We start from the raw sequence: 41,355 nt of genomic DNA on the forward strand, positions 1-41,355 counted from the left end.
TCTTACAATATCCAGGTAAGCATGGAGTAGTTTCTGATTATTCAGATTTTATTCATACTGCAAAAACAAAAGATATTAAAGTTGCAGTAGCAGCCGATATTTTATCGCTAGTTAGTTTAACGCCACCGGGAGAAATGGGTGCTGATGTTGTAGTTGGAACTACACAGCGCTTTGGAATACCATTAGGTTTTGGTGGACCACACGCGGCATATTTTGCTACAAAAGAAGAGTACAAACGCAGCATGCCAGGGCGAATTATTGGAGTAAGTAAAGATATGGATGGAAATCCTGCTTTACGTATGGCATTACAAACTCGTGAACAACATATCAAACGTGAAAAAGCCACGTCAAATATTTGTACTGCACAAGTATTATTGGCTGTAATGGCAAGTTTTTATGCTGTTTATCACGGACCTGAAGGATTAAAATTTATCGCAAATCAAGTGCATGCAAAAGCCGTTACTCTTGCACAAAGTTTGGAAAAATTAGGTATTAAGCAATTAAATCCTTCTTACTTTGACACAATCCTTGTCCAAGTAGACACACAAAAAGTTAAGCCTTTTGCTATAGACAAAAAAATCAACTTTAACTATATTGATGACAACACACTTTCTATCTCATTAAATGAAACAGTTGAAGTAAAAGACATCAATGCAATTATAGAAGTTTTTGCTCAAGCCCTTGGAAAACAAGCATTCCAAATAACAGAAATAGAAAACAATAAGACAACTATTCCTTCTAAACTACAACGTACTTCTACTTTCTTACAACACGATGTTTTTAATAGCTACCATTCAGAAACTGAATTAATGCGATATATTAAAAAGTTAGAACGCAAGGATTTAGCTTTGAATCATTCGATGATTTCATTAGGTTCTTGTACAATGAAGTTAAATGCTGCAGCGGAAATGCTACCATTAAGCAATCCACAATGGAATAACATCCATCCGTTTGTTCCTGCTGATCAGGCAACCGGTTACCTGGAAATGCTACATGACTTAGAGAACAAACTAAGTATTATTACTGGTTTTGCTGGCACAACCTTACAACCTAACTCGGGAGCTCAAGGTGAGTATGCAGGATTATTAGCTATTCGTGCTTATCACCATTCAAGAGGAGATTTCCAAAGAAACATCGCTTTGATTCCGGCGTCGGCTCATGGAACAAACCCTGCTTCAGCTGCCATGGCAGGAATGAAAGTTGTAGTTACTAAAACAACACCTGAGGGAAACATCGATGTTGCCGATTTAAAAGCAAAAGCAGAACAGTACAAAGAAAATCTTTCTTGTTTAATGGTTACTTACCCTTCTACTCACGGTGTATATGAGTCAGCTATTAAAGAGATAACACAAATTATACACGACAATGGAGGACAAGTATATATGGACGGTGCAAATATGAATGCACAAGTTGCCATAACAAATCCTGCTAATATTGGAGCTGACGTTTGCCACTTAAACTTACATAAAACATTTGCGATCCCTCATGGAGGTGGTGGACCTGGAGTTGGACCTATTTGTGTGGCAGAACACTTAGTGGAGTTTCTACCAAGCAATCCTATTGTAAAAGTAGGTGGTAAAAATGCGATTACAGCAATATCTGCTGCACCTTATGGATCTGCTTTGGTATGCTTAATCTCATTTGGTTATATCTCTATGTTAGGACTTGAAGGTCTTAAAAAAGTAACACAAACGGCTATTTTAAACGCCAATTACATTAAATCGAGATTAGAAGATCATTATTCGATTTTATATACTGGTGAACAAGGTCGTGCAGCACATGAAATGATTGTTGATGTAAGAGAATTCAAAGAAAAGGGAATTGAAGTAACTGATATTGCAAAACGTCTTATCGATTATGGATTCCACGCTCCTACAGTTTCATTTCCAGTAGCAGGTACTCTAATGATAGAGCCTACAGAAAGTGAAAGCAAACAAGAGTTAGATCGTTTTTGTGACGCGATGATTTCTATCCGCCAGGAAATTGAAAATGCAACAATAGACAACCCAGTTAATGAGTTAAAGAACTCTCCACATACCCTAGCAATGCTAACAAGTGACAATTGGGATCTACCATATTCAAGACAAAAAGCAGCCTATCCACTTGCTTATGTTTCAGAAAACAAACTATGGCCAACGGTTCGTAGAATTGATGATGCATATGGAGACAGAAATCTAATTTGTTCTTGTGCTCCTATTGAAGTATATATGGACTCTGAAAATTAATTCAGCTAATTTATAAGATGAACGCTCTCTTTTTAGAGAGCGTTTTTTTTATACCTAATTCAAAAATGTGAATAACTTATAGAGTTTGTTGATAACTTGAAAAACCTAATAAGTTACATTACATTTACTTATGTATATAATTCCTACAAAATAAATATTTCTTTTGTTTACCCAAAAGCACTTATCAACAAAATAATCACTTATTAACAGACTTATCAACATATAATACACCCCAAAACACTACTTATCAACAATACGATACTAGTTATTAACATTACACATTATAAAAAGATTGTTTTTGTTTTAGGTAACTTAATAACTTACCATGTAAAATATCATGGCTTAAAATTTCAGCATTACCAATTAATATTAATTGTTCTTTAGCCCTGGTTAAAGCTACATTTAGCTTTCTATCTACACTTTGCTCATCATTTAAATTTACAATCGAGTCCATCTGAAAGACGTCATTAACACTAAATGCATAAATAATAAAATCTCTTTGTCCTCCCTGAAATCGTTCTACAGTATCAATTGTAATTTTATCCACATCAGGTAAATTAGCCTTTAATAAAGTTCGATGAATTAAAGCTATCTGATTTTTAAAAGGCGCAATAATACCGACCTGTTTGGCTAGTTTAAAATCTAAATTATTTATTTGATGCAAATTTTGCAGAGTCAAAAGTATTTGCAAAATCAACTCAGCTTCCTGTGGAATTGTTTTTATTGAATTTTGATAAGGAGCCATACAATTAAAAAACAAAACTCGTTTAGTGGCCATAGAAATACTCAATATATCTTCAGGCCAGGTTTTATAAAACATATCACTTATTTGACGTTGAAGGTTACTGCGATTTAAATCAGCTAAATTCTCAAGTAGCGCCGCAGGTTTTAACACCCCATTATAAAACGCTTGATTTGGAAAATCACAAATTTCCTGATGCATTCTACCCTGATAAGTCAAAGTATCAAAGGCATAGCTAACATCATTGAGTTTTAGAAAATTGTAGAGTCTTTCAAATAATGAGTTTCTATAACTTTTAAGACCTATTTGATGTAGATCTGGGTGATTAGTTTTACTCTTTTGTGAATCTTGTAGTACAATTGCAGGCAATTGCTTATGATCTCCTATTAAAATAAACTTCTTTGATCTTGCTAGCAACCCTATAATTTGTGGCTCTAGTATTTGGGAAGCTTCATCTACAATAACCCAATCAAATTTTTTAAAATCGATAAACTCATTTCTACTAGACATAGAGGAAACTGTACTTAAGAAAATTCGTTGTTCTAAAAGAATTTTTCTAAGATCTGATCTTGTAAATCTTTTATTTTGCTGAGCTAAAATTCCCTTGCGTTTCTCTATGATAGTATCTAATAAAAACCCCTGAAAATCCTTATCACAAGACAATTTATTACCTAACCTTACAAAAGGTTCACCTTGCTGGCTATCGCGAAAATCAATAGCCTGTAAAACTGCCTGACTAAGTTCATCAACAGCTTTATTTGTATAAGATAAGATCAACATACTTTGCTGTGTATTGGTAAACACCTCAGCAATAAACTCTTTAATTATATGGGATGTTTTACCCGTACCTGGAGGACCATTTAAAACAAAGTAATCTTGTGTTCCTAGCATATTGTTTAAAATACGATTTTGCTCAATGGATAAATACGGTTTATTAAAGTTATAATTAATTACTGGTCTAGGTTTTCTTTGTGTAAGTAATAATGCCTTTTGGGAGTTAGCAGCAAGCAAAAACTGATACATTCCCTTAGACATAGCCGAAAAAGAGGAATCCATAAAGTCGCGCTCCAAAGCCCATTTTTTATGTTTACTAAAGTAACTTAAATTACTTTGCATATAACGGCATTCCACTTCTATGTATTGCAAGCTAACATAAGTAATGGTGCATTTAACAATAGGATAATTTGTTGGTTTTTTATTATTGTTATAAAACGGATACAAAATACATGCCTCGGAAACCCTAAAACTAGAGAAATCACTTTGAGAGCCTACCTTAAATAAAATACGTTTGGTAACGGTGTGTAAATTATTTTCAACGATTTCTAAATCATATAAGATACTAAAGGCCTGTTTCTTTTGCTCAAAATTACGATTCCATAACCCTGATAAAGAATTCGCCCCAGAACCTAGCCCATCTCCACATTTATTTAAAATTTGCTCTCTGGCAATAAAGCTATAAAAACCGAAAAAATATAATTGGTATAACTTCTCACTTGTAAAAATAGGGTAAGTTAAATCTTTAAACTGTTTATCTAATATATCTAAAAACTTACGATTCAGATTTTTACTAACCAAATTTTGTATACTTAACGACTTAAATAAATTACTAATCTTTTGTATATCGCCACTCTGCAAAATATGTTCATTGATAATAATGCGATTTCTCATCTCGCAAATCTCTTGTAAGCTCGCTAAATCAAGATAACTAGAGCGTAAATTATTCTTAGGCATTTTACTATAGAAAATAAATCCACCTATTCCCTGTCCGTTTAATAAAGAATCTAATGGCAAACCAACTATTTGGGCTAACATTAAATAATACATAAACAACTGATTCTTATGATTCGATTTTATATTGCTTTGTGTGTCAGGAAAGGGGCCACTACCACTTTTTAGCTCTACCACAACTAATTTACGCTTCAATTTGGAGTTATAATGTAATAAATCTAAACGCCCTTGTAACCCAAAAATATTACTTAAAAAAGAAGGCTCCAATTGTGTAGAAGCCCAGTGGTTAAGACCATAAATACTAAAATCTCTAGTAACTACATGTAGTATATTATTAAAGTGAGCCTTACAATTGCTCTGGTAAATTTGAAACCCTTCATGGCTTTGAATATCCTTGCAAAGTAAATGCTCTAACGGAAATTGCTCAAAGTGCTTTTGAAAGATTTCATTAAATTCTATAGGATGTTGTTCAGACTTATTGTTAATTACTTCATCCATAACCAAGTTTGCAAAATTTCCAATTAGAATATGCATACTATTTGGAGCTCCTTTTATTTTATTGGCTAAAAAATGTAACTCACTAAATCCATAATCTTGAAAACACTCAGCAATACTAGAAACGTCAAGCAAATAATCTGGTTGTATAACCACCGCAGATGGATAATATCTTTTCTCACTATCTATAATTACATCTAGTAAATGTAATTCAGCTGAACTCCATAAATTCCGAACACTAGTAAAAATATCTTTGTTCTGCGCAAAGGGAAGGAATACTCGAATAGGAATTTGGTCTGAGCTAGATTCACTATGGCAAATCATAGCATTTTGATACCAATACAAAAAAGTAACCTTCAAAAGTGGGATCTTTTTTGCGTTAGTAAAACCACAAGAGGATAATCTTTGGGTATGATTACACATAAATCCTTGGTTGGCCGCCAACACAGGTATTTGATATACTTGACTTATAAAAAGGTTTACATCACTCCAATAAGCCACAAAAAAAGAGAACAATTCTAAATCAGAATAATCCTTCATTTTTTCTAAAACTCTTCTGAAGTTCTGAATATCTACAGTAACACTATATTTTTGATTAATAAAACTTAATCTACTAAATAAGTTACTAAACACAATAGGCTCTTTGGCAACCACCTGTTTTGTAAAGCGCTCTAAAATAAGTCCCAGCTCGCTATAGCACTTTCTAATATCCAATGAGTCAAGGAAATGTTGATGTATATTAATTAAAGCTTTAAAATGCCACTCAAATGTCGGCTTACCAAACATATTTTTAAATTTATAAAGCCAATTTACTAGCCGTGAATAAAATCAAAGGCAAATATCGCTAAAAATCAACTAAAACTAGCATAAAAGCTAAGGTGATAAATTGCAGATAATAACCTAACTTTAACAATTCTAACACAACACAATTAGCATATAAACGTTAAATAATAAACATTCAAAGAGAATTAAACTTAGCCAACAAGAGTCTATAGATGAAATAAGAATCTTATTTATAAATATAAACTCCTAAGTTTAGCTCGCTATTAACCAAATTAAAAAAAAATGAACATCAAATTAACCGGCTCTGGTAGTTATATCCCCACCGAAGTAATAACAAACCAGGATTTTGGGCTATTCGACTTTAGAGATGAAAGTGGACAAAAATTAAAAGACAATAACGAGCGTATTGCTAAAAAACTTCAGCAAATCACAGGTATCGAGGAAAGAAGATATGTTGAAAGTACTTTAACCTCTTCAGATATTGCCACAATTGCAAGTCAAAGAGCTATTCAAGATGCCAATATAGATCAAGAAACAATAGACTATATTATCTTTGCTCATAACTTTGGAGACATAAAACACAATACTATACAATCCGATAATGTTCCAAGTTTAGCCTCTAGGGTGAAACATAACTTGGGCATTAAAAACCCCAACTGCGTTGCTTTTGATTTATTATTTGGATGTCCTGGATGGTTACAAGGTGTGATTCAGTCCTATGCCTTTATAAAATCTGGACTTGCGAAACGCTGTTTAGTTATCGGAGCGGAAACTCTTTCAAGAGTAATAGACCTACATGATAGAGACTCCATGATATACGCGGATGGTGCAGGAGCTACCATATTTGAATCCACACAAAGTCCCGGGGGTATCCTAGCTCTTAGTAATGCTAGTTACACCTTTGAGGAAGCTTTTTATATTCACTACGGAAAATCCTATAATAAAGATCTTGATCCAAACACTAAATACATTAAAATGTTTGGACGAAAAATATATGAATTCGCTCTAACACAAGTTCCCTTAGCCATGAAACAATGCGTAGATAAGAGTAAAATCGATATTAGTCGAATAAAAAAAGTAATGATACATCAAGCTAATGAAAAAATGGATCAAGCCATAGTTGAACGATTCTACGAGTTATACAATTTACCTGTTCCCGATCATATTATGCCTATGAACATACAAAAACTAGGAAACTCAAGCGTAGCCACCCTACCTACCTTATATGATATGATTATCAAAAAACAATTAGATAATCATAACTTTCAAGCTGGTGACATTTTACTTTTTGCTTCAGTTGGAGCTGGTATGAACATCAATGCATTTGTTTATCAGATGTAACCCTCGACTTTGCAAATTTAATTTATAACTATTAACAAACCCCAAAAATTAGAATCTAAAATTTTTTTGGGGTTTGTTATTCCTATTATACACATACTGGTTTTCAAGAAAGAAAAAAGAGATCCAATATAATCTAGTATAAACAGATTATTTATTCATTTATATTATATCCTTTACTTTATTTTTTTAAGTTTTGAAAGTAAGTAAGTCCTAATAGGCATAACTAATGTTGTATAAAAAACGATTACTATTGCAGCTAACAATACCAAGGATACTTTACCCAATAGAGTATAATAATTAGAGATAAAGTTTGGTATAAAATAAACCACCACCAGAATAAAAAACATAGCCAAACAAAGTTTCAAAAAAACGATATCAAAAGGCCATAATCGCATTTTTCTATATATAAAGACGGTTTTCACTAGATTAAACAAACTCATAGAAAATAAAGAAGCAATAGCTACACCAACAATTCCCAAGTTAGTGAAGCTTAAAAAGCAGTAATTCAGACCAACATTAACAACCATTAAGGCACAAATAAACCGCAAATTGTAACGGTAATACTTTGAATAAGATATAATTTCATTATTAAATCCAGTTGACATATTAATTACCACATTAAACCCCAATATATAGATAACAGGCAATGAGCCTTGTAGCTTATCGAATGTAGGTAATATTCTAAAGAAAGGCTCCATGCCTACAACAACACAGCTATAAAGAACCATTCCAATGAAAAACAATATCCGGGCGGTTTGTTTATACTGGATGTTTAATTGCTTTAAAAAACCATTTTTAATGTAATTGGAAACCAAAGGAGCATAAAGGGCAAACACACCAGTGGCAGGAATTGCTAATGTAGAGGCCAAAGTAACACCAATATTATACGTCCCATTTTGCTCAAACCCCAAAAAAGTTGGTATCATCAAAGAGTCCACGCGAAATGCAAAAAACTGACCAAAGCTACCGGCAAAGGCAAAAAAACTATACCAATAATACTGTTTTTTACCAATTACTTCAAATAAATCGGTATATGTACTATGCCAAGAAAATTTAAAATAATTAAAGATATAACGAGCAATTACCAATACGATAACATAATAGGCCCCAATATATAGCCATATACCAATAGAAATTGTTGCTTTATGATAGATAATCAACATAAATACTACAGGTAGGGCTATTTTAGGAATTATTTTCTCAAAAAAAGTCACATAAGCAAGACGGTCTAGATTTGTTGCCTGCCTGCGAAATAAATCGATATAAGCCATGGCAATAGCTAGAAAAAAACCACTATAAATAAACCAATAGTTTTCCTTGGAAACAAACCAATAACAAACTAAAACTACAAAACCAATAATTGCAGACATCTTGGCTAAAGCCAATAGACTAAAACTAAAAAGTTTTCGTTGAAAATAAGCATCCAGTGTTGGATAAAAATTAATTAAAGCATGAGTACTTCCTAAAACAATCACTGGAAAAATTACTTGAGCGAACGCATCGACAAAACGAATAATTCCCAATAATTCTTTATCCAAAGGATAAATCAACACGGTAGAAACTACTCCGATTAATACCCCTAAATAATTTATTACGGTAAATAAAATAGCTTGTTTGGTTGATTTATTGCTTGCCATAAGAAAATAAGATAGTAATCCAATTACAAATATAGTCCTCTAAATGTTTGTTCACTACTATTTTTAATAACTTTGTCCTTATTAAAAAAACTATACGTAAAACCTATTTATGAATTACTTAATTATAATGCCTGCATATAACGAAGCTCCTTACATAGGTCTTACTTTAGATAGCATATTTGCACAAACAAAATTACCTAGTAAAATAGTAATTGTAGATGACAACTCAACCGATAACACACTACAAATAGCTAATCAATACGCCAAAACACATCCTATTCTACAGGTCATCCACAAAGAATCACAATCCATTCACCTACCAGGAAGTAAAGTAATACAAGCTTTCAACTATGGCATAAAAAAAATAGACTTAAGTACCTATGATGTAATTGTAAAATTAGATGCCGACTTAATTTTACCTAAGGATTATTTTCAAACAGTAATTCAAGAATTTAAAAACAATCCAAAATCAGGTATCGTAGGTGGATTTGCTTATATTAAAAAAAATGATCAATGGATTCTGGAAAACTTAACAGATAAGGATCACGTAAGAGGTGCATTTAAAGCATACAGAATACAATGCTATCAACAAATACAAGGCCTACGTCAGGCCATGGGCTGGGACACTGTCGATGAGCTTTTAGCCAGGTATCACAATTGGCAAATAACAACTCTACCCCAGCTCAGGGTTAAACATTTAAAACCAACGGGAGCTAATTACAATAAAGCCTCGAGATACAACCAAGGTCGTAGTTTCTATACATTAGGTTACGGCATTGGTATTACCTTAATAGCCTCCTTAAAATTAGCCTATAAAAAAAACAAACCTCTACTTTTTTTTGACTACATACAAGGTTATTACCAAGCAAAAAAACAAAACATACCTTGGTTAGTAGATCACCAACAAGCAAAATTTATTCGAAAATATCGATACAATAAAATCAAAACAAAACTTAAGAAACTACTTTTTTAAATAATAACTTCTAAAAACTCATTACTAATTGGTATTTTAGCCAATATTTTCCACTTATGATAAAATCCGCATTAAAAAATATAGGGCAATATTTCCTAATGATTAAGGAAATTTTTAGCAAAATGACTAAATGGAAGGTTATGAAACAACTAATCTTTAAAGAAATAGATGATTTAATTATTGGTTCTTTAGGTATAGTATGTTTTTTGTCCTTTTTTGTTGGAGGGGTTGTTGCTATACAAACTGCTTTAAACCTTACCAATCCACTTATACCAAAATATTTAATAGGATTTGCTACCAGACAAAGTGTAATATTAGAGTTCGCTCCTACTTTTATTTCCATTATTATGGCAGGAAAAATGGGGTCTTTTATTACATCTAGTATCGGAACAATGCGAGTAACAGAACAAATAGATGCCTTAGAGGTTATGGGAATTAATTCTATAAATTACTTGGTTTTCCCTAAATTAATAGCTGTACTACTTTATCCTTTTGTAATAGGAATTAGTATGTTCCTAGGAATTCTTGGTGGATGGTTTGGAGGAGTAATGGGTGGCTTTGTAAGTTCGGAAGAGTTTATCATTGGTCTGCAAGATTCTTTTATTCCCTTTCACATTACTTATGCCTTTTTAAAAACCACTATATTTGGCCTACTTCTAGCCACAATACCAGCTTATTTTGGATATTACATGAAAGGTGGGGCCTTAGAGGTTGGAAAGGCTAGTACAACTGCGTTTGTTTGGACAAGTGTAGCCATTATTTTGACTAACTATATATTAACCTCTTTGCTATTAACCAATTAAATTATGATCGAAGTAAAAGATATCCGAAAATCCTTTGATGGTACAGAAGTATTAAAAGGGATTACAACCACTTTTGAAACCGGTAAGACAAATTTAATAATTGGGCAAAGTGGCTCTGGAAAAACAGTTTTCTTAAAAACCTTACTGGGTATTCATCAAAGTGACTCAGGGATAATTTCATTTGATGGCAGAATATATAAGAAACTGACTCCTCAAGAAAAAAGGGATTTAAGAACCGAAATAGGTATGGTATTTCAAGGAAGTGCCTTATTTGATTCCCTCACCGTGGAAGAAAATATAGCTTTCCCTTTACGTATGTTTACCGAAAAATCTGAATCGGAAATAAAACACAGAGTTAATGAAGTTATTAATCGAGTTAATCTAATTAATGCCAATAAAAAAATGCCCTCAGAAATATCTGGTGGTATGCAAAAAAGGGTAGCTATAGCAAGAGCTATAGTAAATAATCCAAAATATCTATTCTGTGATGAACCAAACTCTGGTTTAGATCCTAAAACAGCCATAGTAATTGACAATCTTATACAGAAAATCACTCATGAGTATGGTATTACCACAATCATAAATACCCATGATATGAATTCTGTTCTAGAAATAGGAGAACATATTGTTTTTTTAAAAAACGGCTTACTTGCCTGGCAAGGGAATTCAAAACAAATAATTAATACAAGTAACGAAGATGTTATAGATTTTGTTTACTCCTCTGATTTATTTAGAAAAGTAAGGCAAGCTATGATAGATATGGTTAAAGACGAAACTAAATAAAAAAATCTCCCTTAACAGGGAGATTTTTTTATTTAGTTTCGTTTATCTGCTTGTATACTTTGCGATATTTTTTTGATTTCTTGTTCTTTCTTCTTTGGATAAATTAGCAAGACATCTTTCCTATCAACAATTATATAATCATTTAAACCATCAATTACAACAATTTTATTCTTATCATCAGTCCGTATAATATTATTGGTGGAATTCTCACAAAGAGCCTTGGCATTCACTATAGCATTATCACTAGCGTCTTTTGGAAGTTTATCATACAAAGAACCCCATGTACCTAAATCATTCCAGTCAAAAGTAGCCGGTAAAACATACACATTATTAGCTTTTTCCATCACCGCATAATCGATAGAGATATCTTGAGCTTTATGGTAGTTCTTATCTATAAAATCTGGCTCTTTATCGGTATTATAACTTGAATACCCAGCTTGAAATAACTCAGTCATTTTAGGCTGATATCTTTGAAAAGCATCTAAAATAGCCTCTACACTCCATACAAAAATTCCAGAATTCCAAAGAAAATGACGACTTTGTATAAATTTTCTTGCTGTTACATAATCTGGCTTTTCACGAAATTGAACTACTTTTTTTATTGGTCTTGAATCTAATTTATTGTATTCTATATAACCATAACCTGTATTTGGAAAAGTTGGTAAAATTCCCAAAGTCATCAAAACCTGATCTCTTTCACAAATATCAAAAGTACGCTGTAAATTAGCCACAAACTGCATTTCATCCTCAATCCAATGATCACTTGGAGCCACTACCATAACGGCATTAGGATTCATTTTCTTAATCTTCATGGCCGCGTATAAGATACACGGTGCTGTGTTACGCATAGCGGGCTCTAGAATAATATTCTCCTGATTAACAAAAGGTAATTGCTCTTGAACTATACTTTTATAATTCTGGTGAGTTAAAATAAGAATGTTCTCCTTTGGAATTAAAAGAGATAGTCGATTAAAGGTTTTTTGAATCAGGGTATGTCCTGAACCTAACATATCATGAAATTGCTTGGGAAATTCCGGTGTACTTACGGGCCAAAATCTAGAGCCTACTCCACCGGCCATAACCACAGCATAATAATTTGAACTCATAAAATATTTTTATCTTTTTTCTATATAATGGGTTAGAATTCTCACCTCGGCATTTGCCTTAAAAGTATAAATACGCCCAGTGTGAACTTCTAAACATTCGAATCTCTTAACTCGTAATGGGCCTCTTTTAAAAATTTTACCATTACGCGCTTGAAAATGACTACCTATTGGAATCTCATAGATAAAACATAAATCATCTGATTTCTGCTTTGTATCAAAACTCCTCATAGCAATACTAAGTCTCTCATCTGTATCACTACTAGCTGAAGGGTTTCGAAAGTGATTAGCCAATAAAGGTAAAAGCGAATTTGGAAATACCTCGGGTCTTAAAAACGGCACCATTAAAAGCTGAAAGGTTTGTTTCCATTCTTTACCATGAGGCTTAATCTTAGGGCCGAATTTCTGATAGGCCACCAAATGCGCAATCTCATGAACCAAAGTCATTAAAAAACGATATGGATTCAAATTTGAATTTACTGTAATTATATGTTTACCATCCAAATTTCTTGTGTAATCTCCATGTCTTGTAAGCCGTTCATTAACAATCTTTAAGTGAATTTGATAGTGCTTTATCAACTCAAAACAAGCTTCAACTGCATTAGGAGGTAAATATGGCTCTAAAACTTTAATCAAAATCTACTGTTTTTATGGTGTTGTGCTTGAAGCTTGAAGAACTTTACCATTAAAGAATTTATTTCCTTTCAGGGAAAAATCAACTATAAACTCAGCCATTTCCTCGGGACTCAACGGTGCCTGATAACCAGGAAAAGCTTCTTGAAGCATTTCCGTTTGAACTGCCCCTAAAGCAATCACATTGAAATAAATTTCACGCTGTTTATACTCCTCTGCCAAAAGCTCACTTAGTATGGTTACCGCACCCTTACTAGAGCTATACGCAGCCAAACCACCAAACTTCATTACCCCTTGAACTCCTCCCATGCTACTAATAGTAACCACATGACTTTTTTTCTTTAAAAAAGGTAAGCAAACTTGAATTAAACGCACTACCGCAAAAACATTAACTTTATAAACTTGATTAAAATCCTGTAGAGTTAACTCCTCGAATGGCTTATTTACAATCTGCCCTGCATTGTTAATTACAATATCAAGCTCAGAGTTCCAATTATCTTTAATAAACAAATCAATTTTTGATAGGTCCTGCTCTTGGGTAATATCAACTTTCAGATAAGTAACATTCTTTAAATTAACTAGTTCTTTACTCTCTTGGCGAGATAAAGCCAAGACTTGGTGGCCCTGATCAGCTAATTGCTTACATACTTGTAAACCGATACCTCTACTTGTACCTGTAACTAATATCTTTTTCATTTTATTTCATTTTAATTTCTCCCTGTGGCAAATTAATTAACTCATTAATTACATTGGCCATCTTTTCACTAAAATCCGCCATAAACTCGACATCCATAAGCTCCGCATGATCAAAAACATGATGATAGTAATCATAATTACTGAAATCAAATGAACAAAAAGTATGACTTGGAATATTGAATTCCGTATAAAAGGGATAATTGTCCGAACGTTTAAATAAATTATATTCATTGGCCAAAGCCAATTCTCCCACTAACTCCTCTTGTGCAATCTCATTAATTAACTCAGCGACATTACTAAGTTCTAATCCCGTTCCATAGCTAATAAAAGATTCCTTCATAGGTACACCTAACATCTCAAAATTAAGCATTAAAACAGGCTCTGTATTGTGAGCTTTAAGTTTTTCAGCTAAATGCTTTGCCCCTAATAGACCCTTCTCTTCCGCATTGAAGAAAACAAACATAACTGTTCTTTTATTATTACTTTTTGAGAGTCTGCGGACTTGATCTAATAAAATTACACTACCACTCGCATTATCATTAGCTCCATTGGCAATTGAATCTCCTTCTACCGCTTGAACTATTCCTATATGGTCAAAATGAGCTCCTAAAATAACTATTTCCTTTGATAACTTGGGATCTTTACCCGGTAGAACACCTACAATATTCCATGCATCGTCGTAATTACTTAGCGTATCGTTATAAGTTTTAAAATAAGGTTTTATATTATTTTTCTTTAGTTGATTTGCTAAATATTCTCCCGCCAAATGATTTCCTATTTTTCCTGCCTCCCTACCTTGAAGCTCATCACTGGTCAAAAAATTTAAATCTAGTTGCATCTCTTGTCTAGCTGATAAATTTTTATCATCTAAAGAACTCTTTTGAGTAGCACAACCCACAAAGGCCAAAGCCGAAAGTAACATCCAAAGTCTCATTATATAAAATTTTACCCAAAAGTACAAAAAAGCACGATATATCTCATCATTAAAACCAATTACCAACCTCACATCCACTAAAGAGAATAGAAAAACCCGCTACCTAAAGCATAGATAGCGGGTTTTTTATAATAAATTAAATCCTGATTAAGCTAACATAGTAACAGGGTTTTCTATATAACTTTTCAATGTTTGCAAGAATTGCGCACCAGTTGCACCATCTACTGTACGATGATCGCATGCTAAAGTAACAGTCATAGTATTACCAACAACAATCGCTCCTTGTTTAACAACAGGCTTTTCGACAATTGCTCCTACTGATAAAATAGCCGAGTTTGGTTGATTGATAATAGAGGTAAAAGACTGAATACCAAACATACCCAAGTTTGATACTGTAAATGTACTTCCCTCCATTTGTGCAGGTGTTAATTTTTTAGATTTAGCCTTACCAGCTAAATCCTTAACATTTGCACCAATAGCAGTTAAAGACATTTGATCTGTAAAAGGTAAAACAGGAACAACAAGTCCATCTTCCACAGCTACTGCAACCCCAATGTTTACATGATGATTAATGATAGTTTCTTGTTCTGTCCATTGCGAGTTTACTTGTGGATGCTTCTTTAAAGCCATTGCACAAGCTTTAACAACCATGTCATTAAAAGATACTTTTGTATCTGGAAGTGCGTTAATAATCTTACGAGACTCCATTGCATTATCCATATCTATTTCTATAGTTAGGTAATAATGTGGGGCTGTAAACTTAGACTCACCTAAACGACGAGCGATTGTCTTACGCATCTGAGAATTTTTAACTTGTTCTACATTAAGTTCTCCTGCGATAGCAAAAGGCTTAACTTGAGCTTCAATTTCACCACTTGTGGCTTTAGTAGAAGTTGTACTCTCCGATTTACTAGCGGTACTAGTTGGTACGTAATTCTCTACATCACGCTTAATAATACGTCCATTCTCTCCTGTTCCCTTAAGTGCTGAAAGAACTATACCTTTATCTTGAGCAATACGTTTAGCTAAAGGCGAAATAAACACGCGTCCTTGGGATTGTTCTTGCGGTTGTTCACTAACTTGATCACCGCTTTGTTGTACTTGCTCAACTTCTGCAACTTTTGTCTGTGATACTTCTGGTGAATCTACTTTTGCACCACCAGCGATTATACCACTAACATCCGTACCTTGAGGTCCTAAAATAGCAAGAACAGAGTCAACAGGTGCAGTCTCACCTTCTTGTACACCTATATACAATAATGTACCGGCTTCAAAAGCTTCGAATTCCATCGTAGCCTTATCTGTTTCGATTTCTGCTAAAATATCACCTTCCTCTACCTGATCACCAATTTTCTTAAGCCAAGTCGCTACTGTACCATCTGTCATGGTATCACTAAGACGAGGCATCGTGATAACTTTAACATCTTTTGGTACTGAAACTTCCTGTTTTTCAGGTTTTCTCTCTACTGTTTTTTCTTCCACTTGAACTTGTTGAGAAACACTATCTGAGTTATTTACTAAACCAGATATATCCTCTCCTTGCTCACCGATAATTGCCAATAAAGAATCTACCGGAGCGGTTTCCCCCTCTTGAAGTCCGATATATAACAACGTACCAGAATAGAACGACTCAAACTCCATTGTGGCTTTATCTGTCTCAATTTCAGCTAAGATATCTCCTTCTGAAATTGTATCTCCTACTTTTTTCAACCAAGCTGCAACTACACCTTCAGTCATAGTGTCGCTCAAGCGAGGCATTGTAATTACTTCTGCCATAATAATATATTATAATCTATGAGGTAAAAAAGGATAATCTTCTTGATCATAAACTACATCGTACATAACGTTGGTAGCTGGATAATCAGATTCCTCAGCAAACTTCTCACATTCTGAAACTAGATCTTTAACACGCTGATCAATATCCTTAATTTCTTGATCACTTGCATACCCCTTTTCTTTGATAATATCTAATACTTGGGTAATAGGATCTATTTTTTTGTATTCCTCTACTTCTTCTTTAGTTCTATAATGTTGTGCATCCGACATTGAGTGACCTCTATAACGGTAAGTCTTCATCTCTAAGAAAGTCGGTCCGTCACCACGACGAGCTCTTTCAATAGCCTCATACATAGCCTCTGCAACTTTCACAGGATTCATACCGTCTACTGGTTGACTAGGCATCTCATAACCTAAACCTAACTTCCATAAATCAGTATGGTTGGCTGTACGCTCTACAGAAGTTCCCATAGCATAACCATTATTCTCTACAATGAAAACAACTGGTAACTTCCAATTCATAGCCATGTTAAAAGTTTCATGCAAAGATCCTTGGCGGGCTGCACCATCACCAAAGTAACACATAGTTACGGCCTTTCTATCAAAATATTTATCTGCAAATGCTAATCCTGCGCCTAAAGGAATTTGACCTCCTACAATACCATGTCCTCCATAAAAATTATGCTCTTTAGAGAAAATATGCATCGAACCTCCCAATCCTTGAGAAGTACCTGTGCTTTTCCCTAACAATTCAGCCATAACTCTACGAGGGTCTACTCCTAGACCTATTGGTTGCACGTGATTTCTGTATGCTGTAATCATTTTGTCTTTAGACAAATCCATTGCGTGTAAAGCTCCTGCCAAGACAGCTTCCTGACCATTGTATAGGTGTAAGAAACCTCTCACTTTTTGTTGAATATATAAAGCGGCAAGTTTGTCTTCAAACTTTCTCCAAAACAGCATGTCTTCATACCATTTAAGATAAACTTCTTTTGTAATTTCTTTCATATGACTTTACTTTAATTAGAGAACCAAATCCTCTAAAAATACAGACTTTTTTCAATGCTCCATCCTATGGTGGAAAGGCAAAAATAGCACATCTACTTTACAATGAAAAATTTATTTGTGAAGTTTTAAATTAATGACACACAAAATGTCAAATTTATAAGATAACGCCAATTTTGATTCCAGCTGTTTTTAACATTGAATATACCCATGCTAAAAAAACAAACATCCGAAAAAGACTAATAAAAATTTATTATAATACTAGTAAACATTATAAAAGGTATAATTTATACATAGAAACAATATAAACTTCCCCAGTATTACACTAAGATTAGCAAAGTAAATCAAAGTATTTAACAACCTTTGTAAATACTAGATTAACCCTACCTCCGCAACTTTCAACTAACTTTAGATCCCCACAGTTACTGGATATCTGGTCTTTATAATAATACACTTGATAGGGTAAATTAAAATAATCCTAAACTTTTAACTAACTTCTTATCTAAAAAAGCTACTAAATTCCCCTTTAAAACAGCAAATTATTACAAAATGAGCACCTTTGAAAGGGCCGTGACCGCAATTATAATATTACTAAATATAAAAAGCACAAAAAAAAGCCCCATCAAAAATGATAGGGCTTTTAATATATTGGTTAAACTCATTTTTAGAATTACTCCTAAGCTTGTCCTTTGGTACCAAAATCTACTGAAGACAAATTATAAGGAGCCTCAACATCATTAATAACACCATTTGCTCTTTCAAAACGTTCAATATTCTCATTTAAAGCTTGAACTAGGCGCTTTGCATGCTGCGGAGTTAAGATAATACGAGACTTAACTTTTGCTTTAGGCACTCCCGGCATTATATTAACAAAATCTACTACAAATTCCGTATTAGAATGATTAATAATTGCCAAGTTAGAAAAAGTTCCTTCAGCGGTAACTTCGTCTAATTCGATATTAAACTGTTTTTGCTCCTCTGTCATAATCCTTAAAATAAATTATATTATACCATCTTCCTCCAATGAGCTCACTACAATGTTCTCGTATGATCTCATACCTGTTCCTGCTGGAATTCTGTGTCCGACAATAACATTTTCTTTTAGTCCAGATAAATTATCTACTTTACCAGCTACAGCCGCTTCGTTTAACACTTTAGTTGTTTCTTGGAATGACGCTGCTGAAATAAACGATTTTGTCTGTAAAGAAGCTCTTGTAATACCCTGAAGAATTGGAGTTCCTGTAGCAGGCATAACATCTCTTGCCACAACTAAATTCTTATCCTCACGTCTTAAAAGAGAATTTTCATCACGTAAATCACGCATTGAGATAATCTGACCTTCTTTTAAGTTTTCAGATTCACCTGAATCCTCTACAACCTTCATTCCAAAGAGTCTATCATTCTCGTAAATAAAATCACTAGCATGTACTAATTGATCTTCTAAAAATAAAGTATCTCCAGGATCTTGAATTCTTACCTTACGCATCATTTGACGAATAACTACTTCAAAGTGCTTATCACTAATCTTAACCCCTTGTAAACGATACACTTCTTGAATCTCATTTACTAAATACTGTTGAACAGCTGAAGGTCCTTGAATTCTAAGAATATCCTCTGGCGTGATTGCACCATCAGACAATGGTAAACCTGCTTTAACAAAGTCATTCTCTTGTACCAATATCTGATTAGATAACTTAACTAAGTACTTTCTTACATCACCTGTTTTTGACTCTACGATAATTTCACGGTTACCTCTTTTTATTTTACCAAAAGAAACAACTCCATCAATCTCAGAAACAACCGCAGGATTCGAAGGGTTACGAGCTTCTAGCAACTCTGTAATTCTAGGTAAACCTCCTGTAATATCCCCAGCTTTAGATGTATGACGAGGAATTTTAACTAAAACCTTACCAGCCTTAATTTTCTCTCCGTCATTTACCATTAAGTGAGATCCCACTGGTAAATTGTATGAACGAATTAATTCACCATCCTTACCATAGATAAGTAACGTAGGTATTAATTTTTTATTTCTAGACTCTGTAATAACTTTTTCTTGGAATCCAGTCTGCTCATCAATTTCAACCATAAAGGTCTGACCTTGCTCAATATCTTCATAAGCGATTTTACCAGTAAACTCTGATACAATAACTCCATTATAAGGATCCCACTTACAAATCGTAGTATTTTCCTCTACAACATCACCATCGGCCACATAAATTGTGGATCCGTAAGGAATATTGTTTGTAGTTAATAAAATACCTGTGTTCACATCATACAACTTAGCTTCTGTAGAACGAGAAATCACAATATCTATAACATTTCCTTCGTTATCCTCACCTTTAACCGTTTTTAGATCTTCCATCTCTAAACGACCTTTAAACTTAGCATTGATACTAGAAGTTTCTGAAATATTACCAGCTGTACCTCCCACGTGGAAAGTTCTTAAAGTTAACTGCGTACCAGGCTCTCCAATTGATTGTGCTGCAATAACACCAACTGCTTCTCCTTTTTGTACCATGTTAGCTGTCGCTAAGTTACGTCCATAACATTTAGCACAAATACCCGTTTTAGCTTCACAAGTAAGCGGTGAACGAACTTCGATTGCTTCAATTGGAGCCGCATTAATAGCTTTGGAATGAGCTTCTTCAATTTCCTCTCCTGCTGCTACAATTATCTCAGAATTAAGTGGATTAATGATATCATTAAGTGCAACACGTCCTAAAACTCGTTCTCCTAAAGACTCAATAACTTCCTCATTTTTCTTAAGTGCTTTTACATCTATTCCTCTTAATGTACCACAGTCTACAGTATTTACGATAACATCTTGTGCTACATCATGTAAACGACGTGTTAAATAACCAGCATCAGCTGTTTTTAAAGCGGTATCAGCAAGACCCTTACGAGCCCCGTGAGTAGAAATGAAGTACTCAAGAATCGATAATCCTTCCTTAAAGTTAGAAAGAATAGGATTCTCAATAATCTCTCCTCCACCAACAGTTGATTTCTTAGGCTTAGCCATTAATCCACGCATACCCGTTAACTGACGAATTTGTTCTTTAGAACCCCTTGCACCAGAATCAAGCATCATGTAAACAGAGTTAAATCCTTGCTTATCTTCACGAATATTCTTCATTGCAAGCTCTGTTAACATAGCATTAGTGGAAGTCCAAACATCAATAACTTGGTTATATCTTTCGTTATTTGTGATAAGACCCATGTTATAGTTCATTGAAATATGGTCAACTTGCGTGTTAGCGTCATCAATTAATTCTTGTTTACGCCCAGGAATAATAATATCACCTAAACTAAATGATAATCCTCCACGGAATGCATAACCATATCCCATGTCTTTAATGTCATCCAAGAACTTTGCAGTAGTTGGAACATCTGTTATATTTAAAATACGCCCAATAATATCTCGTAAAGACTTTTTGGTCAATACTTCATTTATAAAACCTGCTACTTCAGGAACAACTTCGTTAAATAAAATTCTCCCAGCCGTAGTCTCAATAATTTGATATACTAATTCTCCTTCAGCATTATAGTCCTTAGCGCGAACTTTAACACCAGCATTAAGATCTAGTTTACCTTCATTAATTGCAATATGTACCTCTTCAACAGAATAGAATGTCAGTCCTTCTCCTTTCACAACTTCATCCGCAGTACTTTTACGTAACTTGGTCATGTAATATAAACCAAGAACCATATCCTGAGATGGAACAGTTATAGGAGCACCATTTGCAGGGTTTAAAATATTGTGTGAGGCTAACATTAATAATTGAGCCTCTAAAATAGCCTCCGGTCCTAATGGTAAGTGAACCGCCATTTGATCCCCATCAAAGTCAGCATTAAACGCTGTACATACTAATGGGTGTAACTGAATAGCTTTTCCTTCTATTAACTTAGGCTGGAATGCTTGAATCCCTAGACGGTGCAAAGTAGGAGCACGGTTTAGTAAAACCGGATGACCCTTAATTACATTCTCTAAGATATCCCAAACAACAGGCTCTTTTTTATCAATAATCTTCTTAGCTGACTTTACAGTCTTAACAATACCTCTTTCTATTAGCTTACGAATAACAAAAGGTTTGTATAACTCAGCAGCCATATCCTTAGGGATACCACACTCGTATAATTTCAATTCTGGTCCAACGACAATTACTGAACGAGCTGAATAATCAACACGTTTCCCTAATAAGTTTTGACGAAAACGTCCTTGCTTACCTTTTAAGGAATCCGATAAAGATTTTAAAGGTCGATTAGACTCTGTTTTAACAGCAGAAGACTTTCTTGTGTTGTCAAACAATGAATCTACTGCCTCTTGAAGCATACGTTTTTCATTACGTAAAATAACCTCAGGAGCCTTAATTTCCATTAAACGCTTCAAACGATTGTTACGAATAATAACACGTCTATACAAATCATTTAAATCAGAAGTAGCAAAACGCCCCCCATCCAATGGAACCAAAGGACGTAACTCCGGTGGGATAACAGGAATTACCTTCAAAATCATCCACTCAGGTTTATTCTCACGATTCAAGTTAGATTCACGGAAAGACTCTACTACTTGTAAACGTTTTAATGCTTCAGTTTTTCTTTGTTTAGATGTTTCATTATTTGCAGCGTGACGTAGTGTGTAAGATAACTCATCTAAATCAGTTGTTGCCAATAAATCCATAATACACTCAGCGCCCATTTTTGCGACAAATTTATTAGGATCTGTATCATCTAAAAACTGATTTTCCATAGGAAGAGTATCACAAATATTTAAATATTCTTCCTCAGTTAAAAAATCTAAACGCTTTAATTCTTCTCCATCAACGTTTTTTGCAATACCTGGTTGGATTACCACATAACGCTCATAATAGATAATCATGTCTAACTTCTTAGAAGGAAGACCTAATATATATCCAATTTTATTTGGAAGAGAGCGGAAATACCAAATATGAGCAATAGGCACAACTAGATTGATGTGACCTACTCTATCTCTACGTACTTTTTTCTCTGTAACTTCAACTCCACAACGATCACAAACGATACCTTTGTAGCGAATTCTTTTATACTTACCACAAGCACATTCATAATCTTTAACAGGACCGAAAATACGCTCACAGAAAAGACCATCTCTCTCTGGTTTATGAGTACGATAGTTTATAGTTTCTGGCTTTAAAACCTCTCCTCTTGATTCTGCAAGAATGGATTCAGGCGAGGCTAAACCTATTGAGATCTTATTAAACCTTTTAACGGTATTTTTCTCTTTATTTTTATTCATGGTAAACTTACTTGTTAAAGTGTTGATATAAAGAGTAAGCAGCCTCAAGACTACTTACCCTATAATCTTAGTTTATTCTTCTAATCTGATGTCTAATCCAAGACCTTTTAATTCATGCATTAATACATTGAATGACTCAGGTAATCCTGGTTCTGGCATAGTTTCACCTTTAACGATAGCTTCGTAAGTTTTCGCTCTACCAATAACGTCATCTGATTTCACCGTCAAGATTTCACGTAATGTACTAGATGCACCATAAGCCTCTAAAGCCCATACCTCCATCTCTCCAAAACGTTGTCCTCCAAACTGCGCTTTACCTCCTAAAGGCTGCTGCGTAATTAAAGAGTAAGGTCCAATTGAACGCGCGTGCATTTTATCGTCTACCATATGTCCTAGTTTCAACATATAGATAACTCCAACTGTTGCTCTTTGGTGGAATCTCTCTCCCGTACCTCCATCATAAAGATAGGTGTGCCCAAATCTAGGTATACCTGCTTGATCTGTAAGCTCATTGATTTGATCCAAATTGGCTCCGTCAAAAATAGGTGTAGCGAACTTCTTACCTAAATTTAAACCGGCCCAACCCAATACTGTTTCATAAATCTGACCAATGTTCATACGAGATGGTACTCCTAATGGATTTAGAACTATATCTACAGGAGTTCCGTCCTCTAAAAACGGCATGTCTTCATCTCTAACGATTCTAGCAACAATACCTTTGTTTCCGTGACGTCCTGCCATTTTATCACCAACACGTAATTTTCTCTTTTTAGCAATATAAACTTTAGCTAATTTCAAAATACCTGATGGCAGCTCATCTCCCACTGTAATCATGAATTTCTCTCTACGAAGCACACCTTGAAGATCGTTCAATTTAATCTTGTAATTATGGATTAAATCGGTAATCATTCTGTTTGCATCCTCGTCTGTTGTCCACTGACCTTTTGTTAAATGAGCAAAATCTTCAACAGCATGAAGCATCTTTTGGGTAAATTTCTTACCTTTTGGTAATACTTCTTCTCCTAAATCATTAAGAACACCTTGAGATGTTTTTCCATTAACGATAAAGAACAATTTATCTACCAAACGATCTTTTAATTCATTGAACTTTACCTCAAATTTTGTTTCTAATAAAGCTAACTCATCTTTATCTTTAGAACGCTTACGCTTATCTTTAACGGCACGAGCAAATAGCTTCTTATCTAAAACAACTCCTCTTAACGATGGAGAAGCTTTCAACGAAGCATCTTTCACATCTCCAGCCTTATCACCGAAAATAGCGCGAAGTAATTTCTCCTCTGGAGTTGGATCAGATTCTCCTTTTGGAGTAATTTTTCCAATTAAAATATCACCAGGTTTTACTTCAGCTCCAATACGAATCATTCCATTCTCATCTAAGTCTTTTGTAGCCTCTTCTGAAACGTTCGGAATATCGTTGGTTAACTCTTCGTTACCTAATTTAGTATCTCTAACCTCTAAAGTATAATCATCAATATGAATAGACGTAAAAATATCTTCTCTTACTACTTTTTCTGAAATTACAATAGCATCCTCAAAGTTATAACCTTTCCAAGGCATAAACGCTACTTGAAGATTACGACCTAACGCTAGTTCTCCATCTTGAGTAGCATATCCATCACAAAGAACTTGACCTTTAACAACTCTATCGCCTTTGCGAACAATTGGTTTTAGGTTAATACTTGTACTTTGATTAGTTTTTCTAAACTTAATTAAGTTATATGACTTCTCGTCGGGATCAAAGCTAATTAAACGCTCTTCATCCGTACGATCGTATTTTATAATAATTTTTTGAGCATCTACATACTCAACTACTCCATTACCCTCAGCATTAATTAAAACACGAGAATCAGAAGCTACCTGTCTCTCTAAACCTGTTCCCACAATTGGAGATTCAGGACGTAATAAAGGAACTGCTTGACGCATCATGTTTGATCCCATCAACGCACGGTTGGCATCATCATGCTCTAAGAAAGGAATAAGAGAAGCAGAAATAGATGCAATTTGATTAGGAGCTACGTCAGTAAAGTGAAGATCTGCAGGTTCAACAACAGGGAAGTCTCCCTCTTCTTTAACAACAACTCTCTCTTCTGTAATTTTCCCATTCTCATCTTGTGGTACGTTAGCCTGAGCAATTAACATACCCTCTTCTTCTTCAGCACTTAAATAAACTGGCTCGTTATGAATATCCACAATCCCATCGTTAACTTTACGATAAGGAGTTTCTATGAATCCCATATTATTAACTTTAGCATAAACTGCTAAAGAAGATATCAAACCAATATTAGGCCCTTCCGGTGTTTCAATCGGACATAAACGTCCATAGTGAGTATAGTGAACGTCACGCACCTCGAAACCAGCTCTTTCTCTGGATAATCCTCCAGGTCCTAGCGCAGATAAACGACGTTTATGCGTAATCTCAGCAAGTGGATTGGTTTGATCCATAAACTGAGATAATTGATTTGTTCCGAAGAATGAATTAATAACCGAAGACAACGTCTTGGCATTAATCAAATCAATAGGGGTGAAAACCTCGTTATCGCGAACATTCATACGTTCACGAATGGTTCTAGCCATACGAGCTAATCCTACTCCAAATTGAGCTGACAATTGTTCTCCTACTGTTCTAACACGACGATTAGATAGGTGATCAATATCGTCAATCTCTGCTTTAGAGTTAATTAATTCAATTAAGTACTTAACAATAGTGATAATATCCTCTTTTGTTAAAACTTGCTTGTCAATAGGGGTATCAAGGTTAAGTTTTTTATTCATTCTATAACGACCAACTTCACCTAGATTGTAACGTTGATCTGAGAAGAACAATTTATCAATAATCCCACGTGCAGTCTCCTCATCAGGCGGTTCTGCATTACGCAATTGACGGTAGATATGCTCTACTGCCTCTTTTTCAGAGTTAGTAGGGTCCTTTTGTAAGGTATTATGTATGATGGCATAATCTGCCTGATTATTATCTTCTTTATGTAAAAGGATAGTTTTAACGTTCGCTTCAATGATTTCTTCGACATTATCTTTATCTAGGACTGTATCACGGTCTAAAATAATCTCATTTCTCTCAATTGAAACAACCTCTCCAGTATCCTCATCAACGAAGTCCTCATGCCACGTATTTAAAACACGAGCAGCAAGTCTACGTCCGATATATTTTTTTAAACCTGTCTTTGATACTTTAACCTCCTCTGCTAGGTCGAAAATCTCTAGGATATCCTTGTCTCTTTCGAAACCGATAGCACGGAATAGGGTTGTTACAGGTAATTTTTTCTTTCTATCGATATACGCGTACATAACGCTATTAATATCGGTAGCAAACTCAATCCAAGATCCCTTAAAAGGGATTACTCTTGCCGAATACAATTTCGTTCCATTTGCATGGAATGATTGTCCAAAGAAAACACCTGGTGAACGGTGTAATTGTGAAACCACAACTCTCTCTGCTCCATTGATTACGAAAGTACCACTTGGAGTCATGTACGGTATTGTTCCTAAATAAACATCTTGAACGATAGTTTCAAAATCTTCGTGTTCAGGGTCAGTACAGTAAAGCTTCAAGCGAGCCTTTAGCGGAACGCTATAAGTTAGCCCTCTATCTATACATTCTTCGATAGAATAACGTGGAGGGTCAACAAAATAATCAAGGAACTCCAACACAAACTGGTTTCTTGTATCAGTAATCGGGAAGTTCTCCATGAAGGTATTGTACAAACCTTCCTTGCCTCTCTCGTCGGATTTTGTTTCTAATTGAAAGAAATCCTTAAAAGACTTTACCTGGATATCCAAAAAATCTGGATAAGCAGGAATGTTCTTTGTAGAAGCAAAATTTAATCTTTCAGTCTGATTTGTAATCATCAATGGACAAAAAATTTTGATTAGAATTTGAATAGTATTTTACGTATAAAACAGAATTATACGCAAAATGGTTTAGGCCTTTGGATATAATCCCAAGACCTAAACCTAGTATATTTTAGAAAGAATGCTTATTTAAGCTCTACTACAGCTCCAGCTTCTTCTAATGCTTTTTTAAGACCTTCAGCCTCGTCTTTAGAAACACCTTCTTTTACGTTAGTAGGTACAGAATCAACGATATCTTTTGATTCTTTTAATCCTAATCCTGTTAATTCTTTAACAGCTTTAACTACAGCTAATTTAGAAGCTCCAGCTTCTTTTAATACTACAGTGAACTCAGTTTGCTCTTCAGCAGCACCACCTTCAGCTCCACCTGCAACTACTACAGCAGCAGCAGCTGGTTCGATTCCGTATTCGTCTTTTAATATAGTTGCTAATTCGTTAACTTCTTTAACTGTTAAGTTAACTAATTGTTCTGCGAATTGTTTCAAATCTGCCATTTTTCTATCTTTTAATGATTTGTAAAAAAAATATATATTATTAATGTGCGTTCATTCTGAACATTTAAAAACGGTTCTGTCACAAACGGACTATTCTTCGTCTTTAAATTGGTTTTTAAGAGCTGAAATAACTCTTTGAGCTGGAGACTGAAGTAATCCAATGATTTCTCCAATAACCTCTTCTTTAGATTTAATGCTAACTAAAGTCTCTAGTAAGTTTTCACCAACATAAACTTCATCCATGATGAAAGCTCCTTTAATTGCTGGTTTATCACCTTTTTTACTGAATTCTTTAACTATCTTTGCAGGCGCATTAGCTGTTTCTGCAAACATAATAGCACTGCTTCCTTTTAAAGTAGATGGTAACTCCTCGTAGTTTCTATCAGAAGATTCCATTGCTTTTGTAAGCAATGTGTTTTTTACAACCTCCAAAGAAACACCTGCTTTATAACAAGCTTTTCTTAAGTTAGAAGTAACCTCTGCATTCAATCCCGAAATATCAGCGATGTAGATAACATTATTATCAGCTAACTTAGCTTTTAAGTCTTCTATCGCTACTGCTTTTTGTTCTCTAGTCATACTTTTAATTTTTATTTACCAATTATACTGCTTTAGGATCTAAAGCAATAGCAGGGCTCATTGTACTAGATATATGAATAGACTTGATATAAGTACCTTTAGCTGCAGTTGGTTTTAATTTGATTAATGTTTGAATTAATTCAGATGCATTCTCAGCGATTTTCTCAGCATCGAAAGATGCTTTACCGATTGCCGCATGAACAATTCCAGTTTTATCAACTTTAAAATCGATTTTACCAGCCTTTACTTCTTGAACTGCTTTCGCAACGTCCATTGTAACTGTTCCTGTTTTTGGATTAGGCATTAAACCTCTAGGACCTAATATTCTTCCTAATGGACCTAATTTACCCATAACAGCTGGCATAGTGATGATAACATCTACATCAGTCCAACCGTCTTTAATTTTTTGTAAGTACTCGTCTAATCCTACGTAATCAGCTCCAGCAGCTTTAGCTTCCGCCTCTTTATCTGGAGTAACTAATGCTAGAACTCTAACGTCTTTTCCTGTACCGTGAGGTAAAGTTACAACACCACGAACCATTTGGTTAGCTTTACGAGGATCTACTCCTAAACGCACAGCGATATCTACAGATTCATCAAATTTTGCAGTTGCGATTTCTTTAACTAGTGCAGAAGCATCGTTTAAAGAGTACAATCTGTTTTTCTCAATCTTAGCAGCTGATTCTTTTTGCTTTTTCGTTAATTTTGCCATTTCTTCTTTCTTTTACAATTAAAAAGGAGCTGTTCCTGTTACTGATATACCCATAGATCTTGCAGTACCAGCTATCATAGTCATAGCTGCTTCAACCGTAAATGCGTTCAAATCTGGCATTTTATCTTCTGCAATTGCACGAACTTGTTCCCAAGTAACACTAGCAATCTTTTTTCTATTAGGCTCTCCTGATCCAGATTTCGCTTTCGCAGCCTCTAATAATTGAACAGCAGCAGGTGGCGTCTTAACAATAAAGTCAAAAGACTTGTCTTTATACACAGTAATTTGTACTGGTAAAACTTTGCCGGGTTTATCTTGTGTTCTAGCATTAAACTGCTTACAGAACTCCATGATATTAACTCCAGCAGCCCCCAAAGCAGGTCCAACCGGTGGCGAAGGATTCGCAGCACCTCCCTTAACTTGTAGTTTAACTACTTTACTAATTTCTTTTGCCATTTCTTAAAAAATTTAGCACACCTCAATTGGAAGCAAGATGTGTATGTATGTAACATTATAATTTTTCTACTTGAGTAAAATTTAATTCTAACGGAGTTTTTCTTCCGAAAATCTTAACCATAACTTCAAGCTTACGCTTTTCTTCGTTAATATTTTCCACAACTCCATCAAAACCGTTGAAAGGACCGTCTATAACCTTTACGTTCTCTCCCACTTCGTATGGAATGATTCCTGTATCTACTTTCACAGATAGTTCATCCACACGTCCAAGCATACGATTTACTTCAGCCTCTCGTAAAGGAACAGGATCTCCTCCTCTAGTTTCGCCTAAAAATCCTATTACGCCTGTAATTGACTTAATAGCGTGAGGAACTTCTCCTGTCAAGTTTGCTTCTATCATCACATATCCTGGAAAGTAAACACGCTCAGTAGTTTTCTTTTTCCCATTCTTATCGTGAGTAACAAATTTTTCCGTTGGTACTAATACCTGCGATAAGTAATCATCTAAACCTAATCTAGATATTTCAGACTCAATATAAGTTTTCACCTTATTCTCTTGTCCACTTACTGCACGTACTACATACCATTTTTTCACGCTTGTATCAGCCATAATAATTCCTCCTTATGCTTTAGCCCATTTATAGAATACTCCTAAAAACTCACCGAACGCTGAGTCCACACCCCAAGTTGCCAACGAAAAAATAACGGCAAAAATTGCCACTATAATTGTTTTACGTTGAACCTCTGACCATGGTGACCAAGTCATATTAGTTTTTAGTTCTGTAAAAGACTCCGATATATATTTAAAAATCTTTGCCATGTTTATATCTTATTTGCACGGGTGGAGGGATTCGAACCCCCATCAACGGTTTTGGAGACCGCTATTCTACCCTTGAACTACACCCGTATATAAAGTCAGCGCAAGCGCTGACTTTAATTATTCATACTAATAAAATTAGTCTAAAATTTCAGTAACCTGACCAGCTCCTACTGTTCTACCACCTTCACGGATAGCAAAACGTAATCCTACTGATAAAGCGATTGGGTTTAATAATTCAACTGTAATAGTTAAGTTATCACCAGGCATTACCATTTCTACACCTTCTGGTAATTGGATAGTTCCAGTTACGTCAGTTGTACGAACGTAGAATTGAGGACGGTAGTTATTATGGAATGGAGTGTGACGTCCACCTTCTTCTTTTTTAAGGATATAAACCTCAGCTTTGAATTTAGCGTGTGGTTTAACAGATCCTGGCTTAACAATAACCATACCACGACGGATATCGCTCTTATCAATACCTCTTAATAATAAACCTACGTTATCTCCAGCTTCACCACGGTCTAAGATTTTACGGAACATCTCAACTCCTGTAATAGTAGAAGTTAATTTGTCAGCTCCCATACCAATGATTTCTACAGCATCACCTGTATTAGCAATACCAGTCTCGATACGTCCTGTTGCAACAGTACCACGTCCTGTAATTGTAAATACATCTTCTACTGGCATTAAGAATGGTTTTTCTGTATCACGTACTGGCTCTTCAATCCAAGTATCAACAGCTTCCATTAATTCTAACAATTTATCAACCCATTGTTGTTCTCCGTTTAAAGCTCCTAAAGCAGATCCTTGGATAACTGGTCCATTATCTCCATCATATTGGTAGAAAGATAATAAATCTCTGATTTCCATTTCAACTAACTCTAATAACTCTGCGTCGTCAACTAAGTCAACTTTATTCATGAATACAACAATTCTAGGAATACCTACTTGGCGTCCTAAAAGGATGTGCTCACGAGTTTGTGGCATTGGACCATCTGTTGCAGCAACAACAAGAATAGCACCATCCATTTGTGCAGCACCAGTAACCATGTTTTTCACGTAATCCGCGTGACCTGGACAGTCAACGTGTGCATAGTGACGGTTAGCTGTAGCATATTCTACGTGAGAAGTATTAATTGTAATTCCACGTTCTTTTTCTTCTGGAGCGTTATCAATTTGATCGAAAGATCTAGCTTCTGAATATCCAGCATCTGACAATACTTTAGAAATTGCTGCAGTAGTAGTTGTTTTTCCGTGATCCACGTGTCCAATAGTACCGATGTTTAAGTGCGGCTTTGAACGATCGAAAGTTTCCTTTGCCATGATTTAATAATTTAATCTTAGTTATATAATTAGTGTTCAAATATAATAAAAAAACCTGAGCCAATGACGGGATTTGAACCCGTGACCTCTTCCTTACCAAGGAAGCACTCTACCCCTGAGCTACACCGGCTTATTTTATTCTCCTTATATTTAGTAGTGGGGAGAGCAGGATTCGAACCTGCGAAGGTTACCCAACGGATTTACAGTCCGTCCTCGTTGGCCGCTTGAGTATCTCCCCAATATTTTCTTTTGTTTTCTATTTTGAGCCGATGGAGGGACTCGAACCCACGACCTGCTGATTACAAATCAGCTGCTCTAGCCAACTGAGCTACACCGGCTTTTATCTCTCAATAGAAAAAGTCCGCTATTTCTAACGGACTGCAAATGTATATATTTTATTGATTAAAAAAAACAATTTCACTATTTTTTTCAATTAATATGCTTTCATTTTTTCTTTATACTTCATCAACAAACGCTCAATCGCATCAGCTCCTAGATCCGTACTTTCTTCAAAAGTTTTACTAGTCTTCTTAACTACCAGCTCGTCTAAAGGAACCAACATCTTAATTTCTGCGGTCTTATTTTCTTTCTCATTATTATTTTCGAGCTTTAAAAAAACTTCGATGGCAATAACTTTATCATAGAATTTAGCCACTTTTGATAAACGCTCATTAATAAAATCAACCAACTTACGGTCAACATTAAAATTCGTTGCTTGAATGTTTACTTTCATAAATAATGGTTTTTTAATAGTTAATTACTTTTTTAATTTTCTCGGATGAGCTTTCTCATATACCCTTTTTAACTCCTGTAAATTAACCTGAGTATAAATACTGGTTGTAGACAAACTCTCATGCCCCATTAACTCCTTAACAGAATTAATATCCGCACCCTCCTCTATTAAATGACTAGCAAAGGAGTGTCTTAGCATATGAGGACTCTTTTTCTCCTTTGTTGTCACATTACTAAAATAACTATTTATTAACCGATAAACAAACATTTCATTAACTTTATTTCCATCATCCAGAACCACAAAATGAATCTCTGCTTTATCTACAACAAGCGATCTAGCTACTAAATATTCTTCACAAAGACTTATCAACTCATCTATCATGGGAACATAACGAACCTTACTCCCCTTGCCTAATATTCGAATTCGCTTACCAATTAAATCAATATCCGATAACTTAAGCCCTATTAACTCAGATCTACGAATACCCAACAAATAAAACAAATCAACAACCAACAGATCTCTTAGGCCCGCAAAATCATTTCGACTTAAAAGTTGATTTCGCACACTCTCTATTTCTTTACGAGAAAAAGGAATCTGTAGTCTTTTCCCAACCTTTAAGGATCGATGCAATTGCATAGGATTAATGTGAATTTGTCCAATATGTTGCTGAAACTTAAAAAAACTCTTCAAAGAACTCAGCTTACGATTAATTGATCTATTACTATATTCCCTACTTGATAATTCAACAATCCACAATCGTATTAAATCATAATTAACAGTTACTATTTCTACATCTAACTGCTTTACAAACTTAAAAAAGCTAATAATATCAACCTTATAAGCCTGAATTGTCAATACAGAATACTTCTTCTCCTTTAATAAATAGTCTAAAAACTTTTCGATATTTTGTTCCATAAAAAAAACCGTTGCAACAAAGTTAACACTTTATTACAACGGTTAATTTATTTCTCAAAAAATACTAGAATTCAATAGCATCTTTCAAATGCTGAATATACTCAGCTTTTTGCATCTTATCTCTTTTAACAACAGAAGGTTTCGAGAAATATTGACGTGATCTTAACTGACGTAAAGTACCAGTTCTGTCAAATTTTCTTTTATAGCGCTTAAGTGCTCTATCGATATTTTCTCCGTCTTTAATTGGAATGATTAACATGTTTTCATACACCTCCTCTCATTAGTGCGGCAAAAGTACAACATTTTTTTTCGGACGCAACATTTTTTTTAAAAAAAATGACAATCTCCATTAAAGTAATCAATTTATACCATAAATACGGTATTTTTCACCAATTCCCAAATAATACTGCCAACTTTCGATTTATCGAAAAACATTTTTACATATCTTTAAACAAACTAAACAATTATTATGCTAAAGATATTAAACAATACAATAGTTCGACTATTATTAGGTGTACTAATAGGATTGATAATAGGCCCATTACTTAATGAATCAGCTTTGCAAGTAACCCTTTCACTACGCCATATCCTTGGTCAAATCATTCTTTTTCTAGTTCCTTTAATTATATTAGGTTTCGTAATTTCATCAATAACAAAATTAGACCAAGGTTCTGCCAAGATTATAACATTCGCCATTGCTATTGCATATCTTTCCAGTATTGGAGCAGGTTTCTTTAGTGCCTTTCTTGGCTATAACATATTACCTAATTTAGAAATTCACAATGCAGTAGAGAACGCAAAGATTTTACCGACTATGTTATTTCAACTAGACATTCCCCCAATATTTAGTGTAATGACAGCACTTACCTTAGCACTAATGATAGGAATAGGTATTTTATGGATTCAATCTAGAGAACTTGAACGCATTTTCGACCAATTTAAAGATATAGTACTTCTCTTAGTTAATAGGGTACTTATACCTATATTGCCATTATACATATTAGCAAATTTTGCATTATTAAGTTATGAGGGCGCTATACAGTCGCAGTTACCAGTTTTTTTAACAGTAATTCTGATAGTTATTGTAGCTCATTTTTGCTGGCTAGCATTCCTGTATATTTCCGCAGGGCTCTACGCAAAAAAAAATCCTTGGGAAGTCATCCGTCATTATCCTTCTGCTTACCTTACAGCTATAGGAACAATGTCATCGGCGGCAACTTTAGGAGTAGCTTTACAATCTGCCCATAAAAGCAAGATACTAAAGCCAGAGATAACAAATTTTACCATACCATTTTTTTCTAACATACACCTTTGTGGTTCAGTTTTAACAGAAGTCTTTTTTGTGATGACTGTATCTTTAGTTCTATATGGCACCTTACCTACTTTAAGTACTATGATTATATTTATATTCCTTTTAGGGATTTTTGCTATTGGAGCACCAGGAGTACCGGGAGGGACCGTTATGGCTTCTTTAGGTATTATTACATCTGTGCTTGGCTTTGATGATGCTGGTATAGCACTTACACTAACAATATTCGCCCTACAAGATAGCTTTGGCACTGCATGTAATATAGCAGGCGACGGAGCCCTGAGTTTAATGGTTACCAAATATGCTACTAGAAATTAGAAAACACCTTTAAATTCAAACCTCTTGCCTGTGCCACTACACACAATATCCACAAGAACGATATCTCTTCACAACAAGTATTAAAAGTAATAAGTATTGGCAAAAGATAGTTTATGTAAATAAAATTCTTACTTAAGCTAAGCTACCTAGTACCAAATAAACTATATTCTATTTGGTACTTAATTTTTAACATTTAAATAATTGTATAAATTCGAACTTTTTAACTACCTAAAACACCGAAAAAACTATAAACTAGTAAAAAATAGCTAAATAAGAACATTTACACTGTGTTTAATACTTCTTGCATTAGATATAATAATAAAGACTTTAAATCTTCTTTTGAGCCCAATTAGAAAACAAACAAATTTGAGTCCCCAAAAGGTTATATCTGAAAATTATTGCAATTTCATTTTATCCGACCCACAGATTAACGCGACTCTAAAGGATACATATATAGACAAACATCAAATAAAGAACACAGTAACTAAGCTTATCAACACCTACATCAAATCACATTATGAATTTAGAATCTTTTTCTAAAATTACTACAACGGAATAACACCAATCTAATGAATTGACTTTTGACAGGTGAGTAATACCCCTGCAAATCCCCTTACCACGTATTACCTATTCTAGATCTACCTGAATAACCCTAATCCTAGCCTATTAAAATAGTAGCGATTCTAAAATTTATTAAGAAGATTATCAAAACATCCTCAATTAAAGTGAATTTAGTAAATCAAACTACCACTTATAAAACTTTAAAATTATTTAGCTATTTTACAGTACTTTACTCAAATTGCATGAACAACTCAAATAGTTGATTTAAAGACAGAATTCGAAATTTTACGATACAAAGAAGAGTCATCTAAATAATTATTCAAATCAATACTTTTAAAGACCTACCCTGAAAAATTCTCACTTAACAGAGTTATTCCTTTGTAAAATTTCCTTGATGTAAAAAATATTTATGCGATTAGGTACTCTCAAACTCAAATCCAAACATTCTTACACACTATATAAACAACTATATTCTTTTTTTCAACCAAATCCCAAATCATAAAAGTGTCGCTATTAATCTGCTGCAAAATAAAACTTTATTACACAAAATAAGTAATTAACGCTCAACACGTTCACTCATTACATATACAAATATGTCTACATCCACTACTCCTATTATAAGTTAAATTTATCCATAAACAACTCAACTATATAAGGCATATAATAAGTAAGCTATTTTGTTGTTCTTAAAGTAACCTATAGTGACAAACAAATTTGCAAACCCTTATAAAACGTAATATACCGATAATTTTATCCCTACTAAACTAATTGCGCGAACTTAAAAGAAACAAAATTCCCTTGGGAACTAAAAAATAAACTAAACAATTCTATAGTTTTAAATAATACTTAAAAAAAAACTATCTCATCAAAATTTGATGAGATAGTCTAATATTAATTTAAATGAAACTACAGTTTCTTAGTATCCCTCATTTTGAGGTATTTTGGAAACGTTAATTTCTCCCAATGGAATAGGGAAAGCTGTAAAATACGAATCCCATTTAATAATACCATCTTTTGCTGGAATATAAGGATTACTAATAGAAGTTGGGTTAATATAATCTATTTGCCATCTCGCAATATCTTCGAAACCAAAACCTTCAAACATTAACTCTTTGGTACGTTGGTCGCGATAAACCGTTGCTAAATCTCCTGCAGTAAACTGGAAAGGTTGGAAAGAATCACTACTTCCTTCAGCCCTTACCTCGATACGATTACTAACTACTTCATTTAAGTACTCTAAAGCAGTTGCACTTGATCCAATACCAGCTTCCACATTTGCCTCAATATAGTTGAACATAACCTCCTCAATACGGATCATTTTTATGTTTGATGTCATGGCAGTATATTTTCCAACATTACCTAATGCACCATCTCCCATAGTTCCCAAAATATCTTGACGAATATCACGAACCTCCATACCATTTTGAACTTGTTTGAAAAATTCAGAAAACTCGGTAGTTGTATTCCATCTAACTGGACCATAACCTACTCCTTGTGGTGTTATATTATAAATATAAAACAAACTATTAGTCATAAGGTTATCAGTTCCCGATTGAGCAAGTTCAAACAATGAGTTTGCAGCTACTCCTTCTCCTTTATACGTATCTAAAAAGGAACTACGACTAGCAACTTCTACTCCACTTGCTGTTGCCAAATCAATAGATTCTTTAGCAGCTTCTGAAACTATAGTAAATTTAGAGCTATCAAAATGACTAAAGAAAAGCGCAATTCTAGATTTCAATGCCAAGGAAGACGCTAAACTTAAACTCGTTTTTGAAATATTAGCATTGCTTTCTTTTAATAGAGCAACTCCATTGTCTAAATCCGAAAAAATAGCGTCCATGTTTTCTTTAACACTTTGACGAGTAACATTTGTGTCTTTATTAGCGAACTTAGTAACATATGGAATTCCCATAGCTGTTAAGCCCTTTCCTTCAAAATATTGCTGCCCATAAAGTCTCAATAAATCATAATGTGCTAAAGCTCTCAATACGTAAGCTTGACCTCTATACGCTTTAACTGCAGCAGTTTCTTCCAATTCAGCCTCTAGAACTCTATTGGCCTCCGAAATAGTTCTATATATTTGAGCCCACGTATCTGAAGCATAAGCTGCAGTTTCAGTTAAAGTCCCGCCTGAAACGTTACCAAAACGTCCAGATCGGTTATTACTATATGCATAGGCATTTCTCACTTCAGAAAAAATTATTATATCTCTCCCATAATAAGTAGCTGCCTTCATTCGTGCAAAAATCCCATTTACAGCCGCTTTCATAGTTGCCGCATCAGTAATAGGGTCTATCTGATTATCTACACTATTAGTTAGTGTTGGGTCCAATGAACATGAAGTTGCTGTAACAGCACCAACTGCTAAAAAACCCGATAAGAATAAAATTCTAATTACTTTTTTCATCCTTCTTAAAAATTAATGTTTAATGAAAATACAACAGACTTAGTTGTTGGCGATCCCATTTCTATATAACCACTTGATGTCACAGATGGATCTCCTTTTAAGCGACTATCTCTAACCCAAGTAAATAAATTCATACCTGAAACTGATAAATTAAGTCCAGACACACCTAAAGCTTTCGTAACATTTGGTCTGAAAGAATAACCTAAAGTTAACATTCTTAATCTAAGGTGGTCACCCTTATACAAAAATCTTGTACTCAAAGAAGTGTATGCTATATTTCCTCCTTCTGTAATACGTGGTACATCAGTTATATCTCCAGGTTTTTGCCAACGGTCTAATAATTCTGTAGTACCATTACCAAAGTATAAAGAAGTGTTATTCACACTATTTGTATAACTCGCCCATGGATCGTATAAACTATATCCTCCGGCAAATGTAAATAGTGCATCTAAATAAAATCCTTTAAAATCAATGTGAGTATTAAAACCTCCTGAGTATTTTGGTAATGCACTTTCTCCTTGAAAACGTCTTTCAGCTAAATTATAATTTTCAGTCGTAGTCCCGTCCGCTAAATACCACATTGGATTTCCATTATCTGGATTAACTCCAGCATATTCTCTTAAATACCACTCTGAAATAATTTTCCCTTCTAAAGTAGCATTGTAAGAACCTATCGTCTCCAATGGTTTTCCATCAACAATTGGCATTTTCACCATACGGTTACGAACTGTACCTATGTTTCCACCAACTGACCAATTTAAATCAGCTGAACGGATAATATCATAATTTAATTCTGCTTCAAAACCAGAGTTCTTTAAATCTCCAATATTTGTCCATACAGAACTAAATCCTGAAGTCATTGAAAGTGGTTGTGAGTATAACAAATCTGTCGCCTTATTATCGAAGTAAGCGAATCCACCTGTTAAACGATTATCAAAGAAACCATACTCAATTCCAAAATCTAATTTAGTTTGTTTCTCCCATCCTAATGGACCACCAATTTGAGTAGCAATCAAGGCAGATTGACCTCCATATTTACTCGCTCCTAAAAGCTGTTGGTAAACGTTAGTATTAATAGAAGAGTTACCTGTACTTCCGTAAGAGGCTCTTAGCCTTAGTAAGCTAACTGCGGTCGCATCTTCCATAAATTTCTCTTGTGAAATGTTCCATGCACCACCTACAGCCCAGAATGTACCCCATCTGTGATCATCAGAGAATCTAGATGAACCTTCGCGACGTAACGTTAAATCTAGTAGAAAACGATTATCATAACTATAGTTAACCATTCCTAAAAGTCCAATTTGCGCCCAATCTGTAAAGTTAGCAAATGCGCTATAGTTATCTGCTGCAGTACCCAAGCTAGTCATTCCAGGAGGCAATACTTGTCCACTACCATTTAATTCATTTACTTTATTTTTTTGATATTCCATCAAGGCTTTTACATCAAAACGATGAGCCTCACCTAAATAGAATCTGTAATCCAAACTATTTTGCCAAACATAGTTAAATGATTTACGATCAGATTGCGCAGCATAACCTTGGTAACCTACACCATCACCATGGGTTGGATTATAATATGTTTGATAATTTGATAACATATAATCTAGACCTATCGTAGATGTGAATTTTAAGTTATCTAAGATACTATATACTAATGCATTGTTTGATAAAACACGTGTTAAGTCGTTACGGTACGTATTGTGCTTCATCACATATAAAGTATTAACTTCTCCCCCCAAATCACCGATATTATAAGATCCATCTGGATTATAGATATTATACCAAGGAGATAAGAACATTGCCGTTAGGTTAGGGTTACTATAGTAAGCTCCTCCTTCTAACATCGCATTTTGCAGAACATTAGATACGCTAGCTCCAATACGGATTTCTAATTTTTTTGACAAATGTCTATTAAAGTTAAAGCTACCTGTCACACGTCTAAAATCTGCACCTACAGTTGTCCCTTTAAATCTCTCATGTCCAAGTGAAGCAAAAAAGGTTCCTTTCTCATCACCACCAGTTGCAGATAAGTTTAAACTAGACATAGGAGCGTTCTCTTGACGAACTGCTTTATTCCAGTCGTTATTTTGACGCCCTGTTTCAATCCAAGATTCTAATGGATAAGCATCATAAGCTCCTCTATAATTTCCTGCTGTTGTATACCAATCTAAAGTTTGGTCCTTAGAAAAAAGAGTTCCATTAGCACTGTTACTATTATAAATAGCCTCTAACCAAAGCTCCTCTTTTTGTGCTCCGCTTAAATATTTTGGCCCTTTACGAGCAAGATCTTGGAAACCTATAGTACTTCTGAAACTATACTGTGTATCTCCTTGTTTCCCTCTTTTAGTTGTAATTAAAATAACTCCGTTTGATCCCCTAGCTCCATAAGCTGAAGTAGCAGCGGCATCCTTTAATACAGTCATTGATACTATATTCTCAGAATTAATTGTAGACAAAGGAGACAACGAAGTAGCAGCATCACTACCAGAAACGTTATCGTTTGTAATAGGAATACCATCGATAACATACAAAGGTTCATTAGTTGCTGACAAAGAGTTACGTCCACGTATACGAATTTCTTGCATTGCACCCGGTGATCCTGTAGCTGAAGACATACTTAAACCAGCCACGCGCCCAGTCAAAGCCTGATCCACAGAAGCCACTGGTGTACTTGCTATATCAGCCCCCTTCACTTGCACGACATTTCCTGTAATGTCATTCTGAGATTTAGCTTGGCCATAAGCTAAAACCACAACATCATCCAGCACACTGCTTTCTGAATACATTTCAACATTATAAGTAGAAGCTGATCCTACTCTATGTTTTACCGTTTGCATTCCTACAAACGAATAGACAACAATCTGTCCTTCTTGCACACGGATGGAATACTTTCCATCCAAATCGGTTGATGTACCGTATTGAGTCCCCTCAATTACAACCGACACCCCTGGAAGTGGCATACCCTCTTCCAAAACAACCCCCGTAAGAGTTTTCTCTTGAGCAAAAGCTACTTGCGTAAAAACAACAAGTAACAAACTCAAAATCCAATTGTACTTTGATTTCATGTAATTAATGATTAGTTAGTGAAACAAATCTAACAAAATTTTCACATAAATTTAATTAAATCTTAAAATTACGATAACCACAAACGAAAAATAAAATAAATATATGTATATATATTACAAAATATACCCATATAAAACAGTTAATTATGTTAAAAACTTATAATTATATTCAAATAATGAGATATAATTATTTAATTTATTTTAAGAATATAAGACATAGAACATTAAACGCAAACAATTACCAAAAACCCATAAATTTAACAAATACACAAATACTATAAATAAAAACTACTATTCTTGCTAAAAAAATAACCTTATATTGATACATTTGATTATTTACAATGAATAATTAAAAAAGAGAAAACAGGTGATTTTAACAAAAATATTTTATTTTTACACTAAAAATATCCACTATATACCAATAAAAGCAGCACAAATCTTAAACAAAAAATAGATTCGATAAGAATATATCCCCAAAAAAGTCATAAACATATACAATAACATAATAAGCAACACTGTTAAATTATCAAGAAACGAAACATTACAGCATGCCTTAAAACTCCAAAAAAAGGCTCTGGTAATTATATAAAAAAAAAGAGCCCTAATTCTAGGAGCTCTTCTTTCATCTTATAACTGTCACGTCCTGAAATAACGATACACAAAAAACAATCGTTATGACAAATCCTTATGTAAAGCGTACTCAGAAAGATTATACCTTAAGTTTCAAGCTCCAGGTTGTTCAAGAAATAGAACAAGGGCAGTTAAGTTTAGCTCAAGCTAAAACTAAATATGGTATTCAAGGCGACCAAACAGTTAAAAATTGGTTGAAAAAATTTGGTAACT

30 protein-coding genes and 4 tRNA genes (1 of these 34 running past the window's edge) are annotated in these 41,355 nt (G+C 34.3%); 7 read left to right on the top strand and 27 right to left on the bottom strand.

The features are described from left to right. Window positions 1-2,225: the 3' portion of an aminomethyl-transferring glycine dehydrogenase gene (gene gcvP / locus ACYSNV_RS11870; RefSeq protein ID WP_461762761.1), read on the top strand. It extends 634 nt beyond the left edge of the window; the window shows 2,225 of its 2,859 coding nt (coding positions 635-2,859); its start codon lies beyond the left edge, outside the window; its stop codon occupies window positions 2,223-2,225. 274 nt (window positions 2,226-2,499) lie between these two features. Here gcvP and ACYSNV_RS11875 read toward each other — a convergent pair whose 3' ends face one another. Next, window positions 2,500-5,976, bottom strand: coding sequence for an AAA domain-containing protein (locus ACYSNV_RS11875; protein WP_461762762.1), 3,477 nt, complete (start codon window positions 5,974-5,976; stop codon window positions 2,500-2,502). A gap of 279 nt (window positions 5,977-6,255) precedes the next feature. Between ACYSNV_RS11875 and ACYSNV_RS11880 the strand changes: the two genes are divergently transcribed. Further along, window positions 6,256-7,314 (top strand): 3-oxoacyl-ACP synthase III family protein, encoded by a 1,059-nt coding sequence (locus ACYSNV_RS11880; protein WP_461762763.1) that lies wholly within the window; start codon window positions 6,256-6,258, stop codon window positions 7,312-7,314. Between the two features lie 173 nt (window positions 7,315-7,487). Here the strand turns inward: ACYSNV_RS11880 and ACYSNV_RS11885 are convergent, their stop codons facing one another. Next, window positions 7,488-8,951: a lipopolysaccharide biosynthesis protein gene (locus tag ACYSNV_RS11885; RefSeq protein WP_461762764.1), complete on the bottom strand. Its 1,464-nt coding sequence runs from the start codon at window positions 8,949-8,951 to the stop codon at window positions 7,488-7,490. A gap of 109 nt (window positions 8,952-9,060) precedes the next feature. On the opposite strand from ACYSNV_RS11885, the gene ACYSNV_RS11890 reads away from it, so the two are divergent. Genes ACYSNV_RS11890 through ACYSNV_RS11900 form a run of 3 tightly spaced genes read left to right on the top strand, consistent with a single transcriptional unit; the run spans window position 9,061 to window position 11,510 of the window. After that, complete coding sequence (locus tag ACYSNV_RS11890; protein ID WP_461762765.1) at window positions 9,061-9,924, top strand: glycosyltransferase family 2 protein; 864 nt, start codon at window positions 9,061-9,063, stop codon at window positions 9,922-9,924. 56 nt (window positions 9,925-9,980) lie between these two features. Then, entirely contained in the window at window positions 9,981-10,727 is a 747-nt protein-coding gene (locus ACYSNV_RS11895; protein WP_461762766.1) for an MlaE family ABC transporter permease, read from the top strand. Between the two features lie 3 nt (window positions 10,728-10,730). Then, a complete protein-coding gene (locus ACYSNV_RS11900; protein WP_461762767.1) occupies window positions 10,731-11,510 on the top strand; it encodes an ABC transporter ATP-binding protein in 780 nt (259 codons plus the stop codon). A gap of 32 nt (window positions 11,511-11,542) precedes the next feature. Here ACYSNV_RS11900 and ACYSNV_RS11905 read toward each other — a convergent pair whose 3' ends face one another. From ACYSNV_RS11905 to rpsU, 23 genes are all read right to left on the bottom strand, one after another. Continuing rightward, a complete protein-coding gene (locus ACYSNV_RS11905) occupies window positions 11,543-12,616 on the bottom strand; it encodes a mannose-1-phosphate guanylyltransferase (RefSeq protein ID WP_461762768.1) in 1,074 nt (357 codons plus the stop codon). 9 nt (window positions 12,617-12,625) lie between these two features. Continuing rightward, entirely contained in the window at window positions 12,626-13,249 is a 624-nt protein-coding gene (locus ACYSNV_RS11910) for a SprT-like domain-containing protein (RefSeq protein WP_461762769.1), read from the bottom strand. A gap of 12 nt (window positions 13,250-13,261) precedes the next feature. Then, the gene (locus ACYSNV_RS11915; RefSeq protein ID WP_461762770.1) at window positions 13,262-13,942 is read right to left on the bottom strand and encodes an SDR family NAD(P)-dependent oxidoreductase; all 681 of its coding nucleotides are present in this window, start codon (window positions 13,940-13,942) and stop codon (window positions 13,262-13,264) included. 1 nt (window position 13,943) lies between these two features. Next, window positions 13,944-14,876 carry a M28 family metallopeptidase gene (locus ACYSNV_RS11920; protein WP_461762771.1) on the bottom strand — a complete coding sequence of 311 codons (933 nt, stop codon included), beginning with the start codon at window positions 14,874-14,876 and terminating at the stop codon, window positions 13,944-13,946. A 147-nt stretch (window positions 14,877-15,023) separates the two neighbouring features. Beyond that, window positions 15,024-16,652 (bottom strand): 2-oxo acid dehydrogenase subunit E2, encoded by a 1,629-nt coding sequence (locus tag ACYSNV_RS11925; RefSeq protein ID WP_461762772.1) that lies wholly within the window; start codon window positions 16,650-16,652, stop codon window positions 15,024-15,026. 9 nt (window positions 16,653-16,661) lie between these two features. Then, window positions 16,662-17,660 carry a pyruvate dehydrogenase (acetyl-transferring) E1 component subunit alpha gene (pdhA, locus tag ACYSNV_RS11930; protein ID WP_461762773.1) on the bottom strand — a complete coding sequence of 333 codons (999 nt, stop codon included), beginning with the start codon at window positions 17,658-17,660 and terminating at the stop codon, window positions 16,662-16,664. Window positions 17,661-18,333: 673 nt separating this feature from the next. Further along, entirely contained in the window at window positions 18,334-18,642 is a 309-nt protein-coding gene (locus ACYSNV_RS11935; RefSeq protein WP_461762774.1) for a DUF3467 domain-containing protein, read from the bottom strand. A 15-nt stretch (window positions 18,643-18,657) separates the two neighbouring features. Then, window positions 18,658-22,929 carry a DNA-directed RNA polymerase subunit beta' gene (gene rpoC / locus ACYSNV_RS11940; RefSeq protein ID WP_461762775.1) on the bottom strand — a complete coding sequence of 1,424 codons (4,272 nt, stop codon included), beginning with the start codon at window positions 22,927-22,929 and terminating at the stop codon, window positions 18,658-18,660. Between the two features lie 72 nt (window positions 22,930-23,001). Further along, window positions 23,002-26,814 (bottom strand): DNA-directed RNA polymerase subunit beta, encoded by a 3,813-nt coding sequence (gene rpoB, locus ACYSNV_RS11945; protein ID WP_461762776.1) that lies wholly within the window; start codon window positions 26,812-26,814, stop codon window positions 23,002-23,004. Window positions 26,815-26,942: 128 nt separating this feature from the next. Further along, window positions 26,943-27,311: a 50S ribosomal protein L7/L12 gene (rplL, locus tag ACYSNV_RS11950; RefSeq protein ID WP_461762777.1), complete on the bottom strand. Its 369-nt coding sequence runs from the start codon at window positions 27,309-27,311 to the stop codon at window positions 26,943-26,945. Window positions 27,312-27,401: 90 nt separating this feature from the next. Continuing rightward, window positions 27,402-27,890, bottom strand: a complete 489-nt coding sequence (gene rplJ, locus ACYSNV_RS11955; protein WP_461762778.1) for a 50S ribosomal protein L10 — start codon at window positions 27,888-27,890, stop codon at window positions 27,402-27,404. Window positions 27,891-27,912: 22 nt separating this feature from the next. Next, window positions 27,913-28,602 (bottom strand): 50S ribosomal protein L1, encoded by a 690-nt coding sequence (gene rplA / locus ACYSNV_RS11960; protein ID WP_461762779.1) that lies wholly within the window; start codon window positions 28,600-28,602, stop codon window positions 27,913-27,915. 18 nt (window positions 28,603-28,620) lie between these two features. Next, window positions 28,621-29,058 carry a 50S ribosomal protein L11 gene (gene rplK, locus ACYSNV_RS11965; RefSeq protein ID WP_461762780.1) on the bottom strand — a complete coding sequence of 146 codons (438 nt, stop codon included), beginning with the start codon at window positions 29,056-29,058 and terminating at the stop codon, window positions 28,621-28,623. Between the two features lie 55 nt (window positions 29,059-29,113). Beyond that, on the bottom strand, window positions 29,114-29,668 hold the full coding sequence (gene nusG, locus ACYSNV_RS11970) for a transcription termination/antitermination protein NusG (RefSeq protein WP_461762781.1): 555 nt from the start codon (window positions 29,666-29,668) through the stop codon (window positions 29,114-29,116). Window positions 29,669-29,680: 12 nt separating this feature from the next. After that, a complete protein-coding gene (gene secE / locus ACYSNV_RS11975) occupies window positions 29,681-29,878 on the bottom strand; it encodes a preprotein translocase subunit SecE (protein ID WP_461762782.1) in 198 nt (65 codons plus the stop codon). 16 nt (window positions 29,879-29,894) lie between these two features. After that, window positions 29,895-29,965, bottom strand: a tRNA-Trp gene (locus ACYSNV_RS11980). 48 nt (window positions 29,966-30,013) lie between these two features. Then, the gene (gene tuf, locus ACYSNV_RS11985) at window positions 30,014-31,201 is read right to left on the bottom strand and encodes an elongation factor Tu (RefSeq protein WP_461762783.1); all 1,188 of its coding nucleotides are present in this window, start codon (window positions 31,199-31,201) and stop codon (window positions 30,014-30,016) included. 58 nt (window positions 31,202-31,259) lie between these two features. After that, a tRNA-Thr gene (locus tag ACYSNV_RS11990) sits at window positions 31,260-31,331 on the bottom strand. A 27-nt stretch (window positions 31,332-31,358) separates the two neighbouring features. After that, a tRNA-Tyr gene (locus ACYSNV_RS11995) sits at window positions 31,359-31,439 on the bottom strand. A 26-nt stretch (window positions 31,440-31,465) separates the two neighbouring features. Next, window positions 31,466-31,539: transfer RNA gene (locus ACYSNV_RS12000), tRNA-Thr, on the bottom strand. 95 nt (window positions 31,540-31,634) lie between these two features. Beyond that, on the bottom strand, window positions 31,635-31,934 hold the full coding sequence (gene hpf / locus ACYSNV_RS12005) for a ribosome hibernation-promoting factor, HPF/YfiA family (RefSeq protein ID WP_461762784.1): 300 nt from the start codon (window positions 31,932-31,934) through the stop codon (window positions 31,635-31,637). A gap of 24 nt (window positions 31,935-31,958) precedes the next feature. After that, window positions 31,959-32,849, bottom strand: coding sequence for a tyrosine-type recombinase/integrase (locus ACYSNV_RS12010; RefSeq protein ID WP_461762785.1), 891 nt, complete (start codon window positions 32,847-32,849; stop codon window positions 31,959-31,961). Window positions 32,850-32,913: 64 nt separating this feature from the next. Beyond that, the gene (rpsU, locus tag ACYSNV_RS12015; RefSeq protein WP_461762786.1) at window positions 32,914-33,108 is read right to left on the bottom strand and encodes a 30S ribosomal protein S21; all 195 of its coding nucleotides are present in this window, start codon (window positions 33,106-33,108) and stop codon (window positions 32,914-32,916) included. A 210-nt stretch (window positions 33,109-33,318) separates the two neighbouring features. On the opposite strand from rpsU, the gene ACYSNV_RS12020 reads away from it, so the two are divergent. Beyond that, complete coding sequence (locus ACYSNV_RS12020; protein ID WP_461762787.1) at window positions 33,319-34,476, top strand: cation:dicarboxylate symporter family transporter; 1,158 nt, start codon at window positions 33,319-33,321, stop codon at window positions 34,474-34,476. 1,477 nt (window positions 34,477-35,953) lie between these two features. On the opposite strand, the gene ACYSNV_RS12025 is transcribed toward ACYSNV_RS12020, so the two are convergent. Continuing rightward, window positions 35,954-37,447, bottom strand: a complete 1,494-nt coding sequence (locus tag ACYSNV_RS12025) for a RagB/SusD family nutrient uptake outer membrane protein (protein ID WP_461762788.1) — start codon at window positions 37,445-37,447, stop codon at window positions 35,954-35,956. A 5-nt stretch (window positions 37,448-37,452) separates the two neighbouring features. After that, the gene (locus tag ACYSNV_RS12030) at window positions 37,453-40,512 is read right to left on the bottom strand and encodes a SusC/RagA family TonB-linked outer membrane protein (protein WP_461762789.1); all 3,060 of its coding nucleotides are present in this window, start codon (window positions 40,510-40,512) and stop codon (window positions 37,453-37,455) included. A gap of 674 nt (window positions 40,513-41,186) precedes the next feature. Between ACYSNV_RS12030 and ACYSNV_RS12035 the strand changes: the two genes are divergently transcribed. Then, the coding region (locus ACYSNV_RS12035; RefSeq protein ID WP_461761064.1) for a transposase at window positions 41,187-41,355 on the top strand (169 nt) is incomplete at its 3' end.

This window comes from Myroides sp. LJL119 (assembly GCF_054871605.1).

Coding starts and splice junctions, on each gene's coding strand:
- ACYSNV_RS11875 (WP_461762762.1), bottom strand. CDS start 5,976: ATGTTTGGTAAGCCGACATTTGAGTGGCATTTTAAAGCTTTAATTAAT.
- ACYSNV_RS11880 (WP_461762763.1), top strand. CDS start 6,256: ATGAACATCAAATTAACCGGCTCTGGTAGTTATATCCCCACCGAAGTA.
- ACYSNV_RS11885 (WP_461762764.1), bottom strand. CDS start 8,951: ATGGCAAGCAATAAATCAACCAAACAAGCTATTTTATTTACCGTAATA.
- ACYSNV_RS11890 (WP_461762765.1), top strand. CDS start 9,061: ATGAATTACTTAATTATAATGCCTGCATATAACGAAGCTCCTTACATA.
- ACYSNV_RS11895 (WP_461762766.1), top strand. CDS start 9,981: ATGATAAAATCCGCATTAAAAAATATAGGGCAATATTTCCTAATGATT.
- ACYSNV_RS11900 (WP_461762767.1), top strand. CDS start 10,731: ATGATCGAAGTAAAAGATATCCGAAAATCCTTTGATGGTACAGAAGTA.
- ACYSNV_RS11905 (WP_461762768.1), bottom strand. CDS start 12,616: ATGAGTTCAAATTATTATGCTGTGGTTATGGCCGGTGGAGTAGGCTCT.
- ACYSNV_RS11915 (WP_461762770.1), bottom strand. CDS start 13,942: ATGAAAAAGATATTAGTTACAGGTACAAGTAGAGGTATCGGTTTACAA.
- ACYSNV_RS11920 (WP_461762771.1), bottom strand. CDS start 14,876: ATGAGACTTTGGATGTTACTTTCGGCTTTGGCCTTTGTGGGTTGTGCT.
- ACYSNV_RS11925 (WP_461762772.1), bottom strand. CDS start 16,652: ATGGCAGAAGTAATTACAATGCCTCGCTTGAGCGACACTATGACTGAA.
- pdhA (WP_461762773.1), bottom strand. CDS start 17,660: ATGAAAGAAATTACAAAAGAAGTTTATCTTAAATGGTATGAAGACATG.
- ACYSNV_RS11935 (WP_461762774.1), bottom strand. CDS start 18,642: ATGACAGAGGAGCAAAAACAGTTTAATATCGAATTAGACGAAGTTACC.
- rpoC (WP_461762775.1), bottom strand. CDS start 22,929: ATGAATAAAAATAAAGAGAAAAATACCGTTAAAAGGTTTAATAAGATC.
- rpoB (WP_461762776.1), bottom strand. CDS start 26,814: ATGATTACAAATCAGACTGAAAGATTAAATTTTGCTTCTACAAAGAAC.
- rplL (WP_461762777.1), bottom strand. CDS start 27,311: ATGGCAGATTTGAAACAATTCGCAGAACAATTAGTTAACTTAACAGTT.
- rplJ (WP_461762778.1), bottom strand. CDS start 27,890: ATGACTAGAGAACAAAAAGCAGTAGCGATAGAAGACTTAAAAGCTAAG.
- rplA (WP_461762779.1), bottom strand. CDS start 28,602: ATGGCAAAATTAACGAAAAAGCAAAAAGAATCAGCTGCTAAGATTGAG.
- rplK (WP_461762780.1), bottom strand. CDS start 29,058: ATGGCAAAAGAAATTAGTAAAGTAGTTAAACTACAAGTTAAGGGAGGT.
- nusG (WP_461762781.1), bottom strand. CDS start 29,668: ATGGCTGATACAAGCGTGAAAAAATGGTATGTAGTACGTGCAGTAAGT.
- secE (WP_461762782.1), bottom strand. CDS start 29,878: ATGGCAAAGATTTTTAAATATATATCGGAGTCTTTTACAGAACTAAAA.
- tuf (WP_461762783.1), bottom strand. CDS start 31,201: ATGGCAAAGGAAACTTTCGATCGTTCAAAGCCGCACTTAAACATCGGT.
- hpf (WP_461762784.1), bottom strand. CDS start 31,934: ATGAAAGTAAACATTCAAGCAACGAATTTTAATGTTGACCGTAAGTTG.
- ACYSNV_RS12010 (WP_461762785.1), bottom strand. CDS start 32,849: ATGGAACAAAATATCGAAAAGTTTTTAGACTATTTATTAAAGGAGAAG.
- rpsU (WP_461762786.1), bottom strand. CDS start 33,108: ATGTTAATCATTCCAATTAAAGACGGAGAAAATATCGATAGAGCACTT.
- ACYSNV_RS12020 (WP_461762787.1), top strand. CDS start 33,319: ATGCTAAAGATATTAAACAATACAATAGTTCGACTATTATTAGGTGTA.
- ACYSNV_RS12025 (WP_461762788.1), bottom strand. CDS start 37,447: ATGAAAAAAGTAATTAGAATTTTATTCTTATCGGGTTTTTTAGCAGTT.
- ACYSNV_RS12030 (WP_461762789.1), bottom strand. CDS start 40,512: ATGAAATCAAAGTACAATTGGATTTTGAGTTTGTTACTTGTTGTTTTT.